Annotated in this window: 44 protein-coding genes and 1 pseudogene (1 of these 45 running past the window's edge); 23 read left to right on the top strand and 22 right to left on the bottom strand. The window is 43.9% G+C overall.

Annotated features, from left to right (window positions below):
- On the bottom strand, positions 1-714 hold the 5' portion of the coding sequence (locus tag GPUN_RS08415; protein WP_006005571.1) for a heme/hemin ABC transporter substrate-binding protein. It extends 159 nt beyond the left edge of the window; the window shows 714 of its 873 coding nt (coding positions 1-714); it begins with the start codon at positions 712-714; its stop codon lies beyond the left edge, outside the window.
- A gap of 79 nt (positions 715-793) precedes the next feature.
- Between GPUN_RS08415 and GPUN_RS08410 the strand changes: the two genes are divergently transcribed.
- A complete protein-coding gene (locus GPUN_RS08410) occupies positions 794-3,037 on the top strand; it encodes a TonB-dependent hemoglobin/transferrin/lactoferrin family receptor (protein ID WP_006005569.1) in 2,244 nt (747 codons plus the stop codon).
- 327 nt (positions 3,038-3,364) lie between these two features.
- On the top strand, positions 3,365-3,835 hold the full coding sequence (locus GPUN_RS08405) for a TspO/MBR family protein (RefSeq protein ID WP_006005567.1): 471 nt from the start codon (positions 3,365-3,367) through the stop codon (positions 3,833-3,835).
- 125 nt (positions 3,836-3,960) lie between these two features.
- On the opposite strand, the gene GPUN_RS08400 is transcribed toward GPUN_RS08405, so the two are convergent.
- On the bottom strand, positions 3,961-4,770 hold the full coding sequence (locus GPUN_RS08400; protein WP_006005566.1) for a ferredoxin--NADP reductase: 810 nt from the start codon (positions 4,768-4,770) through the stop codon (positions 3,961-3,963).
- 409 nt (positions 4,771-5,179) lie between these two features.
- A complete protein-coding gene (locus tag GPUN_RS08395; protein WP_006005563.1) occupies positions 5,180-6,181 on the bottom strand; it encodes a YhdH/YhfP family quinone oxidoreductase in 1,002 nt (333 codons plus the stop codon).
- Positions 6,182-6,567: 386 nt separating this feature from the next.
- On the opposite strand from GPUN_RS08395, the gene pckA reads away from it, so the two are divergent.
- Positions 6,568-8,178, top strand: coding sequence for a phosphoenolpyruvate carboxykinase (ATP) (gene pckA, locus GPUN_RS08390; protein ID WP_040520719.1), 1,611 nt, complete (start codon positions 6,568-6,570; stop codon positions 8,176-8,178).
- Here the strand turns inward: pckA and GPUN_RS14230 are convergent.
- A pseudogene (locus GPUN_RS14230) lies at positions 8,117-8,407 on the bottom strand (RNA polymerase sigma factor); the annotation flags it as partial. The gene pckA and the pseudogene GPUN_RS14230 sit on opposite strands and share 62 nt — an antisense overlap.
- Before the next feature lie 227 nt (positions 8,408-8,634).
- On the opposite strand from GPUN_RS14230, the gene rimK reads away from it, so the two are divergent.
- Positions 8,635-9,540: a 30S ribosomal protein S6--L-glutamate ligase gene (rimK, locus tag GPUN_RS08385; protein WP_006005558.1), complete on the top strand. Its 906-nt coding sequence runs from the start codon at positions 8,635-8,637 to the stop codon at positions 9,538-9,540.
- 3 nt (positions 9,541-9,543) lie between these two features.
- Complete coding sequence (locus tag GPUN_RS08380) at positions 9,544-10,572, top strand: succinylglutamate desuccinylase/aspartoacylase family protein (RefSeq protein WP_006005556.1); 1,029 nt, start codon at positions 9,544-9,546, stop codon at positions 10,570-10,572.
- A 23-nt stretch (positions 10,573-10,595) separates the two neighbouring features.
- Here the strand turns inward: GPUN_RS08380 and GPUN_RS08375 are convergent, their stop codons facing one another.
- The 3 genes from GPUN_RS08375 to GPUN_RS08365 all read right to left on the bottom strand — a co-directional run bounded on the left by GPUN_RS08375 (position 10,596) and on the right by GPUN_RS08365 (position 13,544).
- Positions 10,596-11,729, bottom strand: a complete 1,134-nt coding sequence (locus tag GPUN_RS08375) for a flavohemoglobin expression-modulating QEGLA motif protein (RefSeq protein ID WP_006005555.1) — start codon at positions 11,727-11,729, stop codon at positions 10,596-10,598.
- Between the two features lie 17 nt (positions 11,730-11,746).
- Entirely contained in the window at positions 11,747-12,580 is an 834-nt protein-coding gene (locus GPUN_RS08370; protein WP_006005553.1) for an HAD family hydrolase, read from the bottom strand.
- Positions 12,581-13,175: 595 nt separating this feature from the next.
- Positions 13,176-13,544 carry a rhodanese-like domain-containing protein gene (locus GPUN_RS08365; RefSeq protein WP_006005550.1) on the bottom strand — a complete coding sequence of 123 codons (369 nt, stop codon included), beginning with the start codon at positions 13,542-13,544 and terminating at the stop codon, positions 13,176-13,178.
- A gap of 295 nt (positions 13,545-13,839) precedes the next feature.
- Here GPUN_RS08365 and GPUN_RS08360 point away from each other — a divergent pair, with 295 nt between their 5' ends.
- Complete coding sequence (locus tag GPUN_RS08360) at positions 13,840-14,544, top strand: DUF445 family protein (protein WP_006005548.1); 705 nt, start codon at positions 13,840-13,842, stop codon at positions 14,542-14,544.
- 80 nt (positions 14,545-14,624) lie between these two features.
- On the opposite strand, the gene GPUN_RS08355 is transcribed toward GPUN_RS08360, so the two are convergent.
- The 4 genes from GPUN_RS08355 to GPUN_RS08340 form a co-directional block, all read right to left on the bottom strand.
- The gene (locus tag GPUN_RS08355) at positions 14,625-16,523 is read right to left on the bottom strand and encodes a DNA topoisomerase III (RefSeq protein WP_006005546.1); all 1,899 of its coding nucleotides are present in this window, start codon (positions 16,521-16,523) and stop codon (positions 14,625-14,627) included.
- Between the two features lie 148 nt (positions 16,524-16,671).
- Positions 16,672-17,745: a hypothetical protein gene (locus GPUN_RS08350; RefSeq protein WP_141567260.1), complete on the bottom strand. Its 1,074-nt coding sequence runs from the start codon at positions 17,743-17,745 to the stop codon at positions 16,672-16,674.
- 2 nt (positions 17,746-17,747) lie between these two features.
- Positions 17,748-18,245, bottom strand: coding sequence for a hypothetical protein (locus GPUN_RS08345; RefSeq protein WP_006005542.1), 498 nt, complete (start codon positions 18,243-18,245; stop codon positions 17,748-17,750).
- A 135-nt stretch (positions 18,246-18,380) separates the two neighbouring features.
- On the bottom strand, positions 18,381-19,991 hold the full coding sequence (locus GPUN_RS08340; protein ID WP_006005541.1) for an NAD(P)/FAD-dependent oxidoreductase: 1,611 nt from the start codon (positions 19,989-19,991) through the stop codon (positions 18,381-18,383).
- A gap of 242 nt (positions 19,992-20,233) precedes the next feature.
- On the opposite strand from GPUN_RS08340, the gene fdxA reads away from it, so the two are divergent.
- Positions 20,234-20,557, top strand: a complete 324-nt coding sequence (gene fdxA, locus GPUN_RS08335; protein WP_040520718.1) for a ferredoxin FdxA — start codon at positions 20,234-20,236, stop codon at positions 20,555-20,557.
- A gap of 81 nt (positions 20,558-20,638) precedes the next feature.
- On the opposite strand, the gene rlmE is transcribed toward fdxA, so the two are convergent.
- Positions 20,639-21,259 carry a 23S rRNA (uridine(2552)-2'-O)-methyltransferase RlmE gene (rlmE, locus tag GPUN_RS08330; protein ID WP_006005537.1) on the bottom strand — a complete coding sequence of 207 codons (621 nt, stop codon included), beginning with the start codon at positions 21,257-21,259 and terminating at the stop codon, positions 20,639-20,641.
- 324 nt (positions 21,260-21,583) lie between these two features.
- On the opposite strand from rlmE, the gene GPUN_RS08325 reads away from it, so the two are divergent.
- Positions 21,584-22,330: a TrmH family RNA methyltransferase gene (locus GPUN_RS08325; RefSeq protein ID WP_006005536.1), complete on the top strand. Its 747-nt coding sequence runs from the start codon at positions 21,584-21,586 to the stop codon at positions 22,328-22,330.
- Between the two features lie 129 nt (positions 22,331-22,459).
- Positions 22,460-22,804: a hypothetical protein gene (locus GPUN_RS08320; protein ID WP_006005535.1), complete on the top strand. Its 345-nt coding sequence runs from the start codon at positions 22,460-22,462 to the stop codon at positions 22,802-22,804.
- Positions 22,805-23,071: 267 nt separating this feature from the next.
- On the opposite strand, the gene katG is transcribed toward GPUN_RS08320, so the two are convergent.
- Positions 23,072-25,279, bottom strand: a complete 2,208-nt coding sequence (gene katG, locus GPUN_RS08315) for a catalase/peroxidase HPI (RefSeq protein ID WP_006005532.1) — start codon at positions 25,277-25,279, stop codon at positions 23,072-23,074.
- 252 nt (positions 25,280-25,531) lie between these two features.
- Here katG and GPUN_RS08310 point away from each other — a divergent pair, with 252 nt between their 5' ends.
- From GPUN_RS08310 to GPUN_RS08300, 3 genes are all read left to right on the top strand, one after another.
- A complete protein-coding gene (locus tag GPUN_RS08310; RefSeq protein WP_006005530.1) occupies positions 25,532-26,548 on the top strand; it encodes an energy transducer TonB in 1,017 nt (338 codons plus the stop codon).
- Positions 26,549-27,059: 511 nt separating this feature from the next.
- Positions 27,060-30,227, top strand: a complete 3,168-nt coding sequence (locus GPUN_RS08305) for a TonB-dependent receptor (RefSeq protein WP_006005528.1) — start codon at positions 27,060-27,062, stop codon at positions 30,225-30,227.
- 184 nt (positions 30,228-30,411) lie between these two features.
- Positions 30,412-30,660: a GlsB/YeaQ/YmgE family stress response membrane protein gene (locus tag GPUN_RS08300; protein WP_006005527.1), complete on the top strand. Its 249-nt coding sequence runs from the start codon at positions 30,412-30,414 to the stop codon at positions 30,658-30,660.
- Positions 30,661-30,754: 94 nt separating this feature from the next.
- Here GPUN_RS08300 and GPUN_RS08295 read toward each other — a convergent pair whose 3' ends face one another.
- The 4 genes from GPUN_RS08295 to GPUN_RS08280 all read right to left on the bottom strand — a co-directional run bounded on the left by GPUN_RS08295 (position 30,755) and on the right by GPUN_RS08280 (position 36,509).
- The gene (locus GPUN_RS08295) at positions 30,755-33,328 is read right to left on the bottom strand and encodes a TonB-dependent receptor plug domain-containing protein (RefSeq protein ID WP_006005524.1); all 2,574 of its coding nucleotides are present in this window, start codon (positions 33,326-33,328) and stop codon (positions 30,755-30,757) included.
- A 270-nt stretch (positions 33,329-33,598) separates the two neighbouring features.
- Complete coding sequence (locus GPUN_RS08290; protein ID WP_006005523.1) at positions 33,599-34,039, bottom strand: OsmC family protein; 441 nt, start codon at positions 34,037-34,039, stop codon at positions 33,599-33,601.
- A gap of 49 nt (positions 34,040-34,088) precedes the next feature.
- Positions 34,089-34,673 carry a hypothetical protein gene (locus GPUN_RS08285; RefSeq protein ID WP_006005521.1) on the bottom strand — a complete coding sequence of 195 codons (585 nt, stop codon included), beginning with the start codon at positions 34,671-34,673 and terminating at the stop codon, positions 34,089-34,091.
- A gap of 303 nt (positions 34,674-34,976) precedes the next feature.
- Complete coding sequence (locus GPUN_RS08280; protein WP_006005518.1) at positions 34,977-36,509, bottom strand: DUF3612 domain-containing protein; 1,533 nt, start codon at positions 36,507-36,509, stop codon at positions 34,977-34,979.
- A gap of 295 nt (positions 36,510-36,804) precedes the next feature.
- Between GPUN_RS08280 and GPUN_RS08275 the strand changes: the two genes are divergently transcribed.
- Complete coding sequence (locus tag GPUN_RS08275; protein ID WP_006005514.1) at positions 36,805-38,403, top strand: isocitrate lyase; 1,599 nt, start codon at positions 36,805-36,807, stop codon at positions 38,401-38,403.
- A 253-nt stretch (positions 38,404-38,656) separates the two neighbouring features.
- Positions 38,657-38,830 (top strand): hypothetical protein, encoded by a 174-nt coding sequence (locus GPUN_RS14470; RefSeq protein ID WP_006005512.1) that lies wholly within the window; start codon positions 38,657-38,659, stop codon positions 38,828-38,830.
- 27 nt (positions 38,831-38,857) lie between these two features.
- Here GPUN_RS14470 and mnmH read toward each other — a convergent pair whose 3' ends face one another.
- The 3 genes from mnmH to GPUN_RS14730 all read right to left on the bottom strand — a co-directional run bounded on the left by mnmH (position 38,858) and on the right by GPUN_RS14730 (position 41,261).
- Complete coding sequence (mnmH, locus tag GPUN_RS08270) at positions 38,858-39,985, bottom strand: tRNA 2-selenouridine(34) synthase MnmH (RefSeq protein WP_040520717.1); 1,128 nt, start codon at positions 39,983-39,985, stop codon at positions 38,858-38,860.
- Positions 39,982-41,034 carry a selenide, water dikinase SelD gene (gene selD / locus GPUN_RS08265; protein ID WP_006005508.1) on the bottom strand — a complete coding sequence of 351 codons (1,053 nt, stop codon included), beginning with the start codon at positions 41,032-41,034 and terminating at the stop codon, positions 39,982-39,984. Before selD ends, mnmH begins: the two co-directional genes overlap by 4 nt.
- A gap of 104 nt (positions 41,035-41,138) precedes the next feature.
- Positions 41,139-41,261: a hypothetical protein gene (locus tag GPUN_RS14730; protein ID WP_006005506.1), complete on the bottom strand. Its 123-nt coding sequence runs from the start codon at positions 41,259-41,261 to the stop codon at positions 41,139-41,141.
- A gap of 250 nt (positions 41,262-41,511) precedes the next feature.
- Between GPUN_RS14730 and speA the strand changes: the two genes are divergently transcribed.
- Positions 41,512-43,473 (top strand): biosynthetic arginine decarboxylase, encoded by a 1,962-nt coding sequence (gene speA, locus GPUN_RS08260; RefSeq protein WP_006005505.1) that lies wholly within the window; start codon positions 41,512-41,514, stop codon positions 43,471-43,473.
- A gap of 31 nt (positions 43,474-43,504) precedes the next feature.
- On the opposite strand, the gene GPUN_RS08255 is transcribed toward speA, so the two are convergent.
- A complete protein-coding gene (locus tag GPUN_RS08255) occupies positions 43,505-44,704 on the bottom strand; it encodes a serine hydrolase domain-containing protein (RefSeq protein WP_006005503.1) in 1,200 nt (399 codons plus the stop codon).
- Positions 44,705-44,828: 124 nt separating this feature from the next.
- Here GPUN_RS08255 and GPUN_RS14835 point away from each other — a divergent pair, with 124 nt between their 5' ends.
- The 7 genes from GPUN_RS14835 (at position 44,829) to GPUN_RS08225 (ending at position 51,501) form a co-directional block, all read left to right on the top strand.
- Positions 44,829-44,933 (top strand): Ada metal-binding domain-containing protein, encoded by a 105-nt coding sequence (locus GPUN_RS14835; RefSeq protein ID WP_141567259.1) that lies wholly within the window; start codon positions 44,829-44,831, stop codon positions 44,931-44,933.
- A gap of 8 nt (positions 44,934-44,941) precedes the next feature.
- Positions 44,942-45,850 carry an AlkA N-terminal domain-containing protein gene (locus tag GPUN_RS08250; protein WP_051987326.1) on the top strand — a complete coding sequence of 303 codons (909 nt, stop codon included), beginning with the start codon at positions 44,942-44,944 and terminating at the stop codon, positions 45,848-45,850.
- 36 nt (positions 45,851-45,886) lie between these two features.
- Complete coding sequence (locus GPUN_RS08245) at positions 45,887-46,432, top strand: methylated-DNA--[protein]-cysteine S-methyltransferase (RefSeq protein ID WP_006005499.1); 546 nt, start codon at positions 45,887-45,889, stop codon at positions 46,430-46,432.
- 66 nt (positions 46,433-46,498) lie between these two features.
- Positions 46,499-47,386 (top strand): DMT family transporter, encoded by an 888-nt coding sequence (locus tag GPUN_RS08240; RefSeq protein WP_006005496.1) that lies wholly within the window; start codon positions 46,499-46,501, stop codon positions 47,384-47,386.
- Positions 47,387-47,512: 126 nt separating this feature from the next.
- Entirely contained in the window at positions 47,513-48,889 is a 1,377-nt protein-coding gene (glmU, locus tag GPUN_RS08235) for a bifunctional UDP-N-acetylglucosamine diphosphorylase/glucosamine-1-phosphate N-acetyltransferase GlmU (protein ID WP_006005494.1), read from the top strand.
- 7 nt (positions 48,890-48,896) lie between these two features.
- Positions 48,897-50,735, top strand: coding sequence for a glutamine--fructose-6-phosphate transaminase (isomerizing) (glmS, locus tag GPUN_RS08230; protein ID WP_006005492.1), 1,839 nt, complete (start codon positions 48,897-48,899; stop codon positions 50,733-50,735).
- 397 nt (positions 50,736-51,132) lie between these two features.
- Positions 51,133-51,501, top strand: a complete 369-nt coding sequence (locus tag GPUN_RS08225; protein WP_006005490.1) for a serine hydrolase — start codon at positions 51,133-51,135, stop codon at positions 51,499-51,501.
- A gap of 248 nt (positions 51,502-51,749) precedes the next feature.
- Here GPUN_RS08225 and GPUN_RS08220 read toward each other — a convergent pair whose 3' ends face one another.
- A complete protein-coding gene (locus GPUN_RS08220) occupies positions 51,750-54,389 on the bottom strand; it encodes a TonB-dependent receptor plug domain-containing protein (RefSeq protein WP_238528961.1) in 2,640 nt (879 codons plus the stop codon).
- 778 nt (positions 54,390-55,167) lie between these two features.
- Between GPUN_RS08220 and GPUN_RS08215 the strand changes: the two genes are divergently transcribed.
- Positions 55,168-56,826, top strand: coding sequence for an amidohydrolase (locus GPUN_RS08215; protein WP_238528960.1), 1,659 nt, complete (start codon positions 55,168-55,170; stop codon positions 56,824-56,826).
- Positions 56,827-57,671 lie beyond the last annotated feature (845 nt).

The following is a 57,671-nucleotide window of genomic DNA, read 5'->3' as shown; positions in this document are numbered from 1 at the left end:
GCCGGTGCGGTGGGCGGCAATAAGGACTTGAGTAGGCGCAATAGCCAAGAATGACTCAATAGACACGGGCTTAAAACCTTCAATATTGTCATAAGGATTACGCAGTCCGACAATGTCCATAATAAGATTAGGTACGGTATTGCGCCCTGCTGCCATAATGCCACGCTCACTTGCCGACATTAAAAACACGGCGCGCTGCTGATGGTGCGCGCTGAGCTTTTTAATTGTGCTTAATTGATTATTAACAGTGAGCACCAGCCTTTCAGCCTCTTCGCTTGCATTGGTATGCTCACCTATTTCGCGAATTTGCTTAATTAAACCTGTTACCGTGCGCGCTTGTTCAAACACATGCACCTTCACGCCAGCATTACGCAATTGCGCCAACACTTGTTCAGGACCCACGCCAAGGGCTGCATATAGATGAGTGGGGCGCATTGCTAAGACGCCTTCAACACTTAACTGGCGGTAGTAACCTATTTTCGGAAGTGTCGACACACTTTGCGGATACATGCTGCTAGTATCGGCGGCCACAATTTGCGGTTTCATGCCCAGCGCATATAAAATTTCAGTTACGCTGCCTCCGGCACTCACTATGCGCATATCCTTGCTAAGGGGCGTTTGAGACTGTGCTATTGGGCTTGCTATCGTAAACAAACTAAGCATTAACAATGAGACTAAAATCTGCGTAGTAAAAATTAATTTGCCGTTTTTCATTATGATTACCATTTTATCTATTGCTAATGATAATAATTATCATTAGCATTATAGTCAACTACTAGATAAGGAAATATTTATGAAACCTCATTTTACAGCGTTCGCTTTTCAATCGTCACTTTGCTCACTAGCCGTTTGCCTGGCATTAACAGGCGCTGCAAATGCCTCAGCAACAGAGGCTAATACTGAATCTGCAATAGAAACTATTTCAATCAGCGGCACTAAAACAGCGCGTAAAATAAATGAAATAGCCGCCACGGTAACCCGCATCAGCAGTGAAGAAATAGATGCAATAGGCGCAACCAATATTCGTGACCTTCTTCGCTATGAGCCGGGTGTGTCGGTAGAAGGTGGCGGGCGCTTTGGACTGTCTAGCTTCAATATTCGAGGTATTAGCGGTGACCGAGTGCTCATATTGGTTGACAATATTCCCATTGCCGATGAATTTAGTTTTGGGCCTAGCCTGTCGGCGCGACGAGACTTTGTGGATGTAGATCTTATTAAATCTGTGGATATAGTGCGGGGCCCTGCGTCTACGCTGTATGGCAGCGACGCAATAGGCGGGGTGGTGGCGTTTACCACTAAAGATCCAGCCGATATTGTGGCCAACGGCGAGTCATTTGCCGGCAGAGCAAAGCTTGGCTACGTGAGTCAGTCAAACGAATCCTATGTAAATGGTATGTTAGCGGGTGTAGGCGGTAATTGGCAATGGTTGCTTAACAGCACTTATCGTGAAAGTGGTGAAACGCAATCGTACTTCGACGATGATGTCTTGGGAAGTGATCGCAACAGCGCTAATCCACAAGACAACGAATCTCTTAGCATGTTGGGAAAACTCATTTTTCAAAGTGATAAGGCGCATAGATTTGAGCTTGTCGGTGAGACCTTCGAGCAAAACAGCGATACCGTATTATTGTCTGATATTGGCTCTGTAGTACGCGGCACCATGACGCTTTCTAGTGAAGGTTTTGACGAACAAGAACGTTCGCGGGTTTCGGGGCGTTATCTTTATCAGCCTGTGTCGCAGCATCACTTGAAACGTATCGATTTACTTGCGTTTTACCAAGAGTCTTCTAGCAACCAGTCATCTGAATTAGTAAGGCGCAGTTTAGCACCCGATGCATCTTCGTTTTTTAGAACTCGCGATGGACTATTTGAGCAAAGCACCATTGGCCTTAATGCACAATTTGACCATGCATTCACATGGGGCGGTGAGCACTATTTGATTTATGGATTAAGCGTTGAAACCACTGACTCAGAAGGATTAAGGGAAGGCCAAACGCAAGATCAAGCCACTGGTGCCGACATTCGTGAGTTTAGCGTGTTTCCCGCACGAGATTTTCCGCTTTCTGAACTGTCTGAACAATCTTTATTTATTCAAGACGAAATTCAGTTCTTAGATGGACGACTATTGCTCAGCCCTGGCTTACGCTATGACCGTTTCAAGCTTACGCCCGAGTCGGACTTACTGTTTGAAACAGCAAACCCAGGTGTGCAAGTGTCGAGTTTTAACGACAGCCAGTTATCAAAAAAACTGGGCGCTGTTTACTCCTTAACTGAAAATTATAATATTTGGCTGCAGTATGCAGAAGGTTTTAGAATACCGCCCATGGATGATGTAAACGTGGGCTTTACAAACTTTGCTGGGCGTTACACCTCATTATCAAACCCAAACTTAAAACCTGAATCGGTGGCCAGTGTTGAAGTCGGATTAAGGGGCTTTACCGACGCGCTAAGCTGGAGTGTTAGTGCCTATCAAAACGACTACAAAAATTTTATTGAATCCTTAACCTTTGTGGGCATAGACCCAAACAATGGCTTTATACGTTTTCAGTCTGTTAACGTAGACGATGTTGAAATTCGCGGCATTGAAGGACAAATTACATGGTCTTTGGGCGACACTTTTACAGATGCACAAGGCTGGCAGGTAAGAGCTAGCTACAGTATTCAAGATTCTGAAAATAAAGCCACCGGTAATGAGCTTGATTCCATTTTACCTAATCAAGCGGTTCTAGGTCTACAGTACCAAGACTACAGCGATCCATGGCGTATAGAGATAGCGAGTACTTATTCGCAAGACGCCAAAGCAATTGCTGACGCTGGCGACGCTGAATTTTTTAGTGCGCCAAGCTACACCACCATAGACATACTTGGACATATTAATATTACGCCAAACATCAAAGTGAACGCGGGTATATTTAATATTAGCGATAAACAATATTGGCTTGCTTCAGAAGTACGCGGACAAGCTGCTAGTGCTAATTTGCAGCCGTTTACAGCGCCAGGTCGCAATTATTCTATCAATGTGGTGGTGCAATTTTAACGTAAGTTTGTTGGGCACTTGGGAAGTAAAAACGGATGTTGTTGGCGTGAGTGCTCCAGCAACCCTCGGCTTCGCGATTTTAGGCCTTGCTTTATAGCCTGCAGAAAATTATTGCATAAGCGCTATAAAATCTAATGGAGTCACCCACAAGTTTTTAATTTCACATAATGCGTAATAAAAGTAAATTCACTAAGACTATGCATCGTTTAGTTTTGATGGCGCTTTAACAAAGCAATCGTTGTGGGATAACGCCCTTCAGTAAGTTGCCTACACCTAACTTTTAGCTTAGTCTTGCCCAATTTGAAAGCAATAGGGGATTATCTGTTAATGAACACAACGCTAATCAAATACATTGTCATTTTTTTCATCATCAATTTTGCGGCTTTAGGAATAGGCAGTTTAGCCACAGGCGCTGCAGTAAGCGGTGAATGGTACACGAGCATAAATAAAGCACCTTGGACGCCACCGGGTTGGGCATTTGGAGCCGCGTGGACCACCATTATGGTCTTTTTCTCGGTGTTTATGGGGTTTGCTTACAACGAGGTGGCCGACAAAAAGAAGCTAGTAGCCTTGTATACGGCTCAGTGGATTTTAAATGTAAGTTGGACACCCGTATTCTTTATGCTTGAACAAGTCATACCGGGTTTAATTATTATCGGAGCGCTAAGCGTGCTGGTGGGATATTTTCTAGTGCACTACCGCGCTGTCTTGAAGGTGAAAGTATTGCTTATGCTGCCATATTTTGTATGGTTGCTAATCGCTACCTCCCTAAACGCGTATATTCTGTTTAATAATTAACAGCAGCGCGTTGAATAGAGCGCTTATTCACCGCATATTTTGCGGTGAATATATTACTTCCGCTTATGTTTACCTAATATAATAACGGGCGAAATCGACATTTCGTCACTGCATTTTTGCAATGATTACTTGTCAATAAATGCCTGCTCAATTACATAATCGCCTTTCACACGAGAGGTGGCCCTAGAAAAGCCTAAATCATCGAGCAGTTTCATGGTGTCTTGCAGCATATCGTTATTGCCGCACAGCATGAAACGGTCATTGTTAGTGTCTAGTGCTGGAAGCCCAATATCACTGCTGAGTTTGCCACTGGTAATAAGCGTAGTGATGCGCTCATAGTGCATTTTTATATCAGCGCCTTGTTCAAGCTGCGACGCCACGTTTTTTTCACGGGTAACACTTGGGTAATAAATGAGTTTTTCTTTAATTAAGTCACCGTAGAATTCGTTTTCAGGCAGCACATTGAGTATTTCATCTTGATAGGCTAGCTCTGATGCGTACCTAACACAGTGCACTAAAATTACTTTTTCAAATTCGTCATAAATAAACGGGTCGCGGATAATACTCATAAAAGGTGCTAAGCCGGTTCCGGTACCTAACAAATACAGATTTTTACCAGCGTTAAGATAGCCTGGTACCAGCGTTCCCGTTGGCCTGGTGGTTACAATTACATCGTCACCTACTCCTATTTTTTGGAGTTTAGAGGTTAGTGCGCCGTCGGCGACTTTTATACTAAGAAATTCTAATTCGTCAGCATAGTGGGGGCTGGCAATACTGTAAGCTCGTAACAAAGGTCTGCCGTCTACTTCTAAACCGATTAGGACAAACTGCCCGCTTTCAAACGTTAAGCCCTGTCCGCGAGTAGTTTTGAAACTAAATAGCGTGTCGTTCCAATGATGCACCCAAGTTACTTTTTCTATTACCGTGTTACGCATTTACCACTTTCCTTTCAAACAAGCTTTAAAAACAATATTATTACCGTAAAAATTAAGCCAAATATTATACAGGTTTAGTACCACAGAAGTTTAGTATTAACGTAATAAAGATAGGTTCAAATCACTTAATATTTTACACCTCAATAAATTAAGGTAGCTAAGAGCTTGTGTGATGGGATGAATTGACACGCTACTTTGCCTACTGACGGCCTAAGGCATTTCAGTGAAATTATGTAAGAAACCAAAGCCTATGGTTTTGAGAAAGTATGTCAAGAGCAGGTAGAACTAGGCAAGCAGGTTAGAGCATTGTTGGCTCAATAAGGCTTTGCCGCGAGGCGTAAATGTAGTTTGCATGCGTTCTTGGGCAGAATCACCATTATCGAAGCTAAGTTCGTCAAGCGCGGTTTCCTTAGCGCATGTTCACCACATATCGCCCCACTACTTTGCTAGCAAAGAAACGGTCTAGGTACTCAGGTGTTTGTGCGAGGCTAATTTCTTCACAATACTGATCGAGTTGCTCTAGCTTCATGTCGGTGGCAACGCGCTTCCATACCTGTTGTTTTTCAGCCAAAGAAATATAAACCGAATCGACTCCAAGTAACGATACCCCCCGCGTAATAAAAGGAATAACCGTCATTGCAAGTTCAGGAGAAGAGGCTAGCCCACAAGACGCGACCCCGCCGCCAGATTTTAGTTGTTTGAGCAGGTTGGCTAAATATGCACCGCCTAAAGTGTCGATGCCGTGGGCCCATATCTCTTTGCCAGCAGGTTTGCTATTTTCTTCAGCGATGGTGTTTCGGTGCAACACTTCTATTGCGCCTAGTGCTTTTAAATGCTCACTTTGTTCGGGTTTACCCGAAAAAGCGACTACCTCGTAACCTAACTGCGCAAGTAAGGCAACGCTCATACTGCCTACACCTCCTGTTGCACCTGTTACGGCAATTTTCCCGTCACTTGGCTTCGCGCCCATTTTTTCTAACTTTTGAATACACAATGCTGCGGTTAAGCCCCCGGTGCCATAGGTCATCGCTTCTTTGAGTGAAAGCGTGGCTGGGCAAAGCACCGCCCAATTTGCTGGAATTGATATCATTTGACCAAGACCACCGGCGGTATTCATGCCTAAATCATAGCCAAAAACTAACACCTCTTGGCCCGCTTTGAAAGTGTTTGAAGTGTCGCTAACCACCACGCCTGCAGCATCTATGCCGGGCGTATGTGGATAATGCTGGGTGATACGCTTATTGCCGCTGGCAGACATAGCATCCTTAAAATTAAGCGACGAATAGTGCACTTCAATTAACAGCTCGTTGCTTGGTAAATCACTTATAGCTCTTCGACGAATGTACTTGCTGAAAGTGTTATCAGCGTTTTCTTCAACCACCAGCGCGTCAAAATGGGTACGTGTTGCCATAGTTACTTTCCTTTATGTAATGAATGTAGGTTGGAAGAGATGAACATCAAGAGATATTGGCTTCCAACCGAAATCGTTAATGTTTGCGTTAATGTTTGCGTCAATGTTTGCGCTCATACCAATTAGCATAAACATTGTAATTGATTCATGCAACCGACCTTCGTCGGTACTAAAGTTAACTTTACCTGAACCTTCTGCATTTTGATCATAGCGCTGTAAGTATACGAAAGCGATTTCTTCAATTTAAAAATGCGAAAACAGACTTTAGTCGTAAACAGTGACGTATTCGTGCTTTTTATCGCGAGTATGTGCTTAAGGGGTGGAGGATTTGCGCTAAAGACTATAAACTAAAAACATATATTGACTAAATATGAAGAGAGCCTTAGGTGAATTTGATCGATGCGTTGAAACAATACAATATTAATACCAATTCTGAAATTTTACACAACCCTGACTACGACACTCTGTTTACTGAAACCACTAAACCCGAGCTCTCAGGGTTTGAAAAGGGAGATGTTACTGAGTCGGGCGCTGTTTGCGTTAAAACCGGTAAATTTACGGGTCGCTCTCCAAAAGACAAATATATTGTAAAAGATAGCATCACCCAAGATACCTTGTGGTGGTCTGATCAAGGTAAAAACGACAACAAAGCTATAACCCAAGATACTTGGGATCAACTTAAAACCTTAGTGACAGACCAGCTTAGTGGCAAACGCCTGTTTGTGGTAGACGCTTTTTGCGGCGCTAATCAAGACACGCGTATGTCGGTGCGCTTTATCACAGAAGTTGCCTGGCAAGCACATTTTGTCACCAACATGTTCATTACGCCTACCGCACAAGAACGAGCGGATTTTGCCCCCGACTTTATCGTTATGAACGGCGCCAAAACCACCAATCCAAACTGGCAAGCGCAAGGCCTAAACTCAGAGAACTTTGTTGCATTTAATTTAACTGAGCGCATCCAGCTCATTGGCGGCACATGGTACGGCGGCGAAATGAAAAAAGGCATGTTCGCGATGATGAACTACTACCTGCCGCTGCAGGGAATCGCGTCTATGCATTGCAGTGCTAACGTAGGCAAAGAAGGTGACGTGGCAATATTCTTTGGCTTGTCAGGCACCGGCAAAACCACGCTTTCAACCGATCCTAAAAGACAGCTTATTGGCGATGATGAGCACGGCTGGGACGACTACGGTGTATTTAACTTAGAAGGCGGCTGCTACGCTAAGACAATAAACCTAAGCCAAGAAGCAGAGCCTGATATTTACGCCGCCATTTGTCGTAACGCATTGCTTGAAAACGTGACGCATAATGAAGCCGGCGTTATTGACTACAGTGACAGCTCTATTACTGAAAACACCAGAGTGTCGTATCCGATTAACCACATTACCAATATCGTTAAACCAATTTCTAAAGCAGGACATGCTAAAAAAGTTATCTTTTTAACCGCTGATGCTTTTGGTGTACTGCCGGCAGTGGCTAAATTAACACCGGAGCAGGCGCAGTATTACTTACTGTCGGGCTTTACAGCCAAACTAGCTGGCACTGAGCGCGGGATCACTGAGCCAACCCCAACGTTTTCAAGCTGCTTTGGGGCAGCCTTCTTAACCTTGCACCCTACCCAGTACGCAAATGTATTAGAAAGGCGTATGCAGGCGGTTAACGCGCAGGCCTATCTGGTAAACACCGGTTGGAACGGCAGCGGTAAGCGTATATCTATTAAAGCGACCCGCGCCATAATAGACGCTATTTTAGACGGCAGCATGGACGAGGCTGAGGAGCAATTATTACCCATCTTTAATCTTAGCATTCCCACTCAGTTGGCTGGAATTGCACCTGAGATCCTAGATCCAAGAGCCACTTACACAGACACTCAAAACTGGTATGAGAAGGCAGAAAACTTAGCGGGTCTATTTGTTGATAACTTTGAGAAGTTTACTGATACAGCGCATGGCCGCAGTTTGGTGGCAGCGGGGCCGACTGCAAGGGGATCTTAGCCGCCTTAACTAAGCGGGGCAGCGCTGAAATAGCTTCAGTTTCACCTAAAGCTAACTCATCGGCTTGGGCGGTATATTCATCCACGGCGAATAATTCATTAATTTCATCACTCTTTTTGTTGTCTCTCAACACATCCATGGCATTGTTTCTAACGATAGTAATGACCCATTGAAAGAAGCGTTCATTGTCTTTTAATTGATGGATGTTGTTCCAAGCCCTTGAGAAAGTGTCTTTAGCAAGGCATTCGAATAATACAGTCGTAAAATGCCGTTAATGATGGGCCTTTTTTTACGCACATATTTAACGGTGATTTGCATACAATAACGGCATCTCAACATATAATGAGTCGCTTTGCTTTCTAATGTAGTGTCTAATTAAGGTAAGGTAAGATAAGTTGTGACTTTTTTCTTCACCGTCACGTCTACCCACCATATAAAGTCAAGAACGGAAGTAAAATGAAAATCGCTATTTTATCTAGAAACAAAAATCTCTATTCCACGCGCCGTTTAAAAGAGGCTGGTGAAGCCCGTGGTCACGACGTCGATATAATAGACACGCTTCACTGCTATATGGACATTACCAGTAGCCGTCCAGTGGTCAGGTATAAAGGTAAAGAACTGCCTCAGTATGATGCAATTATTCCGCGTATCGGTGCTTCTATCTCATTTTATGGCACGGCTGTTGTGCGCCAGTTTGAAATGTCGGGCAGTTTTTGCGTGAATGAATCGGTTGCTATAAGCCGCTCCAGAGACAAGTTACGCTCCACCCAGTTGTTGTCTAGAAAAGGCATTGGCTTGCCTAGAACAGGGTTTGCCAACCGTCCTGACAACATAAAAGATTTAATTAAAAATGTGGGCGGCGCGCCCTGCGTTATTAAGCTATTAGAAGGCACGCAAGGGATAGGTGTGGTGTTAGCTGAAACAGCCAAAACCGCCGAAGCGATAGTTGAAGCATTCATGGGCTTAAATGCAGACATTCTTATTCAAGAGTTTATTAAAGAGGCAGGCGGCGCCGACATTCGCTGTTTTGTAGTGGGCGATAAGGTCGTTGCGGCCATGAAACGCCAAGGCGCTGAAGGCGAGTTTCGCTCAAACCTTCACCGAGGAGGCTCAGCGGTGCTAGTTAAGCTAACGCCAAAAGAGCGCGCTACCGCCGTTGCCGCGGCTAAAATAATGGGCTTAAACGTATGCGGTGTTGACTTACTGCGCGCTGAACGTGGGCCGGTGGTAATGGAAGTAAACTCATCTCCTGGCTTAGAAGGCATAGAAACTGCGACTAAAAAAGATGTTGCAGGACTCATTTTTGCGCACATTGAAAAGCATGCAAAACCGCATGCTACGCGCACAACTGGTAAGGGTTAATTTGTGGCTGCAGGAATACAAATAGGCGACACCTTCGTAAAGCCGGGAACTCGCGTAAAGCTTGAGTTGCCGGCGGCGCGTTTATACACCGATACAGAAATATCGATACCGGTAGAAGTCATTAATGCCAGGAAAGCCGGCCCCGTCATGTTTATCAGCGCGGCCATACATGGCGATGAGCTAAATGGCATTGAAATTATTCGCCGTTTATTACAAATGAAGTCATTTAAACTGATAAAGGGCACTTTACTCGCTGTGCCGATTGTAAACGTATATGGCGTGCTTAACCAAACCCGTTATATGCCCGACCGCAGAGATCTTAACCGCAGTTTTCCGGGCTCACCAAAAGGCTCATTAAGCGGCAGATTAGCGCACTTGTTTTTAACCCAAATTGCGCAAAAATGCGACTACGGAATAGACTTGCACACGGGCGCTATTCATCGCAGTAATTTTCCGCAAATTAGAGCGGATTTAAGCGATCCTGAAACGACCGAAATGGCGCGCGTATTTGGCGTGCCGCTGCTGTTAAACTCGGTCTTAAGAGATGGCTCGCTGCGTGAGTCAGCCTCGCAGTCAGGCACCAAAGTATTACTGTATGAAGCGGGTGAAGCTTTACGTTTTGACGAGCTTTCTATTCAAACGGGTTTGAAAGGGATACTTAATGTACTGTCATACCTTGGTATGATCCGCAAAAGAAAGCAGCGCACAAAAGCGGTCGAGCCTTTTATAGCATATAACAGCGCGTGGATAAGAGCAGATTCAAGCGGCATGGTGCGCGACATTAAAAAATTAGGCGACTATGTTAAAAAAGGGGAAGTACTGGCTGAGATATCTAGCCCAACCGGCACTTTTTCAAACAGCTTAATAGCGCCTAAAAGCGGCGTTATTATTGGTAAACAGAACATCCCCTTAGTGCAAGAAGGCGACGCTATGTTCCACGTAGCAATCTTCGAAACACCCAGTGACGTAGCCCAGCACATTGAGCAACTGCAAGACAACGTGGTGCCCGAATATGAGGTGGTACGGGATTAAAAGTAGCTTTCTTCAAGCTGCTTTTATTTTATAGCGTGAGCAATGAACTGTTTTATTTCGTTTAACTCGTTAGGCTGTTTGAATATAGGCGAAATGTGTTCAGGCTCATTCAATATGCCTTTTTCTACCAAGCGGCTAATATGAGGTAGGTAATTAATTGAGGCTTTGCCTGTAAAGAGCAAATTGAAATTAGGCTCGTTCTCATAAGCGTGGAGCATGGTGTGAAAGCCCTGCAGATACAAATAATCTTTAACAAAGCCGCCGCCTCTGTATATTCTGGCACAGACTGAAAAAGCGAGTTCATCGGCCGCGCCGTATTCTTCTTTAAGCAGTGAAAAAGTCCTTCTAAAGCTTCTTTCTTTTATCATTGACGCAACGGCCACTACCCTTAGCGCTAGTATCTTCAAGCGGTTAATGGTGAGATTATCTGATAAGTACTCGCTTAATATCGCCAAACCTTCTTGTGTCATGGTATTTAAGGGGTTGCCTACTTCAAGAATTCTTAAAGGTTGCGCGCGTGCATTGAGGGTGGTGACTAAGTGCACGCCTATTTCATGATGCGCCAGTGCGCTTGTGTTGCTTAGCGATAGCTGCGCATTTTTATTGACCTTTATAGTGGTGCCTGCGGCTATTGCGTTTGCCACCATATTGTCTTCCACTTTCATGGTGTGCTGCAAGTTATTGTTACTAGCAAATTCACTCAAAACATTAACTATTTGATCTAAGCTTAACAGTGTTTCGTTTTCTTCATTCACGTTGCCAGGCAAGTGCAAAATGAAGCGTGCGTTGCTAATATCCTTGGCTGTTGGTTCGCCAAAATAACGCAAAGAGTCGTACATGAAATCGGGCGTGCCTATGGAGTTAAACTGGTCAACTTTGTCTACATAGCTGTTAATCGTATCAAAGTAGATTTTGTGAAGATCTTCATCAATAACAGCCTCAAGGGGAAGCGTAAACAATTGTCTTTTTGTTGCAAATACATCCACCGTTCTAGCCAAATAGCTAAAGTCGGGCTGCGTAGAGAAGTGGCTGTCAAAAAAGGCCTGCTTTTGCGCTTGAAAATTTACAGGGTTAACGGCGCTTAAAATATTTACGCTTCTTACCGTATCAAATAATTGCTTGTCAAATTCGAGTACTTCACACGATATACTATTCATTGTATATAAAAGCTACCTTATAATGAGAAACGCTCACGCAAGAAATGCGCTATGCCGTCTTTGTGATTGTGGCCAATAACTGCGCTAGCGGCCTGTTTAATGTCGGTCGTTGCATTTTCTGGAGCATAGCTCTCATCGGCAAGAGCAAACATACTCATGTCATTGTCGCTGTCACCAAAACAAATAACATTGCTGGCCCCTAGCTGCTCTTTCAAGTTAATAACAGCACTGCCTTTATTGGCTAGGCAGTGATGAACATCCATCCATCTGTATTTTTTCCCTTCCAAAGCGGGACCAGAATAAGCAATTAAATTTTCGTGCGCATTTAGTTCTAACCACATCTTATGGATAGGCTCGGCCAAACCAATCATACTTATATTCGTGACTCTGCTATTTTCCGGCAGCGCTTGTAGCGGCATCAATTTGGCATCGGTGCGCGAATAATATTTATTCACTAAGTCTTTTTCTACCTCGTGATGGGTTAGTGAATGAAAAATAAAGTGATGATTTTCGTTACTATCGTGTCTATCTATGGTGTTCACAAAAGGGGCAATGCCTTGGGCAAGCGCAACATTGATAACGGTTGAAATTTCAGCCTTACTGAGCAAGTTATCAAGCGTAAGCTGTTCAATTTTAGGATCCCACACCGCTACCCCATTATTATATATTTGGGGCAAGTTGAATTCATGTCCGGCAACAATACCGCGGGCCGAGAGCATAGTACGTCCTGTGGCTACCGTGTAGGCAATATCATTTTCTTTTAACAGGCCTAGCGTTTCTTTGGTAAATATCGATATTTCAGACGCATCGTTTAATAGCGTGCCGTCTAAGTCAAAACAAATCAGATGCATAGCGTTATCTTTAGTTGGGGACGGGAGTCTTGATTGAGGCTTACATACTAACGCTGTTGCTCAATTTCAGCAATTGTAAAACGAAGTAAAACAGCTGTGTAAATTCTACTTAGTTTTTGTAAATTCGACTGGTCAACGCATTATAATATAAATAAGATTTCGTAATACTCTCGCAAATTCAGCGGTTTAAGCTTCGATTATTTAGGAACGCTACTTGCTAAACAATAGTATGTGTCTGCTGCTCATGACAAAAATTTAATTACAGGAACAGATATGTCAAACCAGACCCAAAAAGTGCAAAAAGTAAGTGATATAATTCAGGTAATGAAATCAGGCACCGATTTTACAGCGGCGCGTCCAATGACGCTGAGCAGTTTGCTGGTGCCATAAGCATATTGACGGCCCTAAGAGCAAAGGCCTAAACGATGCATGATGAAATGATAGCAGTGCAAAAATCACTGGGTAATTAACAATAAATCTTAGTTCACCGCTCCCGAGCGATTGCCATGTAGCGTTCTACGTTACATGGCCTTTTTGTATTTTACACTGCTGAAAAAAATCAAGCCACTCGCAATATTGCGCTGTGTTTAAGCTCTTATTCGCGCGTCTTATCTGTAGGAATAATCAGTTCGCTAATACCGCCAGCGTTTGTCACATCAGTAAAACCTTGATCTTCCAAAAATGCTTTAGCCTGCCCAGCACGACCACCAGTGCGACAATACAATACGACGGGCTTTGTTTTGTCTAAGTCAGCGAAGCCTTCTCCTTGCAGCATGGTTGTGTGAGGAATGTGCAGGGCTTGTGAAAGATGGCCTTCGTTAAATTCGGCATCGGTGCGAACGTCAATGACTTGTATATTGTCATCAAACGTCTTATATTCAATTTTTTCTTGGACTAAAGCCCCAGCGCTTAGAGAAAATGCTATGGCGAAAATGGCAATAATGGCGGTCAGAAACTTTTTCATTAATATGTCCTTGTTAAGAATATTGGCTCTTTAGTAGCTTACACTACTTGCTAATCAGGCAGTAGCATATTGTGAGTAAAAGGAGCTACCTTGGCTTTATTTAGTGATTTCACTGATTTTCTTGATAGCAAATATTGACAGCGTTTTTTTAACTGATATAAACCATGCTGAACCTAGATACTTAAACATAAATACATGATTTTAAATACGTGATCATAAATACGTGAGCATAAGCCGGCGTATGTAATTACTGGGTCATGAGTACACGAATTTACTCAACCATGGAGTCTTTTTCTTGAATAAAAGCATCATCACCAATGCTGTCGCCTTAGGGCTCGTGACGTTTGGCTTTATTGTGAACAACGATATCATTAAAACAGTCGGCTTGTTCGCAGTGTCGGGCGCGCTCACCAACTGGATAGCGGTGCACATGCTATTTGAAAAGGTACCTGGATTGTACGGTTCAGGGGTCATACCGGCACGCTTTGAAGACTTTAAGAGCGGTATTCGAACCTTAGTAATGGAGCAGTTTTTCAGCCAAGAAAATATTGACCGTTTTTTAACACAAAGCAAGCAAATTACCAACGTAGACCTAAGCCCAGTTATCAAAAAAGTAGAGTTATCGCCTACATTCGATTCGTTGGTAGAGCTTATTAAAGCCTCTTCATTTGGTCAAATGCTGGGCATGATTGGCGGCGTTGAAGCCTTAGAGCCTCTGCGTCAGCCTTTTGTCGATAAGATGGCGCTATCATTAACTGAAATTACGCAAGATCCTAAGTTTGCACAATTATTACAAGAAGAGTTGACTCAATCGGATATGCCGCACGACCTGCATGAAAAAGTCAGCCAAATAGTGCAGCAGCGTTTAAATGAACTAACGCCTACAATGGTGAAAGATATTATACAAACCATGATTAAAAAGCACTTGGGCTGGCTAGTGGTATGGGGCGGCGTGTTTGGGGGCTTTATAGGGCTATTAGCAGCCTTATTTACTGCTTAAACGCTTACTTTTTTACTAGTATTTCCCGCGCATATGTAAACAAACTATTTGTGTGCCTGTCCGTTTTCGAATCAATACAATTAAGATTTCTTTTTGTAGAAGCGCTTCTTTGCGACTGGCTTTACGCTTTTCAAACCTGCGAACTTGCTGGTATCAAGCTGCTGGCTGCTGTTTATTAACTGTGTTATAGATTCAGTTAAAGGCTTCATAAAGGCTTCATAGCGCAGTTGCTGATGCGCTATTTTGGTCAAGTCTGCCTCCCAAATAGCGGTCATGTCAGGATGCGTAGTTTCACTTGGTAAGGCGTTTATTAACGCGCTTCCAGTTTGCGTGGCATGAATTTCTTTTCCCACTTTTTGCATAAACTGGCGTTTAAAGAGTAAATCGATAATTGAGGCACGCGTGGCTTCGGTACCAAGGCCGTCGGTCTCTTTCAGAATTTTCTTAATTTCACTGTTTTGCACATATCGTGCTATTCCTGTCATGGCAGCTAATAAAGTCGCTTCGGTGAAATGCTTTGGCGCAGAGGTTTGTTTCTCTAGTAGCGATGAGTCAGTACACCGCAATATCTCGTCTTTAGTTAAGCTTGGCAGCGCAGTTTGTGTTTTGTTGCTGTCATTATTGCTTAGGGCCAACCAACCTAAATCGGTGTTGGTTTTACCTTTTGCTAAAAACTCACCCCCTGCAATATCAACCTTAGCCACTTGCTCTTGATACTTATGTGGCCCATAAAACTGCATGAGATACTGTGTGGCAATTAACTTATAAATTTTTGCTTCATCGTTAGTTAAACTGGCGGTCGGCTTTTTGCGAGTAGTGGGTATAATCGCGTGGTGAGCTTCAACCTTGCTATCATCCCAAGCCTTAGATTTTAGCTTTGAATTGGCATTGTTTACCATGCTTGTAAAGCTTGGTTCATTGCTTTTAATAACAGTTAAAATGGCTGGAGCTTGGCTAAACTGTTCTTTGGGTAAATAACGAGAATCAGAACGAGGGTAGGTAATTAACTGGTGCTTTTCGTACAAAGACTGACACAGGTCTAATACTGTTTTGGGCGATAGGTTAAAACGTTTGGAAGCTTCTATTTGTAAAACGGACAGACTAAAGGGTAACGGTGGGGGGCTTTGTCTGCTTTGCACTTTATAAGCACTCACCCTTGCTTTTTGCCCTTGAGTCTTATTCACCACGGTCTGTGCAAGTTTGCGTGATATAATCCGGCCTTCTTCGTCTTGATAAGGTTCGCAGGCTTTACTTGGCTGCCATTTAGCAGTAAAGACTGCTTTGTCTGTGGTTTCGAGGGTGGCGAGCACTTCATAAAAGGGTTTTGACACGAAATGGGCGATATCCTGGCAGCGTCTCACCACTAAGCCTAACACCGGTGTTTGCACTCGTCCTACTGACAGTACGCCGCTGTATCCCCCTTGTTGCCCCAGTAGAGTATAGGCGCGAGTTAAATTTAAACCATACAGCCAGTCGGCGCGAGACCTTGCTAGAGCTGATATTGACAGGCCTATAAATTCACTATTAGTGCGTATGTTTTGCAAGGCAGTTTTAACCGCGCTGGTGTTTAAATCGTTTATTAATAAACGCCCAGCGCTTTCTATGATGGCCGGTTTAACACCGCAGTAAGTAATGACCTCGTCTACCAATAATTGGCCTTCACGGTCGGGGTCGCCTGCGTTTACGATATGGGTGGCGCTTTTGAGTAAGCGTTTAACTACACTAAGTTGTTTCTGGGTGTTTTTTTTAGGCACAAGTTGCCATTTACTGGGCACAATGGGCAGGTGTGTAAAAGACCATTTGCCAAAGGCGGGATCGTATTTGTCAGGCTCGGCTTGCTCCAATAAGTGTCCTATACACCATGTTATACAGTCACCATTGTTTAGCTCAATGTAGCCGTCACGCTTTTGCTGACGGCCGCTAAATCCGGTGGCTATTGCTCGGCCTAAACTGGGCTTTTCGGCGATATATACAATCATGAAGGTTCACTGTATGAAAAACCAGTATTCTAGCAAACTTTTTAGCATAAGGTTAGTGTACTAAACGACAGCCTAGCAAAAGGCCAAGCATAATCACAAGAACTGCCTGTGGCCAATTTGCGACTTACTTATGCTGTAATGTTGATGCCTAAACCTGGGCTTGGCGCTTTACCACCACCACGGTCGCTATAATAGCAACGCCAATGGTTAAGCTATAGCTGTGCTCGCCACCTATCAAAAAGCCTATTGAGTAAGCAGGGGTGCATATTGCTAGTACCCATAAAAAGAGTGGCTTTGACTTACCTAATAGCAAGTAAAGGGGAAATACTAGGCTATAAAAGAAGAGGAAGGTTTTATACAAGGTTTCTTCTAATGGCAAATTTACCCAAGGTATAGAGCTGTCTTTGATCATTGTTAATAAGCCAATGCAAAACACAGAAAAAACCGCTATTGAACTGCCCAGTAAGCTTGGTTTTAAGTATCGCTGAGTACTTAACTCGCTCGCGTGGGCAGCCACAGTAAAGCCTATTTGTAAAACCAAAAAGCCTACTACTGGATAAATAATAGCCGCTGGTATTGCTTGGTTGAAGAAAACATTGCCTAAGCTGGTGGCATAGAAAAACACAAATCCCAACAGGCTTAAAAACAAAACACCAAAGCCTATTAAAAAACTCATTTTAGGATTTTTACTGTCTTTAAAGGCGCGGTGAAAAGTAATGTCTAGGTAAGGAGAAAATATAAAGCCAATGGCTAAGGGTAACAAAGCATGCGGCCAATAGCCTTTTGCACTGATTTCAACAGGCGGCCAATCACTGCCTAAAAAGCCCACAAACAAACCAATAGACAGTACATAAAATGCTTGTGCCCAATATGTGATCACTTTTTTTGTGTGATATATAACAAAGGCAATAAGTAGTACCGCTGGCAGCAGCAATACCTGGCCAATAACGGCGCCAAGCCAAGCCATAAAAAATAGCTGATAGGCGAGGGTAATGTAAGAGAAAATTGCGATAGCAGGTTTGTGGGTATTTTCAAAATCTTGTTGTTGACTGCGGTTTTTGAAGTAAAACCCCATTGCCATAGCGCCTCCTACGTTAAACACAGTGAAGGCGGCTAATGCTGGCCAGCCATAGTCTCGGCCTAATATCAAAGGGAAAAACCCACCTAAACACCACAGCCACGAGCAGGCTAAATAGAAACCATATTGTAAAGTTGTTGACAAAGTTAAGTACCTATCGGCCACATATGAAAGCTTATAGTACCAGAGCCAATTCGGCGAGTGGCCTTGTTTTTATTCGTTCTGAATACTTTTATGGTCATTTCTATATTGAACTTACCACCTTCTTTAATTTTTTCAGCCAGCTCTTCTAAATCTACATAGGCTTTGTACATGATGGCGTCTATGCTTGGCAGTAAAAAGCGATAATTTAAGCGGGTGCAAATCATGCGATATTCACCTTTACTTAACATAAACAAATACGAACCTGCGGCTAATTCTGAATTACCTAAAATAGCGCCGCCGGCCATGGTCCCGTACCAGTTCAGGTTCATTCGTCTTTTTGGCAAAATTGCATAGTAGTCATCTTCAACGAAATTCATTCTTAAGCCACTTTTAGATACAAAGGGCATAAAAAAGAAGCTGAGTAACTTGTTAAAAAACCGGCTCTTTATCGACAGACGATTAAAATACTTTTCTAACTTTGGGGGTAGTGGGATAGCCATGGACAACCTAAAAACGAATCAGTAGTAATAAAAAAAGGTAATTTGCGCTTGAATAATCAGGCCTTATCTTAACAGCCGTGAGCAAAGATGTTTAGTTAAATTAATGTTAGCACTAGCGCACTAACGCATCATCGATTAATGCGTGCTCATATAATCTAGTGCTACGGCCTCGGCAACGCGAATGCCGTCTATACCCGCCGACCAAATACCGCCCGCATAGCCGGCGCCTTCGCCTGCAGGATATAGGCCTTTAATATTTACACTTTGATAGTTGGCGTCGCGTTTAATGCAAATAGGAGATGAGGTGCGGGTTTCAACGCCCGTTAATAAACCGTCTGCTTTTGCAAAGCCCTTAACCTGGCGTTCAAAAGCAGGAATGGCCTCGCGAATAGCTTTGGTCACGTAATCTGGCACCACTTTGCTTAAATCGCCCAGCGTAATACCCGGCGTATAAGATGGTTTAACGCCACCAATTTCGGCGCTTGCTTTGCCTGCCAAAAAATCACCAATTAGCTGGGCGGGCGCGTGGTAGTTTTCGCCGCCTGCACTAAAGGCCAGCTCTTCTAGACTGCGCTGTAGTTCAATTCCCGCTAAAGGATTGCCGGGGTAATCTTCTTCAGGGGTAATGCCTACTACAATAGCGCTGTTGGCGTTTCGTTCGTGTCGTGAATATTGGCTCATGCCGTTGGTGACCACTCTGCCGGGCTCAGACGCTGCGGCGACAACGGTGCCGCCGGGGCACATGCAAAAACTATAGACCGTGCGGCCATTTTTGCAGTGGTGAACTAGCTTATAGTCGGCAGCGCCCAAAATGGGGTTGCCCGCGTTATCGCCAAAGCGACTCTCATCTATCATGCTTTGTTCGTGTTCAATGCGAAAGCCTACTGAAAAAGGCTTAGCTTCTATATACACGCCCTGCTCGTAAAGTGCGGTGAAGGTATCGCGCGCGCTGTGGCCAATGGCTAAAATAACGTGCCTGCAGGCTAGGTAGTTGCCGCCAGATAAGTGTAGGCCTTGAATTTCCTTATCTTCGTTTAAATCTAATTTTTCAACCTTTGTGCTGAAGCGAAACTCGCCGCCTAAAGCTATTATTTCTTTGCGCATTTTTTCGACCATATTGACCAGTTTGAAGGTGCCAATATGGGGTTTGCTGACATACATTATTTCTGCGGGCGCGCCTGCCGCCACAAATTCGTGCAGTACTTTGCGGCCGTAGTGTTTGCGGTCTTTTACTTGGCTGTAAAGTTTACCGTCGGAAAAGGTGCCGGCGCCGCCTTCGCCAAACTGCACGTTCGACTCAGGATTAAGCGCTTGCTTACGCCAAAAGCCAAATGTGTCTTTAGTGCGTTCGCGTACTTCTTTGCCGCGCTCTATTATAATAGGCTTAAAACCCATTTGTGCTAAAATTAGCGCCGCAAATAAGCCACATGGGCCAAGGCCAACCACCACCGGGCGATGGCTAAGTTGCGCGGGTGCTTGAGCGACAAATTTGTAGCTCATGTCTGGGGTAAGGCGCACGTGTGGATCGTTAGTAAACTCAGCAAGCAAGTTCTCTTGGTCTGTTACCTCAATGTCGAGCGTGTAAATTAGCATAATGTTGCGGTTATTGCGTGCATCATACCCGCGCTTGAACATATCAAATGACAGCAACTGGCTTTTGCTAATATTAAGTTTGCCTAAAATAGCTTGCTCAATTGCATGTTCATCGTGATCAAGGGGGAGTTTAATGTCAGTTAACCGCAGCATAGTGTACTTACTCTTAAAGTCGCCTAACAGCCTGTCTGTAGGTGAGCAGTATTTTAAATCACTTCGTCTTTTTTAGATAGCCTAGTGTGACTGCCAAGCCATTAACAAAGAAACTTGTGTTTTGAGTGCGCTACTTTATTATATCGTGGTCGAGCGAGGAAATTCTCCTCATTTTGGCTTCTTTACATTTACATGTTCATTTTTAACCATTCATTCCCTCTAACCTTTGATGATTAGCCAATATGACCTTTGTAGTAACCGACAGCTGCATTAAATGCAAATACACCGACTGCGTTGCCGTGTGCCCAGTAGACGCTTTCTTTGAAGGCCCTAACTTTTTAGTGATCGATCCTGTTATCTGCATCGACTGCGCCCTATGCGTACCCGAATGCCCGGTGGATGCAATTTATCAAGACACTGAGCTTCCTGACGATCAAGAGGCGTTTTTGGACATTAATGCGCAATTGTGTCAGCAGTGGCCAAATATTACTGAGATAAAAGACGCGCCAGACGATGCCGATGAATGGAATACTGTGGTAGGTAAATTGCCGCTGCTGGAAAAGTAAAGGGCTTAAAAAAAGGTAAAGGGGATCTGAACCCATTACCTTGTGACCACTTCACATTCTTTTACCTTGCTTTACCTTGCTTTACCTTTTAAAGCCTTTACCCACAATATAAACTTCGCGAGACCTTGGTCTTGACGCAGCAGGCTTGCGCACAACGACTTTGTCAAAAGACGTGCGTACGTCTTTTACGTATTCCTCATAGCCCACACCTTGAAACACTTTGGCGCAGAAGCTGCCACCGGGTGTTAATACGTTTCTGGCCATATCGAGCGCTAGCTCTACAAGGTATATTGACGAATACTGGTCGGTGGTAGCTACCCCGCTGAGGTTAGGTGACATGTCAGACATCACCACATCGGCCTTTTGGCCGTTTAAAGTGCTTAGAATCTGTGCGTAAACGGCCTCGTCAGTAAAGTCACCTTGAATGAATGTTACGCCTATTATTGAATCCATATGCAGAATGTCAGAGGCAATAACGCCGCCCCTTTCACCTACCAAGGGCGCCACAATTTGCGACCATCCTCCAGGCGCCGAGCCTAAATCCATAACAATATTACCGGGCCTAAAGAGCTTATCTTTTTCATTAAGCTCAATAAGTTTATAGCTGGCGCGTGAACGATAACCGTCGGCTTTTGCTTTTTTAACATAGGGGTCGTTAACGTGTTCGTCGAGCCATTTTTTGCTAGTTTTTGATCGCGCCATAAAGTGCATTAGCTTCGTAGTATTTAAAACGTACCTCATTGTAGGGCCGCTTATTGAATTTGCAAATTCAATAAGACTTTGATTGTTTCTTTATTCTCAGTTTATATAAAGCGTTTATGCGCGCCAGTAGTGCTATTGAACCTGCTTTTTTGTTCTGTATTTAGTTTTATACCTGACTTGATCTCGGCTAAGTGCTACGATATTGCGATAAAGATCTGAAGGTTTTAGATGTGCTAAATTATTAATAGGACACGACGTGATAGGCGCTAATAAGCTAATTCTGCACACACAATGGGTGCAAAAAAGAGGTGAAGGCAAAAGTATATGAAACTGGACGATGTTAAAAAGCTGCACCAAAAAAAATACCGTACGCAGTTAGGTTGCTACCTTGTAGAAGGCGAACATCTTGTTCTTGAACTACAAAACGCATTAAAAAAAGGCGCTATCGCTACACCAATAAAGCTTTTCGTTACCCAAGAGCATGAGCCGTGGGCGAATGCTTTAAACGCAGGCTTCAGTATATCTGTCATTAATCAAAAACAAATGAGCCACATTAGTGACACCAAAACACCGCAGGGGATCGTTGCATGCGTGCGTTTACCAGCATTAAGTAATAAAAAAACGGCTATCAAACAAGATGAGCGCTGTATTTATTTGCACGAAATTCAAGATCCTGGCAATTTAGGCACAATTTTAAGAAGCTTAGCCTGGTTTGGCAATTTTCGCTTACTGCTTAGCCCCGACAGTGTCGATCCGTTTAACCCAAAGGTAGTGCGAGCTAGCATGGGCGCTATTTTTCATGTGCCTATTGAGCTTGATGTTTCGCTTAATGATTTACAAGCTCGCTTTACTACGTTTGCTTATTTAGATATGCAGGGCAAAAAAATAAGCGCGGCCGTTTTTGCAAACTACGACTGCTATTTGTTTGGTAACGAAGGGCGCGGTGTTCCGCTTCACGCGTTAGCGCAATGCAATGCTGATGCCTTTACAATACCAGGCACTGCTAATGTGGATTCTCTTAACCTTGCTAGCGCGGTGAATATATGTGTTTATCAGCTGTCTTTGTCGTGACATTGTGCACTGTTGTGATGCTAGCAATTTTAAACTGCTAATCCTGCAGTATATTACGAGTTTCAATTTATTGTATGTAGCGTAAAATGATACCATTGCGTCACACTTCTTAAATTTCGGAAAATTACCATGAACAGAAAAAGCACACTAAAGACATTGGCAATATCTAGCGGCATTCTTTCGTTTTTACCCGCGCTTTTTTATTATTTAGTATATGCTAAGTTACTTCACGCTGGCAAGAATATAGTCAAGCTAGAAGAGCTTTATGTACTTTTTGCGGTTACCTTTATTGCATTTTTTAGTCATGTTGGGGTGATGTTTGTGTCGAGCAGCATTGGCCTTGGTGCCGCCTTCTTTATGGTGTCGTTGTTTGTACAAGTTACAGTAGTGGCGGCGCTTATAATGTTTTATAAGGCCGCTCGTTATGAAAACTACAACCCAGATAAGTCGGGCTCAGATCCGCTTACTCATTAAAACAGTGTCTTGCTTACACTATTCAAAATAGCCGACACCTTATCTGTGCATAAAAAAGGTAAGTTTCAAGGATTGCTTTTTTTGCGCCCAAAAAAAAGTGGTTTTATAAGGGCGGTTGGCAGACTTAGCGCATCATTTTTGATGGTCTACTGACCCATGTCATCAATTACTAGCACGCGGTGCTTTGGCCAGCGAAACTGGCAAAAAAAACGAGCCTGGTCAAATATGATTAGGCTCGCTGTTTTTTCTAAGATAGCCTATTAGGGCCTAGGCTATATCAAATCTGTCGGCATTCATCACTTTATTCCACGCCATTACGAAGTCTCTCACAAACTTCTCTGTAGCGTCATCTTGTGCATACACCTCACTAACAGCGCGAAGCAAAGAGTTGGCGCCAAACATTAAGTCTGCGCGACTTGCGATATATTTCGCCCCTTCTTTGCTAGTGTCTTTGCCTGTAAAATACTGCGCATGTTCATTATTGGGTGTCCACGTTATGTTCATATCGAGTAAGTGGGTAAAAAATGCGTTGTTTAATTTACCGCCTTCGCTGCCAAACATGCCGTACTTGGTTTCTTGGAAGTTAACGCCAATAGCACGCATTCCGCCGACTAAGACTGTCATTTCAGGCGCGGTTAAGGTTAGTAGCTGCGCCTTGTCTAAGAGTAGCTCTTCGCTTGAAGCCGTAAAGCGCTGTTTTTGGTAATTTCTAAAACCATCGGCTATTGGTTCAAGCACGTCAAATGACGCTACATCTGTTTGCTCCTCAAGTGCATCCACTCTGCCTGGGGCAAACGGCACCGTGATGTCTACTCCCGTATTGCTTGCTGCTTTTTCAATACCCACCGCACCTGCAAGCACAATCAAATCGGCAATAGAAACCTGTTTGTTATCCGCATTGGCATTAAACGAGATCTGTATTTTTTGCAGTACTGCTAACACTTTCGCTAGTTGCTCCGGCTGATTTACGTCCCAATCTTTTTGCGGGGCAAATCTTATTCTTGCGCCATTAGCGCCGCCTCTTGCATCTGAACCTCTAAAAGTAGACGCCGATGACCATGCGGTATACACCATTTCATTCATAGACAAACCGCTGTGTGCAATTGTTAGTTTTAACTGTTTAAGGTCTTGCTCGCTGACTAAGTCGTAATCTCTAACAGGCAACGGATCTTGCCAAATTAAGTCTTCCTTGGGCACATCACTGCCTAAATAACGCGATTTTGGACCCATGTCGCGGTGGGTTAACTTAAACCAAGCACGTGCGAAAGCATCGGCAAACTCTTGTGGGTTTTTATGAAAATGCGCTGAAATTTTACGATACTCAGGATCCATTTTCATGGCCATGTCGGCAGTGGTCATCATAATATCCAGTTTTATGCTGGCGTCTTCAACGTCGGGGGCATGATCTTGTGTTTTAAGATCTATCGCTTGCCATTGTTTTGCGCCTGCTGGCGAGGTGGTTAATTCCCACTCATAGCCAAACAGCATATCAAAATAACTCATGTCCCACTTCGTTGGTGTGGGTGTCCATGCGCCTTCAATGCCACTGGTGATGGTGTCGCGTCCTTTACCTGATTTGAAATTGTTCTTCCAACCAAGTCCCATTTGCTCAATAGGGGCAGCTTCAGGCTCCGGCCCGTGGTGCAAGTCGGGGGCAGCGCCGTGACTTTTTCCAAAAGTGTGCCCGCCTGCAGTTAAGGCAACGGTTTCGTAGTCATTCATAGCCATGCGCGCAAAGGTTTCGCGAATATCTTTGGCAGATGCAAGCGGGTCAGGGTTGCCGTCGGGTCCTTCTGGATTAACATAAATAAGGCCCATTTGCACCGCGGCTAAAGGCTGTGCTAGCTCGCGTTCGCCGCTATAGCGCTTGTTATCCAGCCATTTCTTTTCGCTGCCCCAGTATATGTCTTCTTCAGGCTCCCATATGTCTTGTCTGCCACCGCCAAAGCCGAAGGTTTTTAAGCCCATCGAGTCTAGCGCTACGTTACCGGTTAAAATAAATAAGTCGGCCCATGACAAGCTACTGCCGTACTGTTGTTTTATCGGCCAAAGCAAGCGGCGCGCTTTGTCAAGATTGCCGTTGTCGGGCCAGCTGTTTAAAGGTGCAAAACGCTGATTACCACTACCAGAACCGCCGCGCCCGTCGCCTTCGCGATATGTGCCTGCTGCATGCCATGCCATTCTGATCATGAAAGGTCCGTAGTGACCATAGTCGGCTGGCCACCAATCTTTGGAATCGGTCAGCATTTTTTCAATGTCATTTTTAAGCGTGTTTAGGTCAAGTTTGTTAAAAGCGGCTTGGTAGTCAAAACTCTCCCCTAAAGGATTCGTTTTTTTATCGTTTTGATGCAAAATTCTGATATTTAGTTGGTTTGGCCACCAGTCTATATTCTTGGTGCCGTCACCGCCTACTGTGGTATTGCTGCCATGCATGAAAGGACACTTGCCGGCTGGTGAGTTTTGGTCTTGTTGCATACGACTTCTCCCGAATTTTGTATTTGTAAGGTAGCGCTAAATGCCTGGTGGCGGCACGAAGCCTTGGTTCAATGGAGACGAGTGTATAGAAGTTTCTAATAGTTAAAAGTGAGTAAAATAGATTGCCTTAATCGTATTATACGATTGGCTAATCATGTTTTTTTACACAACAAAAAAGGTTTACACTCAATCTCATTGTTCGTAATATCGAGCTCTTATTATCAGTGCCATTTGGCTATCAAGGAATGCGGCATGCCAATTTTAAAATCATTATTTATTTTCTTACTGATACTCAGCGCGTCAATACAAGCTCAAAGCTTTGTTTCTGCCACGTTAGTTGGGCAAGGGTCAGAGCAAGATTTTGATTATAATCCGCGCAATGGTCAAGAAGGATGGGCCTTACTAAATTACGTCATAAACGACAAAGGTAGCGTTGAAGATATTATAGTAGTTGATTCATCAGGCGATGACATAATTACCGCTGCCGCTTTTCGGCGCGTAAATGCGTTTCAATACAAACCGGCAACAAGCGATGGTACAAATGTGGCAAGTCACACTGAAATTTTCTTTCGTTTGCTTGAATCTCGTGGCGGAAAAGATAGAACCGCAGTGTCTAGAGACTACAAAATAAAATATGATAAAATACTCACATTAGTAAATGCTAAAAACTTCGAGCAGGCGTCCCAAGAAATTGAATCCTTAGACATGCGCGGCAGCCGTAATTTATTCGAGCACGCCAGAACCGCTTGGCTTAAGTCGATGTATTATTTTCACACGCAGCAGTTCAATCTTTATACTCGTGAAATGCGCGTGGTTACTTTACTTAAAGACTACTTGGCGACCAAAACAGTGTCAGCAGGCATGAGCAGCTTGTTTGAAAGCTATATATTTTACAACGAATTAGGCAAGGCACTTACACTAGTGGCCACAATGAGCGAGTTTGAAGGCGTAGAGGTAAGCCAAGACGTGCAAAACGAATTACTGACGCGCATTGCACTTAAGTCTGCAGGTAAGAAAATTATTACGATAAAGGCAGAAATTTTAGACGGAGGTGTTTATCACCATGTGATCTCTATGGCGCAGCAGATTAACATCCAAACCGTAAGGGGTGAGTTAAATTCATATGATTTACGCTGCCAAAACTTTAGAAAAGTCGGCGATGATGTCAACAAGCTCTTGCTATTGTTTGCTGATGCTTATGGTCCTACCTGCGATTTGTTTATAATGGCTAAACTTGGCGCTAGTTTTGAGTTGTTTTACACGATATAAAAAAATTGTAGCGTGATGGCTTGTAAAAGACGTTCGACACAAGCTCAAAGTCAACGATAGATAAATTACAAAGCTGGAATAAGAAAAAGTAACGCTTCTAAAATAAATTAAGGGAATTTTCACTATTTTTCAGCGTAATTTTATCTTTTATAATAATTACTCAACATTTTGGTGAAAACAATCATTTCTTGAGTCACATCAATATTCGTAGCCGAGTCAATAACATAGCCTCTACAGTTAGCCATATTCCTTATGCATTCACATTTAGGGTGTTCTTTAATCACATAAGTATTTTGTAACCAAAGCTAGCTTACTCTATACTAAATTTGTCGTGCTATTGATTTTAAATCTTGAGCTAATATGTTTAAGCGATGGCTGCGAAATAAAATAAGAAAACACAAAAACACAAAAAACATAAAAAAGACAAAACTGTAATGAAACTGTAAAGGATACCGTGGACAATCTCCTGGGGAATTTAAGCATTATTCAAAACACACATAGGGAAACTTCAATGTTTACAAACAATAATTTAAGCAAAATCGCAATAGCAGTTGCCTTGTCTGTTGGTCTTTCAACCGCCACTATGGCGCAAGAAACATCATCAGCTATGGAAGGATCAATAACGACTCCTTCCGGCGCTCCTGCTGCCGGGACCTTGGTAACAGTGGTGCATTTACCCTCTGGTACGAGTCGTCAAACAACGGTTAGTGACACCGGTACATTTACCATGCGCGGCTTGCGTGTAGGTGGACCCTATCAAGTAATCGTTGATTCTGATCAGTTTCAAGACGCTAACATCGACGGCGTGTTTTTGAATATTGGTGAAGCTTTTGATATAGATTTGCAGCTAGAAGACGCTTCATCAATTGAAGTTATTACGGTTAAATCTTCTGCGGTAAGCACGTCTGTTTTTGGCGCAACTGGCCCGCAGTCAGTGTTTAGTTTAGATGACATTCAAAACGCACCGGCGATAAACCGTGATATAAACGATATTGTGCGTGCCGATCCGCGTATCTTCGTAGACGAAAGTGCCAACGATTCAGTCCGTTGTGGCGGCGCAAGCCCCCGTTTTAACAGCCTAACGCTAGACGGTGTTCGCTTGAACGATACCTTCGGCTTAAGCAGTAACGGCTACCCGACTATACGTACTCCATTTTCGTTTGACGCGGTACAAGAAGTCGCGGTTGAACTAGCGCCAATGGATGTTGAGTACGGTGGTTTTACAGCCTGTAACATTAACGCGGTTATAAAATCTGGTACCAATGAAATTACCGGCGGCGTGTTTTTTGATTACACCAGCGATTCATTTCGTGGCGACACCGCCGATGGCGAAAAACGTGATAACGGTAACTATACCGAAGAGCGCTATGGTTTCAACATAGGCGCACCTCTTATTAAAGATAAGTTGTTTATATATGCAGCATACGAAGCTTTAGAAGGCGTTCGTTTGTTCGACTACAACTTTGGCGGGGACAGAGTTACCGAGCAAGACATAAGCGACGTTTCGCGCATTGCACAAGAAGTATACGGCTATGATGTTGGCGGTACCCCCCCAAGCTCACCGGTTGACGATGAAAAGATTTTGCTTAAGCTAGACTGGAACATCAATGATGACCACCGTGCAGCTTTAGTTTACATATACAACGACGGCTTTACATTAAGCCAGTCAGACGGCGGCTTTGGTCGTGTATCATTGTCTAACCATTTTTATGAGCAGGGCGCTGAACTAGATTCAACCGTTTTAACAGTATACTCAAACTGGACAGACGACTTTTCTACTGAATTCCGTTTAGGCCAAACTAACCTAGATAACCGTCAAGTATCAATAGATGCTGCATCTGGATTTGGTGAAGCGCAAATTAGAACAGAAGGCGGAGGCACAGTCTTCATTGGTCCAGATGACTCGCGCCAGTCAAATGACCTAAACTGGGAAAGGTTTGATTTTAAACTGGCGGGTACCTACTACTTTGGCGACCATAAAATAACCGCTGGTGTCGAATATGAAGAGCAAGACGTATTTAACTTGTTTATGCAGCACACCATTGGTGAGTACCGATTTAATAGTATTGATGATTTTGAAGCCGGATTAGCGAATAGTATTTACTATAACAACTCAGCGGGAACTAATAACCCAGCCGATGCGGGCGCTACATTTAACTTTGATATTTTGTCATTGTACTTACAAAATGAATTTTATATAACAGACGACATCCAAGTTAAAGTTGGTTTGCGCTATGAAGAGTATTCGTCGGGTGATGTACCTAACTTAAACAATAACTTTACGCAGCGTTATGGTTTTAGTAACCAAGGCAACGTAGACGGTATAAGTTTGCTACAGCCGCGTGTTGCGTTTAACTGGGCGGTAAGTGATGTATTAGAAGTACGTGGTGGTGTTGGCTTGTTCTCAGGTGGTAACCCTAACGTGTGGATTTCGAACGCTTACTCAAATGACGGCGTAACAAACATCAGCACGCGTGAGCGTGACATAAACGGATGGGATGGTGGTACTACTTCTATTCTTGATATACCACTTTCTGGTGGAGGTCGTCCTATCTTTGATGCACCGCAAGAACTAGTTGATTTAGTGGCTAACACTAGCACCGAAAATGGCGATGGAAATACGGTTGCAACTGATCCTGACTTTGAAATTCCGTCAGAGTGGAAGTATACCTTGGGCCTAACGTATATTGCGCCTATGGACTATATTATATCAGCAGATATTATATTTACTGACAAGCAAGACTCTGCGATTTATCGCGATCCAAACCTGACACTTGTGGGTGCGGGTACTACGTTGGGCGGTCGTCCAGATTATGCGCTAGTAGATCCTAGCAGAAGAGTAGGTAGCGATTTTGTATTAGGTAACGTAGCGCAAGGTGACGGTAAATCGTCTATCTTTTCATTGAGCGTCGCTAAATCTTGGGACATCGGTATTGATGCAACCTTAGGCTATTCATACGTCCAGTCAGAAGATGCCAACCCAATGACAAGTTCTGTTGCATTTTCTAACTATTCTAACTTTGCCACAAGTGCGGCTAATAACCCAGGTGCTGCAACGTCTGACTATGAGATACCGCATCGTGCAACGCTTAGCCTAGGTTACGCAACTGAGTTTGTTTCAGGGTACGAAACGCGCTTTACGCTGTTCGGCCAAGCCAGCGATGGCAAGCCAATATCATATGTGTTCAACAAAGACCGTCCTCGTCGTGAAGACGGTATCGAAGAAGCGTTTGCATTTGATTCACCGGATCGTCGTCAACTGCTTTACATTCCAACAGGTGATGGCTCTGACGGTGTTTCATTCTTAGATGCAGCAGATGAAGCCGCTTTCTTTGCATGGGCTGACGGTGAGGGCTTTGCACGTGGTCAAACGACTGAGCGTAACAGCCGAAATGCAGACTGGTGGGTTAAAGCCGATATTCGTGTAAGTCAGCAGTTACCTGGTTTTATTGAAGGTCATAAAGCTAGCGCATTTATTGTTATCGAGAACTTTACGAATATGCTAAACGATGACTGGGGCGATTTTCGTCAAGGCTCATTTGTAGGCGACGAAGTTGTTGACGTTGATACAGATGGCAATGGTAACTTTTTCTACAAAAACTTTGAAAAGCCAGGTCAGTCTATTTCCAGAGCGCCTTCTCTATGGGAAGTGCGTGTAGGTGTAAACTACCGCTTCTAAGCTTTAGTTAACGATATAAAAACCCGGAATTAATTTCCGGGTTTTTTTTAGTTTAGCCTTTATGGCCCTGTGCAGCGGTGAAAAGGGATATTACAGCACCCCAAAGCTGCCCGTCATTATCGTGACATTAAAGTAGCAAACTGAAAAGATTTAGGTGAGTTCACAAGAATAAAAAGGAAACACTATGGGTATTTTATCATGGATAATATTTGGCTTAATTGCGGGCATCATTGCTAAAGTGATTATGCCCGGCAAAGACGGCGGTGGTTTTATTATGACCACCGTACTGGGCATTGTCGGCGCCTTTGTTGGCGGTTGGATAGGCGCATTTTTTGGACTAGGCAGCATTGGTACTTTTAGTTTAGGCAGCATGGTAACTGCTGTTGTTGGCGCCTTACTTGTGCTATTTATCTATCGCCAAATCAAAAAATAGTAGTGCTTTGTTTGGTCGATATACTACATTGAGATAGACATAAAAAATGGGCCAGTAGGGCCCATTTCTTGTTTACATTAACTACTAGCGCATATTAGAACGTATAGCGTATCTGTCCATACACATAGCGGCCGTTAAAACCAAAAGGCGAAAAGCCAGAGTACGAGAACAAGCGCGAGAAGGTAGTAACATCATCTACCAGTTCGCGTGTTGTATCGGGATACACATCAAGTATGTTGTTGGCGCCTAACGATACGCTTAGCTGCTCGGTGATAGGGTAATTAACATCTAAGTCGGTTATCCACTTACCCGGCAGTACTTCGTTTCGCAACGGGTTGTCAGACGGATCTTGCGTCTCACCATAGCGTGTTGTTCTTAAGGTGGTGGTGGCATAGGGTGATGTCCATATCGCGCTTAAGTTAAGCTTTTCGTCGGGTGAGCCAACTTCAAAGCGGCGCAGTTCGTTGCCATCAAAGAGGTTGTTTTGATCCACGCCAGCGCCCTGGAGTAAGGCCGGTGGATCGATAACGCTAGTCACTTCATTATCGTTTTGGTTGTAGCCCACACTAAACATTACACTGTTGTTGTCTAGTTCAAGATTATAACTCGAGACTATGTCAAAGCCTTTGGTGGTGGAGTCAATAGCATTTAAAAAGAAACGGCCGCGGTTAGCGCCTGTGCCTGCTAACAACTCTTCAACCGCTGCTCCCGACAGGTTGCTTGACAATACAATGCGGTCATCAATGTCTATTTCATAGAAGTCTACGGTTAAGTTGAAATTTGATGAAGGCGCAAAACTAAAGCCTACACTCATATTGGTGGATTCTTCCGCATCTAAACCTGGGCTACCTAGCGCAAGGGCTACCTTTGACGAGGGTGAGAATGTGCCTGTTTCAGTCGGTTCTCCATCCACAAACACGGTCGCAATTGAGGTAAAGAACTGCTGCTGTAGTGAAGGTGCTCTAAAGCCGGTAGAGATTGAACCACGCAGTGAAAATGCGTCTGTTAACATCAGGCGGTTAGACACTTTCCAGTTGAAGGTTGAGCCAAAATCAGAATAGTCTTCAAAACGAGCGGCAACAGCTACGTTCCACATTTCAGTCACGTCAGCTTCTAAATCGATGTAAGCACTGAAGTTTTCACGCGAGTTATTGCTAGCAGATGCAGTTGTAAAACCGGGGAATACTTGCGAACCGGCGGCGCCTAAACTATTACTTACACCAGGCGCTGCACCGCGAGGTCCAAATGGGCCTTGGGCAAAAGAGGCTGAATCGCCTGCTTCAATAGCGTAGTCTTCACGACGATACTCTGCGCCAATGGCAAGGTTCATATCGCTGGCAAAGAAGTCAACGCGGTAAAGCCTGCTGGCGTCTGCATTAAATACAAACTGTTCATATATGAGTGTGCCCGCATCAAACTCAGTTGGACTCGTTGGACCTAAGGACGTATTTAAGCTGTTGATTACACCGAAGTTGAAGTCGTCACTTCCGTACACTGCAGATAAATCGTAGTCCCATTCATCGTATATGCCTTTTACACCAAACGCGAAAGAATAGTCAGCAATTTTTGAGGTGATGGTGGGTAAGAAACCGTCTGGATAAATTTCTGTCACGTTTCTAGCGTCTTGCGCCCGGCGATAAAAACCGCTTCCTTCGCCCGTGCGTGAGCTATATGAACCAAAAGAATACCAGTCCATATTCGCATTTATGCTGCTGCCTGCGTTATAAAATATGGCAAGATCGGTAACGTCGCCGTTACCAAAGTTGTGATTGTAGCGATTAACGGTCAGTTCGCGAGGATCTAAGCTAGCGTCGTCTAAGCGTGCGTAGTTTTCGCGCTGATCATAGTCTGCGCGATTAGTTGCGTTGCGCTGTCTATATTCGCCTGACACGTTTAAAAAGCCGTTATCGGCTATACTTAAACCGATGTTTCCGCGTACGGTGGTAGTTTGACCATCGGTGATCTTGCGATCAGAGCCTTCGGTAAAGGCTAGTTTACCGTCAGCGCCTTGTGATACGCCCGTTAACCTTGGCACGCCGTCCATGGTGGTTGCGTTCGCACCATAAGTAACTGACATGGAGCCGCCGTTGTCAGCGTCTTTTAGGACAATATTGATAACCCCAGCAATGGCGTCTGAACCGTATTGTGCGGCAGCGCCGTCGCGCAATACTTCAATGCGCTTAATAGCGTTAACGGGGATAGCGTTTAAATCGACCGCAGAGGAGCCGCGACCTGCTGAACCGTTCAAGTTAAGCAATGCGCTGGTATGGCGACGCTTTCCGTTTATCAATACTAATGTGTGATCGGGTGCAAGGCCGCGTAACTGAGCGGGTCTAACGTGGTCTGTCCCGTCAGTAATAGATGGCTGAGGAAAGTTGAAGCTAGGTAATAATGTGCTAAGTACCATATTAGTTTCGGTAAGTCCTGATGAAGATAGCGCCTCTGAATCGATAATATCAATAGGCACTGAGCTGTCTTCAACCGTTCGCCCTATACGGCGTGATCCGATAACGCTTATTTTTTCAATCGCGGTGTCGTTGGTTACGACGTTGTCTGGCGCAGATTGAGCAAGTGCACTTTGACTCGCTACCACAGTTGCGACGAAGCCAGCGCATAAAGATAATTGAAATAACGGTCTTTTATGAATGTGCCTGCGTTGTTTAGACATAATTTTTTTCCCTATTGATGTAATGTTTGTGTGTGCTGCTTAATACTGGCGGTAGAGTAAACTGTATTCTGTAAAAAATAGCTACTAAATTATTAGCTAACACGTTCTAAAACAATGTTATAGCAAGGTTTATATTACGAGAAGAAGAGGCAGCAGGTCAAACACGTTTTGGTATTAGATAGGCGAATGCATTCTTAAAGTTAATATTTACTTGAATTTGATGATAGTTAAAGAGGGTGACTTGCGCGAATCACCCTCTGGCTAAGTAGATTAGCCTGCGGCAGAAAATCCCTCTATTTCAAGAGTGATCTCGCACTTGAGTACCTTTGAAATAGGGCAGTTTTTTTTAGCGCCTTGTGCAATCTTGGTAAACTCAGTCTCGTTAATACCGCTTACTTTTGCGTGTAATACAAGCTGCGACTTAGTGATGGTGAATCCATCGCCATCTTGCTCTAAACTCAACGTTGCTTTTGTCTGTAAATTACCATCATTATAGCCCTTATCGGCTAGTGCAAATGAAAGCGCCATTGTAAAGCAACTAGCATGCGCTGCCGCAATTTGTTCTTCTGGGTTAGTCCCGTTGCCGTCTTCAAAGCGCGTGTTGAAACCGTAAGGCTGTTTGTCTAAAGCACCAGACTCTGTCGACACATGTCCTTTGCCTTTTTTACCTAGTCCTTCATAGCTTGCGTTTGCTGAATTCTTGGTTGTCATATTCTCTCCTTTGGTGTCTTAGTCATTTGCGTCATTCATAATTTGTGCACTAATCAGAAGTTGCCCCCTTTTTTAATATTCCGCCGATATGTGCTGCGTTAATTTTTTCATTCACTTGCTTTACTTGCTCAGATCGTAAATAGCAAAATATTAGTGTGTCTTCGTTGTTTAAAGCATCGTCAAACTCTGCCACTAAGGAACTGCTTTTACTAGTGCCCACCATTGAAGCTGACCATGCGCAAAAAACGGCGCCGCCTGCCGCCATACTGGCAATTGCCGCACTAATAGCCACCATAGAAGCTGACCATGCGCCAAAAACGGCGCCGCCTGCCGCCATACTGGCAATTGCAGCGCCGCCTAGCGTTACGCCAGCGACAGGAAATGCAGTAAGCAGCACACCAACAATTAGACACAATCCCGAGCCTATGAGAGCCCCTCGGGTTAGCGCTTCGGGTAGTTTAGATTTACCGCTAGTATCCAATTCAGGGAGATCTGCCAGTGCTATTTCGCTGTCTTTACTGACCACGCCAATGCAATCTTCGCTGACTCTAGTCTCGCGCAATATATTGATTACATTCGTAGCGGCTTGAACGTTTTTCACGACGAGATAGGTGTTGAAATTAATATTAGACATAATGCCTCCATTAGCACCATGAATTAGTGCAGATAGGGTGCCAATTGGCGCTTATATTTTAAATTTCATATTTTCGATTTTAAACATGTAGTTACAAACACGATCACGCGCCCTTAATAAAGAACGGCTTACAATGAGTGAAATTCTTTCTATTAAATTGTAATATTTTCAGGCATCAATAGTTTGCAAAGACACTATCATCAGGAAATAAGGCTTCTACAGCCAAGAATAGAATCTAAAATTTGAAGGAATGCTTCGCCGCCGGCCATGCAGGCAGCGGTAGCAAAAAGAGATTAAGCTAAACTATGAACATTCTTTGCTGCTAGCATAGCAACTTGGGACGCGCGGACAATGCGCCCCGCGCGAACAAATAAGCCGAGCGTCAGCTGCTATGCCACGTTCTATCCAATTAATATTCAATATACGCGACACACTCGACAGCTTATTCTTAATAGAGGCGGGTATAGCACTTTGCCCTTCGTTTTCGGCACACGCTTTCTTCAAGTCTTCAGCCATCTGATTAGCGTCACCGCCTTGTGCTTCTATTGCGGGGTTCAAATCTATGCCGGTGCACAACACGTGGTTGTTGTCGGCTAAGTCTTTTACGCTGGTTGACTCACAGCAGTATATTCTTGGCTTGTCTTCTACATTTAGAATAGAAATTTGTGCTGAAGTGCCGGTGGTGGGTACGTTTATCATTCTAAAAACCGCCCAGTGCTGGCATGGATCTTCGACTAAGCGCATATTGCCCCAGGGCAGGGGAATGCCGTTGCCTCGGTAAACGGCTTTTAATTTTCCCGGTGCGTAAGCATCAAAATAATGCCAGTGCGCGTAGGGTGAAACTGCTGTCATTCGGCGCATTGCCACCGAGGCCGATACACCTAGTTGCTCGTGCACGCTAACTTCATAGCCGTGACGGTCAAGTAATTGCCTAAAAGGCACTTTGGGGCATAACAACGCGCCTGCAAAAAAGCTAGACTCGAAATCGCGCCACGCATGCAAAATGTCTTGTGCGTTTACGGTAGACGACTGTGGAGTTGCATCAAACAATGCGCTGCTAGATTGATCCACCGTGTTGCCAGTGACTAACACGCTTTTCAGCCCATCGCGATTGTGCAGCACGCTATGACCAATATGCACCGCTAAATCATATTTTAAGCGAGTGGGGAATTTTTTTAATAGAGTATTTAAATTAATGGAGCTAGGCGGATCGTAAAATGAAGTAACGACACTTCGTGAACTCACTCCAAGCTCGTCTTTGGCCGACTTAGGCATGCTGTCAAACCATTTAACGTGCAGGCCTAGGTTTTTAGCAATATCAAACAGGTCTTCTACACTCAAGGGCATTCGTTTCAGGCCCACCTCTTCGGCAGCACGCTCTAAGTCTGGAAAATGGTTTTGGTGGTGTTCTTGGTGAGCACGAATTAACAAGTGAGCGAATTGACGACCGCTTACGCCGGTTTGCGACAGCATTTCGGGTATGGCAATTTGTAAAATTTCGTTGGAAAAAAGAAAGCTTGGCTCTAAAGCCATGCCGCTTATGCCGCCTCGGTTGCCCTTGTCAGGGGTAATAGACTGCTCTTCAGGCACGTCATCTAAAAACCAATCTACCTCTTTTTGAAACACATTCGCAATTACCTCTAGCATGTCGTAACTAGGCACACGTTTGCCGCGCTCAATCATAGATAAATAGCTGACGGACGGCGCTAGCTGGGCACTCACTCTTATGCAACGAGCCGATAAATCTTCCATGGTCAGGTTATTACGCTTTCGTAAATTACGAATTTTAGTGCCAAGTAAATGTGATTTTCGACTTAAGCTTTTACTAATTCTCATGGGTGTGTCCTTGTTTCCTAAAGTCACGTTAGCACCGATATTTTCATACTAATCATGCCGTTTACCGTTTAACACTTTTGTAAAATTTACATTGTAAAATTTTAATTGTGAAATTTTTAATCAATTTACACTATATTATTAAACAAGAAAAGCGAAGGTTAGCAGCGGCAAAATAATTAATTGTTAATAAGGTATTCAACTGCTAGTAAACACACGATTGGCTGAATCGTTACACACTGCGCGTAAAGCGGCAGAGATACTAAGGCCAATAATTTTATAATGAAAAGGAAGTATAATGAAAACGTACAATGAACAAACCAATGAGGTAAGCAGCATAATCAAGAAACGTGATGGGCTATGGAATGCGATTAACCCTGAGAATGTAGCGCGCATGCGCCTGCAGAATCGTTTTAAGACAGGTTTGGACATTGCTAACTATACTGCAAACATTATGCGCAGTGATATGGACGGCTACGATCAAGACAGCAGCAAATACACGCAGTCTCTTGGCTGCTGGCACGGGTTTATCGGCCAGCAAAAAATGATTTCAATCAAAAAGCATTTTAGCACAACCAAAGGTCGCTACCTGTACCTGTCTGGCTGGATGGTCGCGGCGATGCGATCTGAGTTTGGTCCTCTGCCCGACCAGTCTATGCATGAAAAAACTTCTGTTCCCGCACTAATAGAGGAGCTATATACGTTTTTAAAGCAGGCCGATGCGCGTGAGCTAAACCATCTTTTCAAAGATTTAGATGCCGCTCGTAGTGCCGGCGATGACGTAAAAACACGCAGCGTTGAAAAACAAATTGAAAACTTTGAAACCCATGTTGTGCCAATTATTGCCGATATAGACGCCGGCTTTGGTAACGAAGAAGCCACCTACTTACTGGCTAAGAAAATGATTGAAGCAGGTGCGTGCTGCATTCAGATTGAAAATCAAGTGTCTGACGCTAAGCAGTGTGGCCATCAAGACGGTAAAGTAACCGTTCCTCATGAAGATTTCTTAGCCAAAATAAACGCTGTACGCTATGCGTTTTTAGAGCTTGGGGTGGAAGACGGCGTAATTGTTGCGCGCACCGATTCATTGGGCGCAGGCCTTACTCAGAAAATACCAGTGTCGCAGGCCCCTGGTGATTTAGCGCAGCAGTACAACGCTTACATAGACGGCGAAGAGGTGACTTCGTTGAGCGACCTACAAAGCGGCGACTTAATTATTAAGCAGGGCGATAAAATTATTAGGCCCACTCGTTTAGCTAACGGACTCGTTAAATTCAAAGCTAACACGGGCGAAGATCGCTGCGTTTTAGACTGTATAACCTCATTGCAAAACGGTGCTGATTTGCTGTGGATTGAAACTGAAAAACCCCATATAGGCCAAATTGCCGGTATGGTGAACCGTATTCGTGAAGTGGTGCCTAATGCCAAACTGGTTTACAACAACAGCCCTTCGTTTAACTGGACGCTTAATTTCCGCCAGCAAGTATTTGACCAGTGGGCAGATCAAGGCCGCGACGTGGGTGCCTATCAGCGTGAGCAGTTAATGAACGAAAGTTACGATAGTTCAGAGCTTGCTATAGTCGCGGATGAGCAAATTCGGAGCTTCCAAAAAGACGCCGCGCAGCAGGCGGGCATATTCCATCATTTGATTACTTTGCCCACTTACCATACCGCAGCCTTATCTACCGACAACCTAGCCAAGGATTATTTTGGTGAGCAAGGTATGCTAGCCTACGTGCAGGGTGTGCAGCGCCGCGAAATTAGGCAAGGACTAGCCTGCGTGAAGCATCAAGACATGTCAGGGTCGAACATTGGCGATGATCATAAAGAATACTTCTCGGGCACCCAAGCGCTTAAAGCGTCGGGTGAAGACAATACTATGAACCAGTTTTCATAGTAGCGATTAGCTAATATGATGGTGAGTTAGTCACAGATATCATTTTCTCTATGCTGCTTTTCACTTCATGTAAAATGGCAGCGGTAACTAAAAAGGCAAGCATTAACATGCTTGCCTTTTTTATGGCTAGAAATATTTAAGGTGCATACAGTTCATGCAATGCTTTAATCACGTTGATGCAATAAATGTTTGAGCCATACAGCATTGGCGAACGTAAACATTTACATAAATAATTAAACGGAAGGTATCATTCATGCAAAAAGCTCTTAAATTAGTTGCCACAGTGGCCGCATTTGTGGCAATTGCTTATATCGTTTTTTTGGCAGGCGATTTAGCGATGTCTCGTCCTCTACTTGCACTAATACCGGTGGCGGTATTGCTTTTCAGCGTGGTAGTGTATGTTCGCATTAAAGATAAACAAGACTAATTGGTTTTATTAGTTCTACCAACTGCGCTATTCATAGTGCTGCTGTAACCAATGAACTATGGCGCTGTAGTTACCTTTGAACACAATTCGGTCTTTGCGCTTTTTTAGTTGATAAAGGTACATAGGGTCGTAGTAGTCAACAGTGATTGCGTGCAACCAGTGCTGGTGGCTGCTAAAAGCGTCTGCATGCTGATGTTTAATGGCCGCCTTCATCAGCGCCATTATTTCTTTGCTGCGCTGACTGCCGAGGCGTTTGTTTAGTCTTTGCAAGCTATCTGTTAAATAGTCTGAAAATGCCTGTTCAGCGCGCTGTTGGTAGTTTTCAGGATTTATACATTTGTGATGCGCAAGGGTGTCTGCATAGCGCTGTACAACATATTCTTGCAAGAGCTTTTCGATGCGTTGCTCCAACGGCACTTCAAGCACAATTATATCGCTGACGGCCATGGTCATATTAAGCGTTTCTGGCAAGTGAATGCCGCCAATGTTGCGGCTTTCATCTTCTAATATTATGCGCTGTCCCGGATTGTTTTCACGCATATTTAGCAGCGATAGAATAAGTGAGTGTTCAAAATTTATTTGCATAGGCTGCTGGTTTAAAGGCCGCCCAAAGCTTGAGCCTTTGTGGTTGGCATGACCTTCAAGATCGAGGCTGTTTGGCAGCATTTTGAGAATGTCGGTTTTACCTGTGCCGGTCATGCCCGACAAAACTGTGAAGCGCTGTTGCGCACAGGCCTTTTCTAAATAATCCAGTAAATATGCACGCAGAGATTTAAAACCGCCGTCTACGCGCGCGCAATCAAGCCCACTTTCCTTTAGCCACTGTTGGCTAAGCTGCGAACGCAAACCACCGCGAGCGCAGTACATTATTGCATTTGGATGCTGGCTTAAAAACTGCTGCCATGCCTTCACTCTTGCATGCTTAGCGTCGCCATTTACTAGCTGGTGGCCAAGTTCAATGGCTGCCTGCTGTCCGTGCTTTTTATAACAAATACCGATAAGCCGGCGTTCCTCATCATTTATGAACGGCAAATTAACCGAAAACGGTAGGGCGCCTTTTGCAAATTCGACCGGCGCTCGCAGGTCGATCATGGGAGTCTGTTGTAGCAAAAGTGTTTTATATGCAGTACTTGTTACTAAATCCGTTTTATTCAAATCATTACCTCAATTAACGGATGTGGGTCGTTTACGCTTATTTCTTGTAAATAGCCAATCGCTTCATAATAACAACCGGCTTGTGTCAGTAAGTTTTTAGCTTCGCCTAGCGCTTTTGGCGCGATAGCCACAAGTAGTCCACCGCTGGTTTGTGGGTCGCATAGCAGCGCCTGCGTAATGGCATCTATTTGTGATATGTGCTGGTGTATGCTGTCCCAGTTACGCTGGCTGCCGCCTGACACACAGCCTTGCTTTATATAGTCATATATAGCGCTATCTAATATTGGTACTGCGCGGCTATTAACGGTGGCTTTAAGGCGGCTGCCTTGACATATTTCTAATAAGTGACCAAGTAAGCCAAAACCTGTCACGTCGGTCATTGCGTTTACGCCATTGAGGCTGCCAAGCTTCTCGCCAATGGTATTTAGCTGCATCATGCTGTTAACCGCCAAGCGGCTGTGCATGGCTTTGAGCTTGCCTTGTTTTTCAGCCGTGGTGAGAATACCTACGCCCAGTGGTTTAGTTAAGAAAAGGTGGTCACCAGCTTTGGCAGAACAGTTTCTTTTCATATGCGCTAATTTTACGCGACCGGTAACGGCTAGGCCAAATATGGGCTCGGGTGAATCAATTGAATGACCACCTGCTAGCTGTATGCCCGCTTCTTGGCAGGTGTGCCTGGCGCCGTCTATGACGCGCTGAGCAATGTCGGGTCCAAGGCTTTTAGTCGGCCAGCCGAGTATCGCAATAGCCATAATGGGTGTGCCGCCCATGGCATATACATCGCTAATAGCGTTAGTGGCTGCCACTTTACCAAATTCGAAAGCATCATCAACAATGGGCATAAAAAAGTCGGTGGTGCTAATAATGCCACTGCCATCGCCTAAGTCATACACTGCCGCGTCGTCTTTTGTGCTGTTGCCTACGAGTAACTTAGGATCGGGCGTGGGCACAAAATCTGTCTTTAGAAACTGTTCGAGTAGGTTTGGGGCAATTTTACAGCCGCAGCCTGCGCCGTGACTAAATTGTGTTAAACGTATTTTATCTGACATGCACTACTGACTTTAAGGAACAAGTGCATAGAGTACTTGTTTTGCGCGCTTAAATCATAGTTAATGCGTAAAAGAGCACTGTAAACAAATCTTTAGGTTTATCCTCAAGGAGTAGGGTTAAGCTCATTTACCCATAAAATACTTTCATCTTTGAAAATTTTGACTGCTGAAGCGGTAAGGCTATAGAATTCGCCCGTGCCGTTTTGCGTGTAAACTGCTTTATTCATTTTAGCGTTAAGACTTATGCGCTTAAAAACACGGTTGCTGTTAGGTCTTACATCACGCTATAAGACCATTACAATTGGCGTAAGGTATATTATTTACGTAATTTTACATTTGGCGTTTAATTTACGGTACAAAAGCACTAAATTATCATTTCGTTTAGACTAATTGATAGATATAATCGTAACATACACCTTATTCATATTACATCTGTAAAGTCTTTCATTCTTGCCATCTCAATAGGTCAATTCATTAATGCAAAAAAAGTATACTGAACAAAACGCGCCCTTACTTGGTTCTGCCCAAAACTGGTCTATTGCTGATGCCGAGCGCACCTATGGCGTGTCAAGCTGGGGCGGCGGCTATTTTAAAATTGGCGAGAACGGCAACATACATGTGGTACCCGATCAAAATAAAAGCGACACAAAAATAGACTTTGCCTCGGTACTTAAAGAAATTAACGACGAAAATGTTCAATTCCCGGTGGTGGTGCGGTTTCATGACGTATTGCGTTCTCAGGTTGTGAGCCTAAACGAAGCGTTTAACGACGTTATAAAAGAAGCTAACTACACCGGCAGATATAACGGCGTTTACCCGATAAAAGTAAACCAAATGCGCGAAGTGGTAGAGGAGATTGTAGATGCCGGTGCGCCATATGACTTTGGGTTAGAGGCTGGTTCAAAACCAGAACTGCTCGCGGTACTGGCGTACAATACAAATGCCAACTCATTAACGATATTAAATGGTTATAAAGACGAAGAATTTATAAAGTTAGCGCTATTAGGGCGCAAACTGGGCCGAAAAGTGGTGGTGGTAATTGAAAAGTTCAGTGAGCTAGCCATGCTTGTTAAAATTAGTAAAGAGCTAGATATAGAGCCTATTATAGGTCTGCGCAGTAAAATGCGCAGTAAAGGTCAGGGTCGCTGGGTGGGTTCAAGCGGCGATAGAGCTAAATTTGGTTTAACTATTTCTGAGTTAATCAAAGGCGCGCGTTATTTAGAATCGCAAGGGATGGGGCATACGCTTAAGCTTTTACATTTTCATATTGGCAGCCAGCTTCCCGACATACGCGCGATTAAAGACGCGGTGAATGAAAGCGCGCGCATTTACGCCGAACTGCACAAGCTAGGCTTTAAGTTAGAATATGTGGATGTAGGCGGCGGTTTAGGCATCGATTACGACGGCAGCCAGTCTACCAACGATTCATCGCGCAATTATAGCCTGCGCGAGTATGTGGCTGACGTAGTTTACGGTCTGCGAGAAATGTGCGACCTAGAAGGCGTGCCTCACCCGAATATCGTGTCTGAAAGCGGGCGCGCAATCACCGCTCATCATAGCTGTGTTATTACTGAGGTGGTGGGTGAAATTAAACCCGAAGGCGTCGACCTTGATACAGTTGCCACCGAAAATGAACATGTTTTACTAAAGAACATGCGCTATTTGCACGAGTCTTTATCTGAGAACGATAATTATCAAGAGGTATTTAACGACGCCTCTCGGTGGAAAGAACAGGCCTCTCAGGCCTTCAGTTTACGTGTAATAGGCATGGAAGAGCTAGGCAAAATTGAAACACTTTATTGGCAAATATTACGTTTCGTGCATGCTTACTATCAGCAAGCTGACTTCGTACCAGAAGAAATGCAAGATCTTGACTATGCATTGTCGTCGCAATATTTGTGTAACTTTTCTGTGTTTCAGTCAGCGGTAGACAGCTGGGCTATTGGCCAACTATTACCCGTTGCGCCGCTCACAAACCTGCATAAAGCGCCCGTAAAAAACTGCTCCTTGGTAGATATTACCTGCGACAGTGACGGTAAAATAGACCGCTTTGTAGTTGATCACGTCTTAGGTAAAGTATTGCCACTACCTGAACTAAAAACAGATGAAAAGTGTTATTTAGGCATATTTTTGACCGGCGCATATCAAGACGTAATGGGCGACATGCATAATCTGTTTGGGCGCTTAAATGAGGTACACGTATTTAGCCTTGAAGACGATCCAGAGAAGTTTTATATTGAAGAAGTGATTAAAGGGACTACCGTTGAGCAAGTCTTATCGATAATGCAGTATCACCCAAGCGCCATGGCACTTGACGTGAAAAAGACCATAGATAAAGAGGTAGCCCTAGGTAAAATCAAGCCACGCGAAGGCGTGAAATGGACTGACTTTTACGAAGAATGCTTAGGCGGTTATACTTACCTAAGAACTGAAAAGTAATGGCGAATATTTATACCTAATACATTTTTCGTTAATGACTAATAACTTGCGCGGTCTTGTTTTTTTCATCATCTTTATGAATAACAGCTTGCTCCCAAAACTTTGCGCTTATGGTGTTGATGAGGTTGCTTTCGGCATTCATTAAAATGGCAATGCCGGTTTCAAGCGTGGGTGAAAACGCGACATCGGCCCTGTATCCTTGCACCCAGCCGCCGTGATAATTTACGTCGATGCCTTTAAAATTGTACACGCGCCAGCCTAAACCATAATGAGCCGTTATAAGGTGCTTTCGCCACTCGCGTCTGCCTAGCTCGTTTTTAGTTTCCACGCGTGGTAGTGTCATTTGCTCAACCATGGTGGCATTCACCACCTCTGGGTATTCTAAGAGCATGGCGCGTAGCCAAATTTCCATATCGCTAATACTGGCGTTTACCCCTGCGGCAGGTGAGAAGCGATAATAGTCCTCTTTTACCGCTACTTTTCGCCACTTGCTTCTAGACACTGCTGCATGGGGTTTAGCCCAGTTGCCAGAATTTTCAAGCGCAGTGCGGCCCACCGAAGACTTCATTTTAAGCGGGGTAAAAAGATCTTTGGACAGTTCTTGTGAAAAGGAAGAGTTCTGCGTTTTATAGTACTCTTCCAACACGCCAAAGAGGGCATTTTGATAGGTGTAGCAAAAGCCTGGCTTACAAATACTGTCTAATTTACCCATTTCTCGCAGTACTCGCGGGCGATTGTAGTTTGCCTCTATTAAATTGTCGTAAGCGTTAGGCATAAAGCCAGTCGACTGGCCTATAATATGGCGCAGCAATATAGGTTTGTCGTTAAAATTGTCAAACGTATACTCCGGCGTCAGTGTTGCTAAGGGTGACTGCCAATCGAGGGTTTTTTCACTGTTTTGTTTAGCAACGAGGGTTGCGGTGAAGGTTTTTGAGACCGACGCTAGTCTGAACTTCGTGTCTCTATTAATGGCAGTGCCACCGTGCTCAGTTAAACCATAGTATTTGAACTGCGCAGGCTGTCCCTTTTTGACTATAACGACCGCAAATCCGGGTATGTTGACTTTTTTGGCCTGCACAGCAAACGAATTAACGTAGTCATCTATCCAGTCGTTTTCGTTTACTTGAGCTGATGGCCTAAACACTACTAAAAGCAAGGTAAATGCTAACAGCAAAGACCAAGCTTGCTGTCTTGATAAACCTTGAATACTTTTTATAATGTATGGCGTCATAATACAACTCGTAATAACAGAAGCTAGAATAGGGCTGGCAGATTGATTATAAGTTCCGAAAACAAGGTGTTTTTATTTTGTGTTCGGGTACTATTTACGAAAGCTTACCATTTATTAGGCAAACATGTTAACAACACAAATATGTGAACAAGCTCGACTAGCGCGCGATCCCCGATTCGACGGTTTATTTTTCATTTTAGTGAAAACCACTAACAGGCAGGCAGTTTAAGTGAAAATGTGAGTATATTATTGACGTATAGGCCACCGTACAACTGGCCACAGCTGCGCGATTTTCTGGCCAAACGCCAAATACATGGCAATGAGCAAGTGCACGAAAATGGCTTTAGCAAAATTTTGTCAGTGGCAGATAAGCGCGGTGATGGGTCTAATGAGTACGTGCCGATAAAAGTCGACATTACTCATGCGGCCAAGCAAAACGGATTTTATTTAACCTTTAATGCAGCGCATTCTCGCCACACCTTAAGCATTACTAATACCATAAGACGAATGCTCGATTTAGATATTAATCCGCAGCTAATAGAAACGGGACTGCGTAATGCAGGCTTACCCGAAAATGAAATAGTCAGCGGGCTTCGTATTCCTGGCGTTGCGAGTGGGTTTGAAGCAGGGTGCAGGGCTATTTTGGGTCAGCAGGTGTCGGTGACGGCGGCGGTGAATAAAGTGAACCAGCTGCATGCGTTTTTTGCTGAGCAAAACGGGGTTTATGACCTTGTCTTTCGTTTCCCCACGCCTGATGAAGTGGCTAGTAATGACTTACTTTTTTTAAAGATGCCGGCGGCAAGGCGCCAGTCCCTCATTTCACTAGGAAAATTTTATCAGCATTGTGAGCCTTTGGCGGCGCTTGAAAATGATGAACCTAGTGATACTGCTGGGCTTACTAACACTGCTGAGCTTACTAACACTGCTGGGCTTATCAATATTAAAGGCATTGGGCCTTGGACGGTAAATTATGTGTTGCTGCGCGCGATTGGTGAAAGTGATATCTGGTTAGATACAGACCTGGTGATTAAACAACAACTCGCTAAGCGCCGCGAACAGGGCCGTGCCATAAATGCCGAGCTAGCTGCGCCGTGGCGCAGCTACTTAACGCTGAATTTATGGCGTTTAGCGGGGTTATCGCATTAGTATTTGGCGTAAAAAAATAATAAAGGGAGTAATATCTTGGCCGATAAACAAACCCAATTTAAGCAGTTAAGTAATATTCAATCAAGTAATATTAACAACGCACCTTGGCCGTTGCAAAACGAAGCAGTAGATGTTGGTGAATATGTTAGCCAAATTCATACGCCACAGGGTTATATTCAAATGCACGCTAACGCTAACGCCATTACCCGTATTGGGTTCGCAGATACCAGTATTTCAGAAAAACTAAACCCTATAAGCGAGCTTGCCAAAAGGCAAATGCTGGCATATTTAATGGGTAATTTAAAACAGTTTAACTTGCCACTTGCGCCTAAAGGCACCGGGTTTCAGCAATCGGTTTGGCAGCAGTTGCTTAAAATAGCGCATGGCCAGAACGCCAGTTATTCTCAAATCGCCACCGCGATCAACAATCCTAAAGCCTGCCGTGCAGTGGGCGCTGCAAATGGCAAAAATCCCATTGCAATTGTGATACCATGCCACCGCATTATAGGGGCTAACGGCAGTTTAACCGGTTATGCAGGTGGCTTGCCCCGAAAATCCTTTTTGCTTTCAGTAGAACGCTAAACAAAACAACGTTTTTCTAAGAACGTTTATATCATCAAAAATTAACACAGAGACACACTATTGAGAATGCAAGATTTCCTAGAGCTTTTGCTGCTAGGCGCTATTTGGGGCTCCTCGTTTATGCTCATAAAATGGGCTGCGCCCGAATTTGGTATTTTTGCGCTAGTAGAAGTGCGTGCTATTGGCGCGACTATACTGCTCATTCCCTTTGTTTTTTTGAAAGGACAGCAGCAAGATTTATTCAAGTATTGGCCGCAGCTATTGGTGGTTGGCCTACTTAACACCGCCATTCCATTTTGTTTGTTCAACTATAGCTTGTTGCATATTGAAGCAGGTTTAGCCGCAATTTTAAACGGCACCGCGCCCATGTTTGGCATGCTAGTGGCGTATTTGTTTTTAAAAGAAACCATAGGCTGGGTAGGTCTTGTTGGCGTACTAATGGGCTTTGCCGGCGTAGTGCTCATTAGTTATGCGCAGGCCACAAATGCAAACGCCAGCGTGTGGCCGGTGCTAGCAATATTGCTAGCTACTCTTTGCTATGGCATTGTGGCCAGCTACCTAAAACACAGTATGAGCCATGTGAAGCCCTTTGCAATTGCTGGCGGCAGTCAGTTCTTTGCGGCTTTGGTACTGGCACCATTTGCTATAATGAATTTGCCAGAGACGATGCCAAGCTCACGAGCACTTACCAGTGCATTATTATTGTCATTTGTATGCACAGGCTTTGCTTACGTACTTTATTTTGACCTTATTGCTAAAATTGGCCCTTCGCGTGCGCTTACTGTGGGGTACTTAGTGCCTTTATTTGGGGTGCTTTGGGGTTATATTATATTAAATGAAAGCTTAACGATTAAAGAACTAGCCGGTGGCGCTTTAGTGATAATTGGCGTTATGTTGGCCACTAATATTTTTTCTCGTTTCAAGCGCAAACCAAGCATTGTAATACACAAGTAAGGCCTTGACTTTTAAGGATCCTATACAAGTTTATAGGGGATTAACAATTTTAATAAAGTGTAAATAATTCTGACAATTACCTTCGGTTTTTGTACACTTTGCAATTTATATCTTCAAGGACAAATAATGGCACTGTCAGTTATCATTTTAGCCGCAGGGAAAGGGACTAGAATGAAGTCTAGCCTGCCGAAGGTTTTGCATAAAGTTGCGCACAAACCCATGGTTGAGCACATTATCGACAATGTATACGCGTTAGGCTGTAGCAACATTAATCTTGTCTACGGCCACGGCGGCGATTTGCTAAAAAGCGCGCTGGCGAAGCATAAGGTTAACTGGTGTTTGCAAGCCCAGCAGCTCGGCACTGGGCACGCTGTAATGCAGGCCATAAATAACGTTAACGATAATGACGATGTGTTAATTGTAGTGGGCGACGCCCCGCTTATTTCCACCACGACTTTACGCAATTTAGTAGACGTCAAAAAAGAAGCTGACTTAGCGCTGTTAACCGTTAATTTAGACGACCCAACCGGCATGGGCCGCATAGTGCGCGACCCTTCCAACCACAATAATATTACCGCCATAATCGAGCATAAAGACGCTAGTGATGAACAGCGCCTGATTAAAGAAGTAAATACCGGCATGATGATTATGCAAGGCCACGATTTAAAACGCTGGTTGGGCAACTTGTCTAGCGACAACGCACAAAACGAATACTACCTTACCGACGTAATTGCAATGGCGGCCAAAGAGGGCAGGCGTATAACAGCTGCGCACCCACAGTGGGATCGAGAAGTTGAGGGCGTGAATAATCGCGCTCAATTAGCCTCGCTTGAGCGCGCTTATCAATTACGCGAAGCAAACAACTTAATGATGCAGGGCGTGTCTTTAGCCGATCCGAGTAGAATTGATATACGCGGCAAGCTTAGTGTAGGTGAAGACGTATTTATTGACATAAACGCTATTTTTGAGGGTGAAGTGACTATTGGTAACAACGTGCGCATTGGTGCCAACTGCATATTGAAAAACTGTCATGTAGGCGATAATACCCATATAGAAGCGTATTCACTGCTTGAAAATGCTACCGTTGCCAACGATTGTAATGTTGGCCCCTATGCGCGCTTGCGTCCCGGCGCAGATCTGCACCAAGGCGCTAAAGTAGGCAATTTTGTGGAAATCAAAAAGGCGGTTATTGGCAAAGGCTCAAAAGTAAATCACCTAAGCTATATTGGTGATGCCATTATAGGCCAAAACGCGAATATAGGCGCGGGCACCATTACCTGTAACTATGACGGTATAAACAAATTTATTACCAAAATAGGCGACGGCGCATTTATTGGCTCAAATTCATCACTTGTTGCCCCCGTGATTATTAGCGCGGGTGCAACAATAGGCGCAGGCAGTACCATTACAAAAGCAGTTGAGAACGATCAGCTAGCCATTGCACGCAGCAAGCAAAAGAATATTTCAGGTTGGCAAAAGCCGACTAAACAAACTAAGGAATAACAATACCATGTGTGGAATAGTCGGAGCAGTTGCCGAGCGCAACGTTGTACAAATTTTATTGGAAGGCTTAAAGCGCCTTGAGTACCGTGGCTATGATTCAGCCGGTGTTGCCTTAGTAGATACAAACAACCACAACAAACTGTCGGTGGTGCGCCGCACAGGCAAGGTAATAGCGCTTGCCAACGCCATTAACGAGACCAACGGTTTAGGTACCATTGGGATTGCACATACCCGCTGGGCCACACACGGCGGCGTAACCGAAGCAAACGCCCACCCACATTCAAGTGAAGAACGCTTTGCGGTAGTTCACAACGGTATTATTGAAAACCATAAAAGCTTGCGCGACATGCTCACTCAAAAAGGTTTTACCTTCACCTCAGACACCGACACTGAAACCATTGCCCACAGCGTTGCCTTACATATGCAAAGCACTGACGATTTGTTAAGCGCGGTGCAAGCGGCGGTTAAATCATTCAAAGGTGCTTATGGCGCTGTGGTAATGGACCAAACTACGCCAGAAAAACTAGTCGTAGCGCGCTCAGGCAGCCCCCTTGTTATCGGTTTAGGCATTGGCGAAAACTTCTTAGCGTCAGACCAAATGGCTTTGCTGCCAGTAACGCGCCGATTCATCTTTTTAGAAGAAGGCGACGTGGCTGAAATTACTCGCACCAGCGTTAAAATTATAGACGGTAACGGCGATATTGTAGAGCGTGATGTTGTAGACAGCACCGTAGAGCACGACGCCGGCGATAAAGGTGGTTATCGCCACTACATGCTAAAAGAAATTCATGAGCAGCCGCTTGTATTGCGCAATGCCTTAAATGGCAGAGTAAGCAGCGAAGGCATAGCGCCTGGGATATTTGGTGAAGGTGCAGATGAGATTTTCAAGCAAACTAGCTATGTGAAAATTATCGCCTGCGGCACCAGTTACCACGCAGGCGTTACCGCTAAATATTGGCTAGAACAGTATGCAAACGTGCAGTGCGATGTTGAAATTGCCTCCGAATTTAGATACAGACGCTCTTACGTACCAGCCAACAGCTTGTTAATTACTATTTCACAGTCGGGCGAAACCGCCGACACGCTCGCCGCGCTTAAACTAGCTAAAGAAATAGGCTACATGTCGAGCTTGAGCATTTGTAACGTAGACGGGTCGTCGCTTGTTAGAGAATCGGCTTTGAGCTTTTTAACCCGAGCAGGCGCTGAAATTGGCGTTGCCTCTACCAAGGCCTTTACCACGCAGTTAGCAGCTTTGCTTATGTTGGTGCTGAGTATTGGCAAACATAAGAATATGGACCCGACAGTTTCGGCAAACATCGTAAAAGCGCTTGTGAGTTTACCCGCTAAGTTAGAGGAAACCCTAGCACTGGCAGGTGAGATTGAAAACCTAGCAGAAGAGTTTTCAGACAAGCAACACAGCCTGTTTTTAGGCCGAGGGGACCAATACCCCATCGCGATGGAAGGCGCACTTAAGCTTAAAGAAATTTCGTATATTCATGCTGAAGCCTATGCCTCGGGTGAGTTGAAGCATGGCCCGTTGGCGTTGATAGACGCCGATATGCCGGTGATAGTGGTTGCGCCTAACAATGAACTGTTAGAGAAGCTTAAGTCGAACGTGGAAGAAGTGCGTGCGCGTGGCGGTATTATGTATGTGTTTGCTGATAAAGAGGCGCATTTCGAGAGCGATGACACTATGCGCGTGGTGCAAGTACCTCACTGTATGGAGTCGGTGGCGCCTATTGTGTATACCATTCCGTTGCAGTTGTTGTCGTATTATGTGGCGTTGATTAAGGGGACTGATGTGGATCAGCCTAGGAATTTAGCGAAGTCGGTGACAGTGGAGTAGATTTAAAAATACCAAAAATGCTAGTGTGGGTGAACAATAAAGTTGTTACGTAGACAATAAAGTAGTTACTAAACCAATATAGTTGTTAACTTTTATAATCTAAATTTACTTTTGGGTGAAGATTTCAGCAGAGAAAGAGGCCAAACCTGCCGTTAATTTTTAAGTTATGACCGTCGCAAAAGTGCCAATTACCGTCATTGAGGCTTTCTTAAATTGAACTCATTTTTGCAACTAAACCGTTCCTCTGGTTTTTAGCTAAAAGGGCAAATACACAAGCTATAGCGGTCATTAGAGGATCATACTATATTTAGGTAAAAATCATTTTGAAAATGAAAATGAAAATGATTAGGCTAACATAAGTCATCCAAGTTATTGATAATTCTTTTTAATTATCCTTATGAAATCCATTCGCATTTTCTTATTTGGCCCCAGTCTATTTGCCGCTAATTTTTCTTATGTTCAGCAAAATGAGTTCAATCATGCATCGCAGAATGAACCAGCGCAAACTGGTCAAAGCGTAACGAATCAAAAAAAGCCTGCTAAAGCGATTGGAGATTTAGATAAAACGCTCAACCGTATTCTTAAAACCAATGGCATTACCGGTATGAGCTACGCCATTATCGATTCACAAGGAAATTCCTTTACCAATGGTTTAGGGTTAGCAAAACTCGAAGGAAAAGTCTCTGCAACTGCCGATACTATTTTTCGTATAGGCTCTAACTTCAAAAATATTTGTAGATTTGGCTGCTTTAAAATCAGTAGATGAGAGCAAGCTCGATTTGCAAGCATCACTATGCACCTAAACCGAAGCATTTCAGCGTATCGTTGAGTTAAATTCTCATTATCATTATTAATATGATCTTGATGACTGCGTTTACGTCCAGATCCTTCGTCATATAACGTGCAGCATCGGTGTCTTCCTATAAACTAATTACCATGCAAGGCGAAAGCGTGCTAATAAAAAAAGCCACTCGTTCTTGCACGAGTGGCTTTATAACAATACAACTGGATTACCTAATAGGTGAATCGAGCTTGCAAGTACCAAGAGCCGCCGTTAAAACCAAATGGACTTGACTCTGAATACAACTCCCCCGAACCTCCTGCACCAGGATTTTTCTCAGGATAGGCATCAAGAAGATTATCTGCACCGAGCACAAATTCGAGCTGTTCGCTGAATTGATAGGCAACTTGCGCATCAATTAGTACTTGTGCACCAACTCCATTCACACCATTTCCAGTATCATCCCATCCGCCATAATAATTTGCGCGTAATAACGTTCTGATATTCCCTTCGGTGTGCGACCACGATACGTTAGCTCGCGTATTCGGTAGCAAATCCTCAATTGCTGCAACTCGCCCTGCACCGATAGGATTGACTGTTCCAACACTATCAACTTCAGTCTTGTTATAGTTGGCCGCAACGGTGACTCTAGAATCACCACCCCACAAATCAAACGAGATATTACCAACAACATCTACGCCTGTTGTTGTGGTGCCAAAGCTGTTAGAGAAAAATCTAAATTGTGATAGATCATCTAGCCCAACAAATTGCTGACGATCGATAATACCTTGTGCATCTAGGCTGGTTAACGCCTCGGATACTGTTTCAAAGTTAGTTCCTGATGGAGCAGCAAATGTGAGTGCTTCAAGAAAGTCTACATTAGCGCCAAGAGCAACTCGGTCAGTTAACTCAATATTGTAATAATCAATCGTCCAAGTCGAACCTGCGAGGTTAAAGCCGACCCCAATTGCAAAGTTTTGAGCATCCTCTGTTCCAAGTTCTGGTCGGCCATTTCCTAAACTTTCTATAAAGTTAGACGCTAACTGCCCCGCCGCCGAAGAAAGCGGCAAAGTACCTTGATCGATAAGTACGCCCTGAACGTTTTGCGTAGTTACATTCGTTATGTTGGCTTGACCCGCAGTTGGAGCATGGAATCCAGAAGAGATCGCTCCACGAATTCTAAAGTCATCACTAAAATGATAAATACCGGCAATTTTATAATCTGTAGTATTTCCAAATTCACTAAAATCTTCAGCTCTGACAGCAACTGCAAGCGTTACCTTTTCAGTAATGTCAGATTCAACATCAATATAAAAAGCAGTACTGTCTTGAGATGCAGATGTATCTGCTGGAAAACCACCGAAGCCATTCGAGCTTGATGAAAATCCCTGACTAGCTAATGGACCAAGTGCATAAGAAGCTTCGTCACCAGCAAACAGATCAAACTCTTCTTCTCTATATTCTGTACCAAAAGCGATGTTTACGTCCGATTCGAGACCAGCATCAACCCGATATACGAAGTCTAGCTTAAATTGGGTTTCAGTTTGTTCTTGACCACCCGGTACAAAATCTCTAGGCGTAGCAGGACCAAGAGAAGCATTAATGGTATTTCGAATGAAGAAATCGGTTTTGTTCGAACCGCGCTGAGCACTCGCGTCATAAAATAAACCGGTGCCTATCTTAAGTTCGCCACGAATACCGACGGCAATAGCCATATCTTCGTTGTTACCACCGAACCTAGGCACAAATCCACCCGGAATAGTGTTAATAAATGAGAAGCAGTTATCGTCAGCAGCTACCTGTGCAAGAAAATTTGGGTCAGGGAACACATTGCCTTCGCCACCAATAGGGATACCTGCAATACAAGAGCCACCAACACCAAGACCATCAAGGTCACCTACTAACACAGAGTGAACTCCGTCAGGATCAGCAAGGCCAGTTAATGGGTCAACTCTTGGGCCTCTGTAAACGCCTCCTCGCTGATTTCCATCAGTGACGGGGTTACGGTAAAAGAAACCACCGGTGACTTCTCTCTCACCGTAGTTACCAAACATGTAAACTTCTGCAGCTTCACTAATTTCGAATGCCGAGTTAATAAAGAACTTTATGTCCCCCTCCACATCCGGTTGGCCCCAGTACTGTGGGACATCGCCTGTGTAATTATTCATTGTTTGAAAATTAAAAGCTGGTGTGTAACCGGCAGAAACCATCGCGGCAACATCGTCTCGCACAACCGACCTTACTGTCCCTTCGACATCTCTTATTTCAGCGGTCAAGCTTACAAAACCAGTATCACCAAGGGGTAATCCGGCGTTTGCGGATAGCGTATAGTTATTACCGTCACCCTCATAAGTAGAACCATAGCGTGTTGAAACTTCAAAGCCTTCTGAATTATCTTTTAAGATAAAGTTAATGACTCCTGCGATAGCGTCTGAACCATACTGTGAAGATGCACCATCTCGCAACACTTCAACCTGTTTTATTGCCATTGATGGGATTGCAGAGATATCGACCCCTTGAGCTCCATCAGAAATACCACCGCCAAGGAAAGAAATTATAGAGCCTCTGTGACGACGTTTTCCGTTCACTAGCACTAAGACGTTATCCGGAGAAAGTCCGCGCAGGTTTGCTGGTCTTACAATCGTTGCTGCATCACTAATTGGTTGGGTGTTAATATCGAAAGAAGGGATTGCCGTACGCAACATATCTTGGATATCAGACGAAGAATTTATACGCAATTCATCGCCGCTTATTATATCTACAGGAACAGGTGAATCAGCCGCCGAACGGTCCATCATTCTAGTTCCGGTTACAATCACTTTCTCGACGGTACTTTCTTGTTGAGCCGATACTTGAATTGGCAGTGTAGCCATCAGTGCAACTGAAATCGCTATCGCAATTTCGTTCCTTTTCTTAAGCTTACTCTTTTTGTGGGCCATAATTATCATATATTTTTCTCTATTTATTAGGGTAAAAAGCTAAAAAGCTAAAAAACCGTCGTAGTGCCAAGCAAATAGTCTTGGCGAATTCTGTAGCAAATTAATAGTGTTTGCTGTATCCAAATAATGTTTGGTTGTCTGTTGACCTATACTAGGCGCTTGTTTTAAGTCGTCTCAGTATCGCAAATAGGCAATTTGGAAATGTATAATTGTTCTTTCACTCCTAAATTCTAAGCAAGCGTTTAGTTTCATTACAAATAAGCCTCGATTTGTGTCATTGCGTTATTAATTTACAACAAAGAGACTATTTTAAGTTGTAAATCTGCGACAATTAAGCGCACAGACGTAAAAATTAAAGCATTATCTTTGCCAACTTGTTATTTTATATTTTTTATATGTAAATCAATAAACTGTACACTAAAATACAGATTTAAGTTATGTATGCACTGCGTGAACTGCACTGCAATATACTAATTGCACCAATAAAGAGCAAGATTTTACTTGGAAACTCTAAAGTCGTCGAGCACATTAATATCAAAGCTGTTTATTTTTGCTTGTATGTTTTCTATACTCTAAGAATCAAAACGCAAAATACATAAATTTGGATCGAGAGCAGATTATTGTTATTTAAAAAATAGGTCAGTAGGAGGAAAATTTGTTGTACAAAAATAACCTAACATTACTAAGTTTACTTGGGCTTAGTTTGACGTTGGTGTCATGCGCTAAAATTGATGTCGCTGCATCAGCAACATCTTCAAAATGCATTCGTGCTGATATGGTGCTTTACAACACCAAAATTTATACTGCAAATGAGGCGCAGTGGACAGCTGAAGCAACAGCAATATTGGGCGATAAAATTATATTTGTGGGAACAAACGCAAAGGCTGTCAACTATATGTGCGGTGGTGCACAGATAATGAACATGGCTGGGAAATATGTTTACGCAGGTTTTACCGATAGTCACCAGCACGTGGAAGGTGTCGGACAGCGGCCAAAAACGTTAAGCCTTTTTGGTATTAACTCACTGAAAGAAACTGTCAACGCCATTGAAGCCTTTTCAGTAACAGTGCCTGCAAATGAATGGGTACAAGGGCGTGGCTGGATTGAACGAGAATGGATAGATGAAAAAAGATTTCTTAGCAAACATGACGTTGATTCATTTACCGCGGATAAGCCTCTATTTATGCCACGTGCGGACGGTGTGTCAGCCCTTGTTAATTCCAAAGCACTCGAGCTTGCAGGCATTACTAAAGATTCTCTTGATCCACTTGGAGGTAAGTTTGAGCGTGACGTAGACGGCTCGCCCAACGGTTATATCCTAGCTTCGGCAATGGATATTTTTCGAGACATTATCCCGCTAAAAACACGTGACTATAAAAAAGACAGTTTGGTACAAGGAATGTTTGAGAACGCTAAGGTTGGCTGGACAAACACTCAAGACGCTGGCATGCCCTACGTCAACGTTGAAATAATAAAAGAGATACAAGCAGAAGGAAATATGGCTACCCGTATTTACGCGGCAGCAAATGTTATAGAGGCGTCAACAATGCTTAAGCGTGGACGTGAGACAACCCCCGACAATATGTTCGATTTACGCGGTATTAAAGTCTATATCGATGGCACACTTGGTTCGCGCGGCGCCGCACTTCTTGAAAATTATGCAGATGCTGAACATAATGGGTTTATGAACCGCACCACGAAAGATGAACTTGACCCGATTTTACGTGAGGCATTACGTAAAGGTATTCAGATTCAAACCCACGTAATTGGGGATCGAGCCGTTCGGGCAGTATTAGATTGGTATGAAGAAGCCTTCAGTGCTGTGCCAAAATCTGAATGGGCCGTGGCTGACCCAAGATGGAGACTTGAACACGTGCAAATTATTCCCGCTCAAGACCAAGCACGCCTTGTTAGTCTTGGTATTCTTCCATCCATGCAAGCAAGTCATGGTATCGGTGACCTTAACTTTGCGCCAGATAGACTTGGTCCTGACCGTCTTGGTTATGCTTACCCATGGCAGCAATTGGTTGATCGCGGATTGATGATACTTGGAGGATCTGATGCGCCAGTGGAACTTGGTGATCCACGAATTGAGTTTTACGCGGCAGTCACTCGTAAAAGGCTTGACGGAACATCAGGCGAAGGATGGCATCCGGAACTCGCAGTAAACCGCGAAACAGCCCTTAAGATGTTCACCATTTGGCCTGCCTATGGTGCATTTCAAGAAGATATTCGTGGCTCCGTAGAAGTGGGAAAATATGCTGATTTTACAATATTTGACCGTGATTTGCTTACTGTTCCAGAAGCAGATATTTTGACATCAGAAAACCTAATGACCATTGTAGGTGGAAAAATTACTTACCAAAAATAGAGGCGACATGGTCGCTAATATCGAAGCTAAGTAGAAAATGAGAGCGAACTATCGATTATGATACTGAAATTAAAATGGAGAGTAGCCACAATACTCAGATGAGTTTACGTATGTTTGGTAAAAGTCCAGCAGAACCTATGCTCGCAATGTGCATCCGATATTATGAAGAGGTATAAAACTGTGGCAACGGCAATATGCTAGCCATTGCGCCGAGTCCAAAAGAAAAATTTGATGAAATGTATTAGCCTTGCGTGCAACTGGTTACGGCAAGCCTAGATAACGTCTATACTGCGTATTTCTGTGATATTACTACGTTTCGTTACAGGTGGCTTTTGAGTAGGATGATGTTTATCAGGAGGAAGTTACACTTATTTTGGTTGAAATGACAACTGTCAATTTCTTACGTTGGTAGTCTATTGGTACAAGAACATTGAGAGTCTTATGCGAACGTTCCTCTCATGAAATGACGGTTAAACGTGCTCAATCCAATGTTGGGAACTAAAAAAGCGTTCAAGTCGCTTTGTTCTGACATTAGAGCGTATAAACCAAGCTGATTCGCGATTATACCCTCGTGCTTGCGCCGCATAGCGGCATGTTCCCCTAAAGAGCCTTGGAATAAAACAAGCTTATTGAATAGCAGTCACCGTTGAAACTTCAACAAATTTGGGTTATACATATAAGCAACTATGTGCTTTGATAATTTTGATTCTAAAATGGAAATTTTTATTTACTTAAGGCACTTGATTTTGACCGTATCAAGATTTTAAAAAATACTAAAAAACTAGGACGTGTTGATCTTTGTAGTATAAAAATAAGCGGCATGTAAATAAGGTATAATTAACTCC

The organism is Glaciecola punicea ACAM 611 (assembly GCF_000252165.1).
Taxonomy (GTDB): Bacteria; Pseudomonadota; Gammaproteobacteria; order Enterobacterales; family Alteromonadaceae; genus Glaciecola; species Glaciecola punicea.
This window is presented reverse-complemented; position numbering and strand designations above follow the sequence as displayed.

What these genes read in the sequence shown, in the direction of transcription:
- rimK (WP_006005558.1), top strand. Translation starts at nt 8,635, where the DNA reads ATGAAAATCGCTATTTTATCTAGAAACAAAAATCTCTATTCCACGCGC.
- GPUN_RS08400 (WP_006005566.1), bottom strand. Translation starts at nt 4,770, where the DNA reads ATGCGTAACACGGTAATAGAAAAAGTAACTTGGGTGCATCATTGGAAC.
- GPUN_RS14470 (WP_006005512.1), top strand. Translation starts at nt 38,657, where the DNA reads ATGCAAAAAGCTCTTAAATTAGTTGCCACAGTGGCCGCATTTGTGGCA.
- GPUN_RS08240 (WP_006005496.1), top strand. Translation starts at nt 46,499, where the DNA reads ATGCAAGATTTCCTAGAGCTTTTGCTGCTAGGCGCTATTTGGGGCTCC.
- glmS (WP_006005492.1), top strand. Translation starts at nt 48,897, where the DNA reads ATGTGTGGAATAGTCGGAGCAGTTGCCGAGCGCAACGTTGTACAAATT.
- GPUN_RS08305 (WP_006005528.1), top strand. Translation starts at nt 27,060, where the DNA reads ATGTTTACAAACAATAATTTAAGCAAAATCGCAATAGCAGTTGCCTTG.
- speA (WP_006005505.1), top strand. Translation starts at nt 41,512, where the DNA reads ATGCAAAAAAAGTATACTGAACAAAACGCGCCCTTACTTGGTTCTGCC.
- GPUN_RS08280 (WP_006005518.1), bottom strand. Translation starts at nt 36,509, where the DNA reads ATGAGAATTAGTAAAAGCTTAAGTCGAAAATCACATTTACTTGGCACT.
- GPUN_RS08255 (WP_006005503.1), bottom strand. Translation starts at nt 44,704, where the DNA reads ATGACGCCATACATTATAAAAAGTATTCAAGGTTTATCAAGACAGCAA.
- GPUN_RS08375 (WP_006005555.1), bottom strand. Translation starts at nt 11,729, where the DNA reads ATGAATAGTATATCGTGTGAAGTACTCGAATTTGACAAGCAATTATTT.
- glmU (WP_006005494.1), top strand. Translation starts at nt 47,513, where the DNA reads ATGGCACTGTCAGTTATCATTTTAGCCGCAGGGAAAGGGACTAGAATG.
- GPUN_RS08225 (WP_006005490.1), top strand. Translation starts at nt 51,133, where the DNA reads ATGAAATCCATTCGCATTTTCTTATTTGGCCCCAGTCTATTTGCCGCT.
- katG (WP_006005532.1), bottom strand. Translation starts at nt 25,279, where the DNA reads ATGCAACAAGACCAAAACTCACCAGCCGGCAAGTGTCCTTTCATGCAT.
- GPUN_RS08220 (WP_238528961.1), bottom strand. Translation starts at nt 54,389, where the DNA reads ATGGCTACACTGCCAATTCAAGTATCGGCTCAACAAGAAAGTACCGTC.
- GPUN_RS08355 (WP_006005546.1), bottom strand. Translation starts at nt 16,523, where the DNA reads ATGATTGTATATATCGCCGAAAAGCCCAGTTTAGGCCGAGCAATAGCC.
- GPUN_RS08405 (WP_006005567.1), top strand. Translation starts at nt 3,365, where the DNA reads ATGAACACAACGCTAATCAAATACATTGTCATTTTTTTCATCATCAAT.
- GPUN_RS08300 (WP_006005527.1), top strand. Translation starts at nt 30,412, where the DNA reads ATGGGTATTTTATCATGGATAATATTTGGCTTAATTGCGGGCATCATT.
- GPUN_RS14730 (WP_006005506.1), bottom strand. Translation starts at nt 41,261, where the DNA reads ATGAATAAAGCAGTTTACACGCAAAACGGCACGGGCGAATTCTATAGC.
- fdxA (WP_040520718.1), top strand. Translation starts at nt 20,234, where the DNA reads ATGACCTTTGTAGTAACCGACAGCTGCATTAAATGCAAATACACCGAC.
- GPUN_RS08370 (WP_006005553.1), bottom strand. Translation starts at nt 12,580, where the DNA reads ATGCATCTGATTTGTTTTGACTTAGACGGCACGCTATTAAACGATGCG.
- GPUN_RS08325 (WP_006005536.1), top strand. Translation starts at nt 21,584, where the DNA reads ATGAAACTGGACGATGTTAAAAAGCTGCACCAAAAAAAATACCGTACG.
- GPUN_RS08340 (WP_006005541.1), bottom strand. Translation starts at nt 19,991, where the DNA reads ATGCTGCGGTTAACTGACATTAAACTCCCCCTTGATCACGATGAACAT.
- GPUN_RS08290 (WP_006005523.1), bottom strand. Translation starts at nt 34,039, where the DNA reads ATGACAACCAAGAATTCAGCAAACGCAAGCTATGAAGGACTAGGTAAA.
- GPUN_RS08275 (WP_006005514.1), top strand. Translation starts at nt 36,805, where the DNA reads ATGAAAACGTACAATGAACAAACCAATGAGGTAAGCAGCATAATCAAG.
- selD (WP_006005508.1), bottom strand. Translation starts at nt 41,034, where the DNA reads ATGTCAGATAAAATACGTTTAACACAATTTAGTCACGGCGCAGGCTGC.
- rlmE (WP_006005537.1), bottom strand. Translation starts at nt 21,259, where the DNA reads ATGGCGCGATCAAAAACTAGCAAAAAATGGCTCGACGAACACGTTAAC.
- GPUN_RS08320 (WP_006005535.1), top strand. Translation starts at nt 22,460, where the DNA reads ATGAACAGAAAAAGCACACTAAAGACATTGGCAATATCTAGCGGCATT.
- GPUN_RS08295 (WP_006005524.1), bottom strand. Translation starts at nt 33,328, where the DNA reads ATGTCTAAACAACGCAGGCACATTCATAAAAGACCGTTATTTCAATTA.
- GPUN_RS08310 (WP_006005530.1), top strand. Translation starts at nt 25,532, where the DNA reads ATGCCAATTTTAAAATCATTATTTATTTTCTTACTGATACTCAGCGCG.
- GPUN_RS14835 (WP_141567259.1), top strand. Translation starts at nt 44,829, where the DNA reads ATGTTAACAACACAAATATGTGAACAAGCTCGACTAGCGCGCGATCCC.
- GPUN_RS08410 (WP_006005569.1), top strand. Translation starts at nt 794, where the DNA reads ATGAAACCTCATTTTACAGCGTTCGCTTTTCAATCGTCACTTTGCTCA.
- GPUN_RS08345 (WP_006005542.1), bottom strand. Translation starts at nt 18,245, where the DNA reads ATGGCTATCCCACTACCCCCAAAGTTAGAAAAGTATTTTAATCGTCTG.
- GPUN_RS08365 (WP_006005550.1), bottom strand. Translation starts at nt 13,544, where the DNA reads ATGAAAAAGTTTCTGACCGCCATTATTGCCATTTTCGCCATAGCATTT.
- GPUN_RS08285 (WP_006005521.1), bottom strand. Translation starts at nt 34,673, where the DNA reads ATGTCTAATATTAATTTCAACACCTATCTCGTCGTGAAAAACGTTCAA.
- GPUN_RS08395 (WP_006005563.1), bottom strand. Translation starts at nt 6,181, where the DNA reads ATGGCAACACGTACCCATTTTGACGCGCTGGTGGTTGAAGAAAACGCT.